Raw genomic sequence first — 54,491 nt, 5'->3', positions numbered from 1 at the left:
GCGGTTGCCCAGCTTGTCCTTGAGCCGCTGCACGCGGAACGTGTTGCGGACGCCGTCGGGCAGCACACGCGGCACGAGAAAGCAGGAAAGGCCGCCGGGAGCCTGCGCCAGCACCAGGAACACGTCGCACATCGGCGCCGACGTGAACCACTTGTGCCCGCGCAGGGTGTACACCCCGGGCTCGGCCGTCGGCGAGGCGGCCGTGGTGTTCGTCCGGACGTCGGAGCCGCCCTGCTTCTCGGTCATCCCCATGCCGGCGAGCAGCCCGCGCTTCTGTGTCGGCACCCGCAGCCCCGGGTCGTACTCCCGGCCGGTCAGCAGCGGTTCGTAGACGGCGGCGAGCTCCGGCTGGCGACGCAGCGCCGGGACGGCGGCGTACGTCATCGACGTGGGGCAGCCGTGCCCCGCCTCGGTGTGGCCCCAGGCCAGACCGCCCGCCGTGCGCGCCACATGGGCGCCCGGCCGGTCGTCCGCCCAGGGCGCGCCCGCCAGGCCCTCGGCGACCGCGACCCTCATCAGCTCGTGCCAGCTGGGATGGAAGTCGACCTCGTCGAGGCGGTGGCCGTACCGGTCGTGCGTGCGCAGGACAGGCTCGTGCCGGTTGGCCAGTTCGCTCCACTCCTGCGCCTCGACGCCGCCGGCCAGCCGACCGATCCTCCGCACGTCGTCCTCCGCCCACCCGGCGCCCTCCCGACGCAGTCCCTCCAGGAGCGCGGTGTCGTCGGAGGCGTCGTAGGGCGCCAGGGGCGGCGGTTGGTTGGTGACGTCGTGCGTCACCTGCGCCGGCACCGGCGAAGGCGGCTGGGACGGCGACGGCGACGGCGAGGGGGGCGGAGGCGGGGATGAGGACGGCGACGGGGATGGGGACGGGGACGGGGACGGGGGCTGTGCGAGTGTCGGGGCCATGGCGACCATGTTGCACGCAGCCCACGGTCGTAGCAATAGTGCAACATCGGGGTCGCCCGTACAGTACGTCCTCATGGGGATCAACGTGTCGGCGCAGCCCGGCGAGGTCGACCTGCCCCCGCTGTCGGCGCGGTCGGTGGTCCTGAGCCTGCTGCTGGGCGCGCATCCGCCCGAGCTGGCGGCCAAGGACCTGGTGCGCGGGGTGGAGCCGTTCGGCGTCGGCGGATCGACGGTGAGGGCCGCGCTGAGCCGGATGGTGGCGGCGGGCGACCTCCGCAGGACGGACGGCGTCTACCGGCTCAGCGACCGGCTGCTCGAGCGGCAGCGGCGGCAGGACGACGCCGTGCACCCGCACACGCGCGCGTGGGACGGCGACTGGGAGATGCCGGTGATCACCGCGACGGGTCGCGGCCCCGCCGACCGCGCCGGACTGCGCGCCCGGCTGAGCGCTCTCAGGCTCGCCGAGCTGCGGGAGGGCGTCTGGCTGCGCCCGGCCAATCTGGGCCGGCCCTGGCCCGCCGATCTGGACGAGGTCGTCCAGCGTTTCACCGCCCGGCCCGACACGCCCGCCCGGGAGCTGGCCGAGCGCCTGTGGCCGCTCGGCGCGTGGGCGCGGACGGCACGGAACCTCCTGGCCCACGTCGAGCGGGCGCAGCGACCCGCCGACCGTTTCACGGCCCTCGCGGCGGTGGTCCGGCACCTGCTCGCCGACCCCGTGCTGCCCGCCGACCTCCTGCCCGCCGACTGGCCCGGCGCGGCGCTGCGCGCCCTGTACGACCACCACCGCCGTGAGCTCTCCGCGGCGGTGCTGGGGCCGGTTGCCTGACCGTGGGCGGCCGTGCGAAGCGCCGTGCGGGGGACGCTTCGTACGGCCGCCTTCTCACCGTGGGGGGAGTGGGGAGGGGCTGCCTGCAGGTAAGGGGACCACCTCAGGCAGAGGGACTGCCCGCAGGTAGAGGTGCTACCGGTAGGTGATGTCGGACGACGCGTACTTGCAGTAGGTGCCGTCGGCGCCCGCGCCGTTCTTGGGCGGCTCCGCGCCCGTGTTGTTGCCGATGTACTTCTGGCAGGGAACGATCTTCTTGCTGCTGTCCCCGACGATGGTGATCTTCTTCAGGGTCGCGCTGTCGCCGTAGTTGGTGTTGATGCCGACGAGCCGACCGCCCTTGTACGTCGCCTCGATGGTGTTGAGGTTGATGGTGCGCTTGTACTGGCCGCTCTTGCAGTTGCCGCAACTGCGGACGAACGTCCCGAAGTTCTTCACCGCGAAGTTCGAGACGTTGAGCGTGCCGGCGCCGTTGAACTGGAACACCTTGTCGCTGGCTTCCTTCGCCCCGCCGCCGGAGACGGTGTAGACGTTCGACGACGACGAGCCGAGGAAGGTCGCCGCGTCCTCGCCGACGTCCTCCCACCAGACGTTCTGCAGCGTGCAGCTGCCCAGGCAGTGGATGCCGTCCGCGGCGGGCGAGCCGATGATCACGTTCTTGAGGACGGCGCCTGCCGCGAGCTCCAGGATCGGGTCCTGGTCCTCGTTCTGGCCGCCGGTGCCGAGGTCGCCGCTGCCGTACAGGCGCTGCATCCCGTAGTCCTTGGTGCCGGATACCGAGATGGTGGCGGTCACCGCCTTGCTGCTGGTGGGGGTGGGCCAGGTGGCGGCGCTCGCGGGCGTGAGCGCTCCACTGGTCATGATCATGCCAATCGTGAGGCCGACCGCGGACAGCCCGCCCGTGACGGCGCGCCCATGGCGCCGGCCGCCGTGTCGAGTCGCCGTCGACGGCGCTGCCGAAGGCGCTGACGAAGATGTTGGTGAAGCTGTTGGTGAGGGTGCTGGCGAAGTCATGTCCCGATGCCTTCTTCCGGATGGGGAGTGGGGGATGAGGCGAACGCTCCGGAGGGTCAGAGCTTTCCGGCGCCCGCGCCCGACGTCACCGAAGCGACTACGGAGGAGGCGGGCTCTGCGGTGTAGCTGTACGGCGGCTTGGTGAACGTCCCGACCCGCGACACCTCGGTCGCGGCTCCGCCGAGATCGTTGCCGGTCAGGTTGGCGTAGCCGTCCACGTCGCTGTCGCGGTCGGTCGTGACGGCGACCGCCGTCGAGCGGAAGACGTTGTTCTCGACGAGCATCTGCGCTCCCATGCGCGAATGGACGGCGGTCTCGGCGCCGACGACGTAGTTGTCGTAGAAGTGGCCGGTGCCGAAGCGCAGACTGGGGATGCGCGAGTAGACGTTGCTGAAGTGGTTGTGGTGGTACGTCACCCGCAAGTGCCCGGTGTCCTGGCTCGCGTTGTTGTCACTGTGGCCGACGAGCGAGCCCTTGTAGTGGTCCTTGAAGGTGTTCCACGACACCGTCACGAAGTCCGAGGCGTGGTTGATGTCCAGCAGGCCGTCGTAGTAGTCCTTGTCGTGATCGCGGTCGGCCGAGAAGGAGTTGTGGTCGATCCACACCTTGGTCGAGGCCTGGACCTCGATCCCGTCGGCCGGCTTGAGCGGCTTGCTGATGTGGAGATTGCGGATGACCACGTTGGTCACCTTCTTCAGCCGCAGCCCGCCCCCGGTGAACCCGGACGACGAACCGACCCCGAGCACCGTGGTGTTGGACCCGACGTCGACCTGACCGCTCAGCGGGATCAGGCCGTCGACCTTCACGACCTTCGCCGTGCTGCCGGTCACCGCCGTTCTGAACGCGGCCAGGGTCGACACGGTGACCGCGCCGGCCCCGCCGCCGCCGGTCGTGCCGGCGCCGAACCCGATCGGCGCGCTGTCGGCGGCGACGGCCGGCGGGGGCAGGGCCATGACCGCCGCAGTGGCGAGCGCGGCCGACGCCGCGACCAGAACGTACCTTTGCGCATGTGTACGTGGGGGACCTGTGCGCATGGGGGTGCGTCCCTTCGTGAGGAAGGAATGGGTCAGGTATGTGATGGCTGTATATCTTGCTGAACGTGGTGCATGGGCGGTGCGGACCTGTGGGGGGTCGAGTGAGCGGCTCGGTCACACTGCTGAACGGAACGTAGGGGGCAAGCGCTTTCTAGTCAACGCTTTGCGCAGAAGACATCCGGCCACCCCGAGCTACTCCAGGCCAACCGGCCGAGGCGCGCGAGCAGTTGGCGTGGGAGCGCTTCCATGGCGCGTCGGCGCATGTCACCATGCCATGCGGACGCTTCCCTTCACGCGTCGCCTGTCACATGTCACGCGTCACGAGCCACGCGCACGGAAATCCCTCCGGGGGTCGGCCCCGACGAGCCGGATCGCCGGCTCCGGCTGGGTCGCCGCCGCCCGCTCCAGCACTCCGTACGACTCCAGCCCCCCGTCCGCTCCAGCACTCCGTGCGACTCCAGCACCCCGTGTGACTCCCGCACCCCGTACGACGTCCCCGAGCCGCCACCAGAAAGGGACAGACACGTGTCCGACTCCCTTGGAAGAGCGCTGCGTTCGCTGTTCGGCGCTGTTCTTCTCCTGCTCGCCGCGGCGCTGCTGACCGCGCCCACGGCCGTCGCCCGCCCACAGGCCGCGGCGCCGGTTCCCGCCGCCACGCTCACCGAGGTCACCGGCTTCGGCACGAACCCCAGCAACCTCCAGATGTACCTGTACGTGCCGGTGAACGTCACCGCACGTCCGGCCGTCCTGGTGGCCGTGCACTACTGCACGGGTTCCGGCCCCGCCATGTACAACGGGACCGAGTACGCGCGACTGGCCGACCGTTACGGGTTCATCGTGGTCTACCCGTCGGTCACCCGCAGCAGCAAGTGTTTCGACGTCTCCTCGCCCCAGGCGCTCAGGCGCGGCGGCGGCAGCGATCCCGTCGGCATCAAGTCGATGATCGACTGGACCGTCCGCACGTACTCCGCCGACACCGGACGGATCTTCGTGACGGGCGTCTCCTCCGGCGCGATGATGACGAACGTCCTGCTCGGCGACTACCCCGACGTGTTCGCGGCGGGCGCCGCGTTCGCGGGTGTCCCGTTCGGCTGCTTCGCGACCACCGACGGCTCCGAGTGGAACAGCAAGTGCGCCGGCGGCACCGTGATCCACACGCCCCAGGAGTGGGGAAACCTGGTGCGCAACGCCTACCCCGGTTACACCGGACCGCGCCCCCGCATGCAGGTGTGGCACGGCACGCAGGACGACACGCTGCGCTACCCGAACTTCGGGGAGGAGATCAAGCAGTGGACGAACGTGAAGGGTGTCAGCCAGACCCCGGCCGCCACCGACTCGCCCGTGTCCGGCTGGACCCGCACCCGCTACGGCGCCACCGGTGACCGCGCCCCCGTCGAAGCCATCAGCGTCCAGGGCGTCGGACACGGTGTGTACAGCAACGGAATGGGAGCCCGGGTCCTCAAGTTCTTCGGCCTCGACGGCTCCGGGCCCGCGCCCGACCCGGACCCCCAGCCGCAGCCCGGCGCCTGCCGGGTCACGGCCTCCATCAGCGCCTGGAGCACCGGCCTGACCGCATCCCTGACCCTCACCAACACCGGCGCCTCCGCGGTCGACGGCTGGAAGCTGGGCTTCACGCTGCCCGCCGGGCAGACCATCACCAGCGGCTGGGGCGCCACGTACGCACCGGCCTCGGGAGCGGTGACGGCGACCAACGCGGCCTACGACGGCACGCTGGCGCCCAACGCGAGCGTCAGCATCGGATACCAGGCGAACCATGCGGGCAACAGCGCGGCGCCAGGTGCCTTCACGCTCAACGGCGCTACCTGCGCGGCGAGTTGAGTCGAGGCACCTCACCGTGGGCGGCCGGCGCGGCCGCCCACGCACCATGCGGGAAGCGCGCATCCCGCGGCCAGCGGCATCCCGGGAGCGGAAGGCCGCCGGGGGCGTCAGGGGCGTCGGGGGCATCCGGGGCGTCGGGGCGCGCCCGACGCCCGGGCCTCCGGGGTCAGGAGGTCCTGTCCGCGGGACGCGAAGGGTCGCCGGACGCGCTCGCGGCGCGCGAGCGGCCGCCCGGCCCGGCCGCGGCCCGCAGCGCCGCCCAGTCCGGCAGCTTCACCACGCCCCTCCCCAGCGATGCCCCCAGCGCCGCCTCGGCCCGCTCGATCGCCAGCCATCCCGCCCACCCGACGGGCTCGGCCCCCATCGCCCGCAGCGAGTCGAGCGGATCGCCGGCCAGCCGGCGTCGCGCGAGAACAGGGGCGTCGTCCAGGAGGGACGCCGCCGTCTCCTTCGCGCACGGCCGGTTGGTGCCGATCACACCGGTGGGGCCCCGCTTGATCCAGCCCGCCACGTACTCGCCCGGCGCGACCTGGCCCGCGCGCACCACCCGCCCCGCGACATGCGGCACCGTGCCGCTTTCCGCGTCGAACGGCAACCCTTCCAGGGGCACCCCTCGATACCCCACCGACCGCAGCACCAACTGCGCCTCGACGTCCTCGTATTGGCCGGTGGCGGTGACGCCGCCGCGCCCGTCCGGAGCCGTCCGCTCCAGGCGCACCGCCGCCACCCGGCCTTCGACGGCGAGCAGTGCGACCGGTCGTAGGAAGAACCGGAGCCGGATCCGCCGCCGGGCGCCGCGGGCCGGCGCCGCCGCCCAGCCGCGCAGCACCTCCACGTTGCGCCGCTGCGCCGCCGGCAGCCCGGACGGATCGCCGTACGCCGGATCGGATGCCAGCTCCGCCTCGTCGACGACCACCTCGGTGTCGGGCAGCCCGCCCAGCTCGCGCAGTTCCTTGGTGGTGAAGCGCGCCTGGGACGGGCCGCGCCGCCCCACCATGTGGATCTCGGTCACCCCGCTCGCGGACAGCGCGCTCAGCGCCTTCTGCGGCATGTCGGTGGGACTCAGCTCGGCCGCGCCCCGGGCCAGCATCCGGGTGACGTCCACCGCGACGTTCCCGACGCCCACCACGACGGCCGCGCGGACGTCCCGCACGAATCCGCCGGTGGAGGCGTCCGGGTGCGCGCTGTACCAGGACACGAAGTCCGTCGCGGACCAGCTGCCGGGCAGTTCCTCGCCGGGGATCCCGAGGTGCCGGTCCGACGCGGCGCCCACGCAGTACACGACCGCGTGGTACAGCTCGCGCAGCCGCGCCACGGGCACCCCGTCCGCCCCGACCCGGACCCCGCCGAGGAAACGCACCCGCTCGTGTTCGAGCACCGTGCGCAGGCTGTGCTGCAGCGACTTGATCTTTTCGTGGTCGGGAGCGACGCCGTAGCGCACGAGGCCGTAGGGGCACGGCAGGCGGTCCAGGACGTCGACGAGCACCTCTGGATCGCCCTGGACCAGGTTCTGGGCGGTATACACCCCACTCGGTCCTGAGCCGACGACGGCGACACGCAGCACGGCGGAACTCCTTGCCCCGGGGTACGGAGGAGAGCGCTGGTGTCTCCAGCATCGCACCGGTCCCGCTCCGCTGACAGGGTGCTGTGTCCTTGCGGGGCACGCGTGTCCGTTCGTATGGAAAGTGATCATGCGGTTACGTTGCGTGTGTGCTAGAAGCATCGTTTCTCAATCTTTCTGATCGTTCCGCCGGGGACGGCTCGGTGTCCGTGTATCCGGCATGGGAGGTCCGGGAGGGTGGGGGCGTCGTCACTTCCTGGTTCCAGGTCCGGCTGGCGTTCACCGACGGTGCGTGCGTCGAGCTGCTGGCCGTGGTCTGCGACGGCCGCGTCTCCATCGAGGACGTCCGGGCCTGTCCGGCCCTGTCCCTCGTCGACCTGACGGTGCTCGCGGACTGGATCGAAGGGCCCCTGTTCGACAGGTGCGACAGAGGCGGCGCCCAAGCCGAGAACGCGCGGGGCACACGGGACGGAGGGGACGGCCGGGGCGACCGGGATGACCGGAATGACGGGGAGGACCGGGGCGACCCGGGCGGACGACACGCACCGTGCGCATCAGACGCGCCCTTCGCATCAGACGCGCCGGACGGCGCAGGCGCACCGCATGCACCGCATGCACCGGACGCGCGGGACGCTCCGGATGCGTGGGACGCCCCGGATGCACCTGGCACGGCTGCCGGTGGTGTCGGGGAGTGCGCGGGCGAGGCGTTCGACGGCCGGCGGGCCCGCCCCGCCTGGCCGCGCGGCATCGAGGGGCGCCGGCTCGTGGCGCAGGAGTACCGCGCCGCCCAGGAGGAGGGCGTGGACCCGGTCCTCGCGGTCATGTGCGCGACGGGGCACAGCCGGCGCCGATCGCTCCGGCTGATCGCGCAGGCGCGGGACGCCGGATACCTGACGCCCCGCCACGCGCGCCGCTGACCGTTCCCGCTGCTCACCCGGACGGGCGACGGGGGCGGGAGTCATCGAATGCGGCGCATCCGGGTGATCTCGCTCGTCTGCTTCGCGATCACGTCGTGGGTCGTGTTCCCCGTCACCAGGCGGACACCGAGAAGTGCGTGCCCGCAACGGCTCGCTCCATCCGGTCAAGGGCAAGGACCTCATGGTCCAGGCCTGGTATCAGGGCCGCGTCTCCGTCTGGGACTTCACCGACTCGACGAAGCCGTCAACGTCCAGATCCAGCCGGACTACTTCGACTGATCCCCGGACGGCAGGTCCGTCGCGAAGAACCGCGACAGATCGGTGTCACATCCCCCGCCGGGCACCTCGGCGTCCGGCGGGACCCCCTGCTCCCAGTCGAGGCGGTAGCGCGCGAACAGGTCGGCGCGCAGTCTGGCGAGCGGCAGAGGCACGTTCGGCAGCACCATCGAGTACACGGCGCCCATCAGTTGGGAGCGCAGCATCGGGTAGTCGTGGTCGGCGTCCTTTGAGCCGTGCCGGGCCGCGGTCTCCCGCAGGAGTTCGGCCAGTCGCTGCTGTTCCGGGCACTGCAGGAAGCCCTCGGCCTGGAGCAGCCCCGCCATGTGCTGACGCATCAGCACCGTGCGGTCCCGGGCCAGTCCCATGATCGCGTCGATGGCCCGGGCCATCAGCTCCCGGCCGTCGTCGGTGTGCGGCTCGCGCTCCAGCGCCTCTTCCAGCGTGCGGTGCATCAGGCGATGCACGGCCGACTGCGCCAGTTGGCGCTTCCCGGGGAAGTAATACGACACCAGGCCGCGCGCCGTGCCCGCCCGGTCCGCTATGTCGCCGAGGGTCGTGGCCTCGTACCCGCGCTCGCCGACCAGTTCCACCGCGGCCTGCAGGAGCCGTTCCCGGGAACGCCGCCGCAATTCTTCATTGACCGAGGCGCTGCGCGGGGACATCCTGTAACTCCTGCGTTGACTGGCTGCCAGCCAACTATACTCAGGAACCCCGGTCGGCTCCGGAACGGAGTCCGCCGGGCTGCCGCCTGCTCTGGGCGACGCGGGGGATCGTCCAGAGTGGGCGCGCTTCTCCCGTATTGGTGTCCTGAGGCTACAGTCGCCTGGGCGTACGCCGCGTTGACGTCGGCTCAGCCCACCAGCTCCAGCACCGGCCGCAGCCCGTCCGGGCGTTCCGCCGCCGGCAGATGGTCCACGAAGTGCACGGCGCAGCCCAGCGCGGCCGCCCCGCCGTCGGCCGAGCGGCTGTCACCCACCATCAGGGTCCGGCGAGGGTCGGCCCCCAGCGCCTCGCACGCGATCGTGAACAGCCGCGCGTCCGGCTTCTGCACGCCGTACTCGTACGACAGCGTGTACGTGTGGACGTACGCGTCGAGGCCGTGCTCCCGGAACACGGGTCGCAGATCCCAGCCGATGTTGCTGACCACGCCGACCCGCAGCCCGCGCTCGCGCAACCCGCGGAGCACGGCGAGGGCGTCGGGATACGGGGACCAGGCCGCCGGCGCCTTGTGCCGGTCGTACAGCGCGTCGTACAACGCCGGGTCCGGCAACGGCACCTGACGGCACAGGCCGGTGTAAGCGGCCCGGTGCAGCTCCGCGCTCTCGTCCCGCACCCGCCACAGCCCGGCCAGCTCGTCGGGCACCCGGACGGGGGACGCTCCGCCCGGCAGCGCGCCGGCCTCCTCCAGGGCCCGTGCCTTCTCGGCCAGTTCAAGCCCGGGCATCGCCACGCCCGCCGTGCGCAGCGCCGACCGCAGCCAGGACTCGGCGGACTCGATCCGGAAGAGGGTTCCGGAGAAGTCGAACAACACGCTCTTCATGCGGACGATCTTATGGAGTCCGCCAACCCCGCCGCTCGGGAATCGGGACGACCGCCAGCCCGCCGCCGCGGGCCACGAGGACGGCTCAGAGGGGGAGTTCGGATGAACCGACGGGAAGTTCGAGCGGCGAACGGGCACTTCGGAGGGATGGACGAGAAGTTCGTGCAGGTGAAGGCAGTTCGGGCGGATGGAAGCGGAGTTCGGTCCGAGTTGCGCAGGCCCAGGACGCGGATCACGTGCTCGTCGGGCTGTGACGGAACGTCAAGAGGATGCGTCCGCGGCTGGGTTCGCGTTCGGGGCGCCGAGCCGGGGCACCGTCGTGGGGGGACCGACCCCGACGCGGGCGGCGACCTCGCGACACCGCCGTGATCCCGGTCCGGTCCGGTCCGGTCCGGGCCGCCGACGCAGGTGTGCCGCGATCGCCAGCGTCGTCGGCGTGGCGCCGAGCAGCCGGCCGGCCAGGACGTCCGACGGCCAGTGCACCCCCAGCCAGATCCTCGTCAGTCCCACACGCTGGGATGGGTCCGAGGGGTGGGGGAGGGGCCGAACACGCCCCGGTCCGCATTGAGTTCGACCAGGGCCGGCACGGTCGTCAACCGGCCCCGACCTCGGGGCCGGAGCGAAGAACTGCCCGCGTACCGCCTGCCAGGTCCGGGGATCACATCGTCAGCAGCATCGTGAGCATGCCGATGCCCATCGACAGGCGGCAGGCCCGCGCCACTTCGGGCCGGTCGCCCCAGGCGACGGCGGCTCCGCCCGCCCCGGCGGCCGGGAGCAGCCGCACCCCCGCGAGGAGGACGTAGCCGGTGAAGTACGCCAGCAGCGCACCCGTCAGCAGCGGGACTCCCGAGCCGCCGTGGCGGTGTGAGTGAGCGGGCGTGCCGGCCATCACGGCCGCCATGTACACCATGGCCCCGGCGCCCACCAGATGATGCAGATGATGCGCGCCGGCCCGAGCCGACCACAGCGCCCGCAGCGCTGCCGCTCCGAAGACCACGGCATAGGCCGGCCACGCCCACGCCGGCGGTGTGAACACGGCAGGCGGCACGGCCATCGCGGCCATCCCGAAGCCCATCAGCGCCTCGCCGCCCGCGGCTCTGCGCTGTTCCTCGACCCCGCTGCGCATCCGCAGCAGGCAGTAGGCCCCCGTCGCCGCACACAGCGCGACCAGCAGCCAGCCGGGCGAAGCCGGTCCGTGCACGCGCACCTCCCCGCTCGGCGTTCACCGACCGCTCGGCGTCCGCCGTCGAAGGATGCGATGCCCACGCCGTGCCGCGCGCACGCGGGCGCAAGGGTGTACACGGGGAGCATCCGACGGAGCACAAAAACATTTCACGGGTAAAACACATGTTAAATTGATGGATATGAGCAGTGCGACCCCCCAGCGCCCCCGGCCCCGTCCCGGGCCCCGACACCGACCGCCGCACCGACCCCGACCCGGAAGGCGCCCGGGGCCAGGTCTCCCGCTCTCCGGCGTCCTGCGGCTCGGCCGCCCCTCGGACATCTGGTTCAAGCCCGCTCTGAGCGTGATCGCCGCGGTCGCCCCGCCGAACCTGATCCTGCTGGCCCTCGGGCGGCTGGACCTGGCCATCTACACGATGGCCGGATCCCTGTGCGCCCTCTACGCCCACAACCGCCCATACGCCGCCCGGGCCCGCGTGCTGGCCTGGGTGGTGCTCGGCATGACCGGCGGACTGGCCGTCGCCCTGCTCGCCGCCTCGCTCACCGCGTCCCCGGTCGTCCTGGTCACCGTCGGCGCGCTCCTCGCGGCCGCGCAGAAGGCCCTGTGCGACGCGACCCGCCTCGGGCCGCCCGCCAACGTCGTCCTCACCTTCATCAGCTCTGCCTCGCTGTTCGTGCCGCAGACCCTCGACCAGGTCCCCGGCCATATCGGGCTGGCTCTCGCCACGGGCGGCTGGGCCTGGCTGATCGGCATGGCGCCCGCGCTGGCGCGCCCGCACGGTCCCGAGCGACGCGCCACCGCGCACGCCCTGAACGCGGCCGCCGCCCACGTCGACGCACATGCGGCAGGCGCAGGCGCAGGCGCGGGCGAAGGTGAAGGTGAAGGTGAAGGTGAAGGTGAAAGGGAACGTGAAGGTGTAGGTGAGGGCCGGGCCCGCGCCGCCGCGGCTGCCGCCGTGCACGCCGCCTGGCAGACCCTCCTGTCGGCCCGCGCCGGGGAGACGCGCCGCGGTCTGGAGCGGCTCGTCGTGCGGGCCGAGATCGCCCTCGCCGCGCCCGCCGACACCGACCCGGCCCGGCTGCGCGACTGGGCCCGCGACCTGCTCGCCGCCGCGCCCGTCCCGCGCCCCGACGATCTCGTCGACGACGACGAACTCATCGGCGTCGACGCCGAACTCGCCTTCGGGCGAACGCCGTTGAGGCACCGTCTTGGCCCCCTCGCGCCCATCGCGGCACGCACCGCCCTGGGCTGCGCCCTCGCCGGACACGCCTCCCTCGCCCTCGGGGTCGGCCGCCCCTACTGGGCCCTGGTCACCGCCGCGTCCCTCTACCAGGCGAACGTCACCCTCACCTGGAGCCGCGCGGTTCAGCGCGTCGTCGGCAACCTCGTCGGCGTCCTCGCCTTCGCCGCGCTGGTCCCGCTCGCCCACCTCGCCCAGGCGGCCCTCGTCCTGGTCTGTCTCGCCCTCAACTTCGGCGCGGAGGCGCTGATCAGCCGCAACTACTGGCTCGGCAGCGTCTGCGTGACCCCGATGGCCCTGCTCATCACCGAGTTCGCGCAGGTCCAGGATCCGGGCCGACTGATCACCGAGCGACTCGTGGACACCCTCGTCGGCGCCGTGGTCGGTTTCGCCGCCGCGATCGCCGTCACCAACCGCCGGGCCGGCGACCGTCTCGAAAACGCCCTGACGGCGGTCGAACGAGCCCGGGAACACGCCGCCCGCCTGCTGGCGGAGCCGCATCCCGCCACCGGAGCCGTGGACGCGGCCCGCCGCGCCCTGGCCACCGCGCTGGTCGATCTCCGCGCCACCGCAGACGCCGCGGCCGGCGAGTGGTGGCAGCGTGCCCTGCCCCAGGAGCGGGTCGTGACGGCCGAACAGTCGGGACACCGTACGCTCGCGGCGACGGTACGGCGCCAGGGGCTGCTCCTGGACCGGGACGCGGGTACGAGAGCGGAGGACGTACGGCGATGACGGCGACGCAGGGACGGGCGGCGGCCGGGAACGGGGCACAGGAGGGTTCCGCGGACGGCGACGGCAGCGCCCCGAGGCGGCGCCCCCGGGCCGAGGCCCCGACCATCACCGGTGACCTGGCCGAGGGCGGCGGCCCGACCACCACCGGCGACCCGACCACCACCGGCGACCCGGCCGAGGACGGCGACCCGGCCGAGGGCGGCGGGCCGGCCCAGGACGCCAGGCCGGCCCAGGACGGCGGGCCGGCCGCGGACGGCGGGCCGGTGAGGAACGACACGGTCGCCGCCGTCGTACGGCAGTGGCAGACCGTGCGGCCCGACCTGGACACCGGCCCCATGGAGATCATCGGCCGGGTCAACCGCTGCGCCGCCCTGCTCCAGCAGGCCGAGGACGCGCCCCTGCGCGGAGTCGGACTGAGCCGGCCCGAGTTCGACCTGCTCGGCGCGCTGCGCCGCACCGGCCATGAGCTGACCCCCGGCGAGCTGGCCCGCGAGACCTTCTCCTCCGGGGCCGCCGTCACCAAACGCCTCAAGCAGCTCACCGAGCGCGGCCTCGTGGAACGCCGCGGCGACACCCGCGACCGCCGGGTCGCCCATCTCCGCCTCACGGACGCCGGCCGGGACCTCGTGGACGGCGTCATGCCCGAGCAGCTCGCCTACGAGAGCGCGGTCCTGTCCGCCCTGGACGACGGCAGCCAGGGTGAACTGGCCGATCTGCTGGGCGAGTTGCTCAGCCGGCTGGAGGGGCACATGCGGTCACTGCGGGTCTGAGCGGCGGTCTCGTCCACGAGGCGGCCGTCACGCGGCGGCCGTCACGACGAGGCCGTCACGAAGGGGGCTGTGACGAAGGGGGCTGTGACGACGAGGCCGTCGCGAAGGGGACCGTACGTCGCGAAGGGGACCGTCGCGGAGGGGCTGCGTCCCCGTACGCCACCATGCGGCGGTGTCGTCGAGCGCGCCGCACTCCGCCGCGGCACGGCGTTCACTCCCCGTGGCCCGCGCGGTACACGCCGAAGGCCGCGCCCGGCGGGTCCCGGAGCACGGCGATCCGCGGACCGTCCGGCACGGAGGCCGGTTCCACGAGGACGGCGCCGCCGGCCTCGACGGCCGTCCGCGTGGAGGCGTCCACGTCGGCCACCGCGAAGTACGGCAGCCAGTGCGGCGGCACCTCCGGCGGGAACTTCCCGTCCATCGTGATCATGCCGCCGAAGTCGGCGCCGCCGACGCCCCACTGCACGTAGTTCTCCGAGGAGCCGACGGTCCAGCCGAACACCGTGGTGTAGAAGGTCTCCGCCCGCTCCGGATCGCGGGTCAGCAGCTCGACCCAGCCGAGCGAGCCGGGCGCGTTGAACAGCCCGGCGCCCGGGAACGCGCGCGCCTGCCACAGCTGGAACGCGGCGCCGGCCGGATCCAGGGCGACGACGAAACGGCCCATGTCGAAGACGTCCATCGGACCCACCAGCACCTTGCCGCCCGCCTCCGTCACCAGCCGTGCGCTGACGTCCGCGTCGGTCACCGCGAACGACACGCTCCAGGCACACGGCTGCGCCTGCTGATGCAGGGGAGTGAGCGCGGCGACGGCGGCCTCGCCGAGGTGCGCGACCGTGTAGCCGCCCGCCTCCTGCCGCGGGTCCGTCTGTGCGCGCCAACCGAACAACCGCGCGTAGAACCGCTTCGCCTCCTCGAGGTCACGGGTCCCGAGCTCGGCCCAGCAGGGCCCGCCTGGCAGGGGCGCGTCGAGCTTCATGACGTTCCTTCCGACAAGGGGACCCCTTCCAGCACGCTAAGCCTCGCCCCGGACGACGGCATCCGCTGACCGCCACAGCCCGAGATCCCCGGTGCGGCCCGTCCACCGCGCAGTCGGGCCGCACCCACGGCCGGCCCGAGCCGCGGCGCTCCATGAGCCGGATGCGGCCCGGGCGTGTGGGATGCCCGGGCGGCGTCGGACGGGCCCCGGGCCGGTGGTTCAGATGCCCGGGCGGTACCGCATCGGATGGTCCGCGGGCACCTCCACCAGCACGATCGGGGTGCCGTCCGGATCCGCGATCCACATCTCGACCAGCCCCCATGGCTCCTTCACCGGCGGACGGACGATCTCGACCCCCTTCGCCCGCAGCTCGTCATGCGCGGCCGCCACGTCCGGCACCTGCAGCCACAGCCGTACCGCGGGGTCGGGGGGCATCGGCGTCCGTGAGCGGCCGGAGAGCTCCAGGAAACCGCCGCCGAGGAAGTAGACGACACCGCGCTCCTCTCCCGTGCCGAACTCACGGGAGACGGCCAGCCCCAGCTGCTCTCCGTAGAAGGCGCGCGAGCGTCCGGGATCGGTGGGGCGGAGCAAGGTCCTGCTGCTGAGTACATGCACCATGCACCCTGAGACTACCGGCGCGGAGTTAGGCTCACCGGTGCCCCAGACATGTCAGAGACCGGAGATCGCCCGCATGGACACCGCTGCCACCGACCTGACCTTCCGCGACGCCACCGCCGCCGACGTCGACGCCATAGTCCGGCTCGTCGAGTCCGCCTATCGCGGTGACTCCAGCCGGGCCGGGTGGACGACCGAGGCCGACATCCTGCAGGGGCAGCGGACCGACCCCGACGGCGTGCTCGCGGTCGTCGAGGCGCCCGACTCCAGGCTGCTCGTCGCCGAGCAGGACGGCCGGATCGTCGCCTGCTGCCAGCTCGAGCACCGCGGCGACCACGCCTACTTCGGCATGTTCGCGGTCGGCCCCACGGCGCAGGGCGCCGGCCTCGGCAAGGCCGTCATGGCGCAGGCCGAGCGCGAGGCGCGGGAGGAGTGGGGCGTCACCGAGATGCACATGACCGTGATCTCCGTCCGCGAGGACCTCATCGCCTGGTACGAGCGTCGCGGCTACCGCCGTACGGGACGGATGACCCCCTTCCCGTACGGCGACGAGCGCTTCGGCATCCCGCAGCGCGACGACCTGCAGTTCGAGCTGCTGATCAAGGACCTCGCCTGAGCGCCGGTCCGCACGGCCAGGGTCTGTCGTTTGGATCAGGTCGCAGGTCGCAGGTCGCAGGTCGCAGGTCGCAGGGCGTCGGCGGGACCGGTCGATGCCGGTGAGCGGGGTGATCCAAACGACAGGCCTAGGCCGTGAAGCGGCCGGTGCGCCTGATCTCCGGGTAGTCGGTCGTCGCGCCGTCGAGTGCGAAGGCGCGGGCGAGCCGCAGCTGGTCCTGGGTGTTGACCACCCAGCCGATGATCCGCAGGTCGCGTTCGCGGGCCTCCTCGACGATCTCCAGGGTGAGGCGCCTGAGGTTGAGGCAGAGCGTGGCGGCGCCGGCGGTCACCGCCCGGTCCACGATGTCGAGGCCGTACCGGCTGCCGATGAGCGCGGTGCGCACCCCGGGGACCAGCCGCCCGATCTCCGCGACGGCCTCGTCGTGGAAGGAGGACACCTCCACCCGCCCCAACAGGTCCCGTGCCTGCATCACCTCGGCCAGCGCCCGCGCCGCCCGGACGTCCTTGATCTCGGCCTGCAGCGGCGTGCGCACCGCGTCCAGGACCTCCTCGAAGACGGGCACGCGCTCCCCGCGCCCCGCGTCGAGGGTCCGCAGCTCCGCGAGGGTCCGGTCGGCGATGGCCCCGGCGCCGTCGGTCGTGCGGTCCACGTCGGGGTCGTGCATGACCACGAGCGCGCCGTCCTTGCTCAGGTGCAGATCGAGTTCGATGACGTCGAGGCCGGCCTGCTCGGCGGCGACGAAGGAGCGCAGCGTGTTCTCGGGCTCGACGCCCATCACTCCGCGGTGACCGATGGTGAGGAAGTTCAAGGCGCGACTCGTTTCCGTCGACGGCGGGGCCGGGGGAGCACGTGAGCCGACGGCCGCGGGCCGGCCAGGACAGGCGTGCGTCCTCGGAGTTCCCTACCCGCCCTGCCCACGCGGAAGCGTCGCTCTTCCGGTGTCCGGCAGGAAAAAGTGCGGTGAAGATGCGAACACGCAGGATAATTTCCCGAAGGTCCACTTGCTGGAGGAAACCTCGTATGCATACGGTGTGCGGACGCGAGGTTCTCCAGTGGAGGATGGGACATGACGGAAATTCTTGTGCAGGCAGCTACGGAGGATCGGATGCCTCCGACGCCCAGGGTGGTGGAGCACCCGGCGTGGCGCGTGCTCAAGGATGCCGTGGAGGGAATCCGGCCCTGGCAGGCGAAGGACGGATCGATCGACTTCACGGCCGAGGGCGCGCCGGCGCGCACGGACGCCGAGCACGCCGTACAGCGGGTGATCGAGGCCGTCGAGGAGCTCTCCCCGCTGCTCCCGCACGACGCCGACTACCACCGCGCCCTGGCGAAGGACCTGCGGGTCTGGGCCGACGGCGGCTTCGAGGTGCCGGACTTCCTCGACTCGCTGCTGGCCTTCCAGCCCGCCGCGAACCGCGCGGACGGCCTGCAGCACCTGGTCGTCTTCCCGATGTACACGCAGAACGGCAACCCGGACCGCAACCTGGAGGCGGTCGTGCTGCGCATGGTCTGGCCGGACTGGCTGGCCGAGCTGGAGCGCACCCGCTACGACAACCCGCTGTTCTGCGGCATCACCTTCGAGGACTTCACGGCCGGTTACGACACCAACTCGGCCGTCCTCTTCCCGGAGACCATCGCCGTCCGCGAAGCGCCGGAACGTTTCTCCTGGGGCGGCATCTTCTGCGACCGCGAGGCGGCGCGCTTCCGCCGTGTGACCGACGCCGCCGTCGACGTGCTGGGCCTGGAGCTGCCCGAGGACATCGCCGCCATGGTCCACGACCAGAAGCGCTGCGAAGAGGCCTTCGTGCTCTGGGACATGGTCCACGACCGCACCCACAGCCACGGCGACCTGCCGTTCGACCCGTTCATGATCAAGCAGCGTCAGCCGTTCTGGATGTACGGCCTGGAGGAGCTGCGCTGCGACCTCACCGCCTTCAAGGAGGCCGTGAAGCTGCAGGACGACGGTGTCCCGCAGGCCCGTGACGTGCAGTACGCGGTCCTCTTCGACCGCATGTTCCGCTTCCCCGTCACCGGTGAGCGCGTGCGCAACTACGACGGCCTCGGCGGGCAGCTGCTCTTCGCGTACCTGCACAAGCACGACGTCGTCCGCTGGACCGACAACAAGCTGCACATCGACTGGCAACGCGCCCCGCAGGTCACCAACCAGCTCTGCGCCGACATCGAGCAGCTCTACCGGGACGGCATCGACCGCCCCAAGCTCGTCCACTGGTTCGCGGGCTACGAGCTGGTCTCGACCTACCTCGCACCGCACCCGGGTTCCAAGTGGGCCAAGGGTCCCGACGCCCTGGACCTGACCCAGCCGCCGCGCAAACTCGTGGACGACGTGCTTCCGGACGAGTTTCCGCTGAGCATGTTCTTTGAGGCACTGTCCAAGAAGCTGAAGAGCGTGATCGCCTCGACCCGGGGCATCACGGCGGACAGCGCCGAGCGGATCGCCGCGTGAGCGACCTGCGTACCGAGAACACTGCTCAGGAGGCGAGGAACATGGGGAACGGGGCTCTCAGCGGTGCGGTGATCGCGGTGGCCGGCGCGGGCGGACCCGCGGGCCGGGCGGCACTGCTCAGGCTTGCCGAGGCCGGCGCGACCGTCGTCGGCGCGGACAACGACCCGGAGCGTCTGGCGGAGGCCGTCGACGCGGCCCGCTACGGGGCCGGGGGCGCCAGCGTCATCGGTGAGCCGGTCGACCTGCTCGACCTGGACTCGACCCGTGACTGGGCGCTCCGCGTCGAGAAGGACTTCGGCCGCGTCGACGGCGTGGTCCACCTCGTCGGAGGCTGGCGCGGCAGCGAGACGTTCATCAAGACCAGCCTGGACGACTGGGACTTCCTGGAACTGTTGCTGATCAAGACCGTGCAGCACACCTCGCTCGCCTTCTTCGAGGGCCTCCAGCGCAGCGAGCGCGGCCGGTACGTGCTGATCAGCGCCGCCGGCGCCACGAAGCCCTCCGCGAGCAACGCCGCGTACGCCGCCGCCAAGGCCGCCGCCGAGGCCTGGACCCTGGCGCTCGCCGACGCCTTCCGCAAGGCGGGGGGCGCCGAGGGCCCGACCTCCGCGGCTGCGATCCTGGTGGTGAAGGCGCTGGTGCACGAGGCGATGCGCGCCGACCGCCCCAACGCGAAGTTCGCGGGTTTCACGGACGTCAAGGACCTGGCCGAGGCCATCGCCGGGGTCTGGGAGAAGCCCGCCACCGAAGTGAACGGACAGCGTCTGTGGCTCACCGAGCAGCCGTGAACCCTCCGAAGACCGACGCCCGACGCCATCACGACCCCGAGGTCCGCGGCTTCGCCAGCGACAACTACGCCGGGGTGCACCCGGAGGTGCTGGCGGCCCTGGCCGTGGCCAACGGCGGCCATCAGGTGGCGTACGGGGAGGACGACTACACCGAGAACCTCCAGGGAATCGTCCGCAGCCACTTCGGGTCGACGGCGGAGGCCTTCCCGGTCTTCAACGGCACCGGCGCGAACGTCGTCGCGCTCCAGGCGGTCACCGACCGCTGGGGCGCGGTGATCTGCGCCGAGAGCGCCCACATCAACGTGGACGAAGGCGGCGCGCCCGAGCGCATGGGCGGTCTGAAGCTGCTCACCGTCCCCACGCCCGACGGCAAGCTCACGCCCGAGCTGATCGACCGGCAGGCGTGGGGGTGGGAGGACGAGCACCGCGCGATGCCGCAGGCCGTCTCGATCACCCAGAGCACGGAGCTCGGCACGCTCTACACGCCGGAGGAGATCCGGGCGATCTGCGACCACGCCCACGCGCGCGGTATGAAGGTCCACCTGGACGGCTCGCGGATATCCAACGCGGCGGCCTCGCTGGACGTCCCGATGCGGGCGTTCACCAACGCCGTGGGCGTCGACATCCTCTCCCTCGGCGGGACGAAGAACGGCGCGCTCTTCGGTGAGGCGGTCGTCGTGATCAACCGGGACGCCGTCAGTCACATGAAGCATCTGCGCAAGCTGTCCATGCAGCTCGCCTCCAAGATGCGCTTCGTGTCGGTGCAGTTGGAGGCACTGCTCGCCAAGGACCTGTGGCTGCGCAACGCCCGTCACGCCAACGAGATGGCCCAGCGGCTGGCGGAGGGCGTGCGCGCCGTGCACGGCGTGGAGATCCTTTACCCGGTGCAGGCCAACGGCGTCTTCGCCCGGCTTCCGCACGACGTGAGCGAGCGCCTGCAGCAGCGGTTCCGGTTCTATTTCTGGGACGAGGCGGCGGGCGTCGTGCGCTGGATGTGCGCGTTCGACACGACCGAGGAGGACGTGGATTCGTTCGTGGCGGCGGTCAAGGAGGAGATGGCGCGCTAGACCGCTGCCGTGCCGGAGCGACAGCGCAACCGGTGCGCGAGATGCAGAGGTAACTGCATAGGTATACGGTCACCTGAAAAGTCATTGACGTTCGGGTGATCGTTTTCCTATGCTCCGTGCTCATGGAGCTGATCCAGGAGAACCCCGACCTGTCTGCGTATCTGGCCGCCGACGAGGTCATCGACCATCGCCATCCGCTGGTGTGCGCCACGGCGGCACGGCTCGCGAGAAAGGCGGAGGACTCGTATGCCTATGCAAGGCTGGCGTTCGAGTACGTCCGCGACGCCGTCACCCACTCGCAGGACGCCGGCGACCCGCGCGTGACCTGGCGCGCCTCGGACGTGCTGGAGAAGGCGACGGGCATCTGCCACGCCAAGGCCCATGCCCTGGCCGCGCTGCTGCGGGCCGAGGACATTCCGACGGCGCTGTGCTACCAGCGGTTCGCGCACGACGCGGGCGACGGGCACGCCCTGCACGGACTGGTCGCCGTGCGCTTCGGCGGGGCCTGGCACCGCCAGGACCCGCGCGGCAACAAACCGGGCGTGGACGCGCGGTTCTCCCTGGCCGGCGAACGCCTGGCCTTCGTGCCCGACCCCGCGGCGGGCGAGTCGGACCACCCGGTGCTGTACGCGGCGCCGCATCCGGCGGTCCTGAGCGCGCTCAAGGCCGCCCGCGACCGTCCGTCCCTCTGGCGCACGCTGCCGTCGGCGCTGTGAGCACGCGCCCCGCGGGGCGGCCCGTCCCGCTCGGGCCCGCCCCCGGCCGACCGGGGGCGCCCAGGAGGACGTCAGCGCGCCTCGGCCTCGCGCACCTGCTCCGGCGTGGGCGCGGTGCCGCCGAGGTGGGCCGGCATCCACCAGGTGTCGCTCGCGTCCTTGGGGCGCACGGGGTAGGCGCGCTGGGCGGCCTCCAGCAGCTCCTGGACACGCTCGCGCAGCTGCCGGGTGATGGCCCCCGCGTACTTGTCGCGCGAGGCCTCCATGGCCTCGCCCACGCGGATGGTGATCGGGGTGTGGCTGCGCTTGAAGTTGCGCGGGTGGCCCTTGGTCCACAGGCGCTGCGTACCCCACAGGGCCACCGGGATCAGCGGGACGCCCGCCTCCTGGGCCATGCGGGCCGCGCCCGACTTGAAGCTCTTCAGCGTGAACGACTGCGAGATGGTGGCCTCGGGGAAGACCCCGACGATCTCGCCCGAGCGCAGCGACTCCAGCGCGTGCGCGTAGGCCGTCTCGCCCTGGTTGCGGTCCACCGGGATGTGCTTCATGCCGCGCATCAGCGGACCCGAGATCCGGTGGCGGAACACGGACTCCTTCGCCATGAAACGAACGAGACGTTTCTGCGGGAGTGCGGCCAGACCGTCGAAGATGAAGTCGAGGTAGCTGATGTGATTGCTCACCAGCACGGCACCACCTGAGCGCGGGATGTTCTCCGACCCCTTGCAGTCGATCTTGAGGTCCCAGGCCTTGAACAAGGTCTGGGCTAGGCCGACGACGGGGCGGTAGACAAGCTCTGCCATGGGCGGGGCGAACCCTTCCTTCTCTTTGCCGGGGATGCCTCCCGGCGGCAAAGTTACGCAGCCGTAGGTTTACGGCATCTCGCAGATCGTGCCCGAAGAACGGCCGGGGAGCCAGCCCTGGTGCCCGGCGGCGGCGAGATCCTCGTCACTTCCCTCCCCTTGATCCACCTCGGCCTTTTAAGTGGCCTTTACTCCACCCGAACCGCGACGCGCCGTACGAGCAGGTACATCTCGCATCCGAGGCAGTACCCGAAGGCGGCATTGAGGAACGCGGCGGCCAGCGCGGCTCCCGTCGCCGCGAGGCCGAGCCAGCCGGGGCCCAGGGTGAGGCCGACGAGGCCGAGGCCCGCGAACAGCAGTCCCACGGCCTGCGCGAACCGCGGCGGCTCCGGGGCCTCGAACGCGGTCGGCGGCCCGAGCCGCGGCCGTACCGCACGGCGGAACAGCCAGCCGTACGGCGAACGTCCCACGCCGCCCGCCGCGCCCAGTGCGAACGCCAGCGTCTGCCAGGCCAGCAGCCAGGCGTTCCCGGTGATCAGAACGACCGCGAGCACCACGGTCGTCACGGCGGCCCCGAAGCGCGGGCCCCTCGCGTCGATGTCCATGAATCAAGCATTCCGCATCGGGCAGGATTCCCGCGGCCGGGAATCTTTGCAGTCTCGTGAACGCTGCAACAGCCGATGACCGGACTGATGGTGTGCGTGGCGGTGCTCGCGGCGGCGAGCGTCTACGGAGTGCTGCATCGGCGGCGGAGCGGGAGAGTGCGGGTGCGCGGGCGGGACGACGGCAGGCGGCTGGGAGCGGACCGGCTCGGCGGCGCACTCGGCGAACGGGCCACGCTCGTGCAGTTCTCCAGCGCCTTCTGCGCGCCGTGCCGGGCGACCCGCAGGGTGCTCGGCGAGGTGGCCGGCGTGGTGCCCGGAGTCGCCCACATCGAGATCGACGCCGAGGCGCGGCTGGACCTCGTCCGTGAACTCGACATCCTCAAGACGCCGACCGTGCTGGTCCTGGACGCCGACGGCCGGATCGTCCGGCGCGCCACCGGTCAGCCCCGCAGGGCCGACGTCATCGCGGCGCTGGGGGAGGCGGTGTGACCTGCGGGCGGGGAACGGTGAGGCATCTCCCAGTTGCCGGGACGGACTTGACTGTGCGTGCCCGCCGTCGTCAGCCTGACCGTATGCCTGAGGAACTCCTTCTCCACGGACGGGTCCACGTGGACCTGCTCCGTACCGCGAGCGCGCGCTGTCCGGTCCGTTGAGCGCCCACGGCCCGACCCGCCACTTCCCGCAGAAGGACGACTTCATGACGGCCACGCCCGACCTCGGTCTCCCCCGGGTCGCCTCTCCCGATCTCCTGCGCTCCGTCTTCAGGCGGCACGCGGCCGGAGTCGCCGTGATCACCGCCCCGGGCGAGACCGGCCCGGTCGGTTTCACCGCCACCTCTCTCAGTTCCGTGTCCGCGGAGCCCCCGATGCTCTCCTTCGGCATCGGCACGGGGGCCTCCAGCTGGCCCGCGGTGTCGCGGGCGGAGTACGTGGGCGTCCACATACTCGGCGAGCACCAGCAGGCGCTGGCCGCCACCTTCGCCCGCAGCGGCGCCGACCGCTTCGGCGCGCCGACCGTGTGGCATGAGGGACCGCAGGGGGTTCCCGTCCTGGACGACGTGCTTGCCTGGCTGGTGTGCCGCGTCGTCGCGCGCGTGCCCGCGGGGGACCATCGCATCGTGCTGGCCGAGGTGCTCCTCGGCGACCCGGCGGGCCCGGGCCGTCCGCTGCTGTACCACCAGGGGCGTTTCACGGCTCTGCGGGATTGATCACTGGGCGGCTGTCCTGCGCGGTCGTCGGGTTCCGATTACGCTGCGTTGCACAGGTCACAGTTCAAAGCGCTTGCTTAGCGGGAACGAACTGGGTGTACTGGCGAGTAATATTTCGGTCGGAGCGCGGGCCGCCCCAACCGGGATCGGCCGCTTGAGACGCCTATGCTGCCTGGAAGAAGGCAGCCAGAACTGACGATGCAGTAGGAGAGCCGGCGTGAGCTTGAGGATCGTTGTCACTGTGAAGTACGTGCCCGACGCCACCGGCGACCGGCACTTCGCCGATGACCTGACCGTCGACCGGGACGACGTGGACGGTCTGCTCTCCGAGCTCGACGAGTACGCGGTCGAGCAGGCGCTGCAGATCTCCGAGAACTCCGACGACGACGTGGAGATCACCGTCCTGACGGTGGGCCCCGAGGACGCCAAGGACGCGCTGCGCAAGGCTCTCTCCATGGGCGCCGACAAGGCGATCCACGTCGAGGACGACGACCTGCACGGCACCGACGTCATCGGCACCTCCCTGGTGCTCGCCAAGGCGATCGAGAAGGCCGGCTACGACCTGGTCATCTCCGGTCTCGCCTCCACCGACGGCACCATGGGCGTCGTCCCGGCCCTGCTGGCCGAGCGCCTGGGCGTCCCGCAGGTCACCCTGCTCTCCGAGGTCTCGGTCGAGAACGGCACGGTCAAGGGCCGCCGCGACGGCGACGCCGCCTCCGAGAACCTGGAGGCCTCCCTGCCGGCCGTCGTGTCGGTCACCGACCAGTCCGGCGAGGCGCGTTACCCGTCCTTCAAGGGCATCATGGCCGCCAAGAAGAAGCCGGTGGAGTCCTGGGACCTGTCGGACCTGGACCTGGAGGCCGGGGAGGTCGGCCTGGAGGGTGCGTGGACCAAGGTCGACTCCGCGACCGAGCGTCCCGCCCGCACCGCGGGCACGATCGTCAAGGACGAGGGCGAGGGCGGCAAGCAGCTCGCCGAGTTCCTCGCGGGCCAGAAGTTCATCTAAAGGCCCCACGCCGACCGCCCCTCAACTTCGTTTCGCAGGAGAGCAAATCCCATGGCTGAAGTCCTCGTCTACGTCGACCACGTGGACGGCGCCGTCCGCAAGCCCACCCTGGAGCTGCTGACGCTCGCCCGCCGCATCGGCGAGCCGGTCGCCGTCGCGCTCGGCGCGGGCGCCGAGAACACCGCGGCCGCGCTGGCCGAGCACGGCGCCGTCAAGGTCCTCACGCACGACGCCTCCGAGTACGCCGACTACCTCGTCGTACCGAAGGTGGACGCGCTCCAGGCCGCCGTCGAGTCGGTCTCCCCGGCCGCCGTCCTCGTCCCGTCCTCCGCGGAGGGCAAGGAGATCGCCGCGCGTCTGGCGCTGCGCATCGGCTCCGGCGTCATCACCGACGCCACCGACCTCGAGGCCGGCGCCGAGGGCCCGGTGGCCACCCAGTCGGTGTTCGCCGCGTCCTTCACCACCAAGTCCCGTGTCTCCAAGGGCACCCCGGTCATCACCGTCAAGCCGAACTCGGCCGCCGTCGAGGCCGCCCCGGCCGCCGGCGCGGTCGAGGCCCTCGCGGTGACCTTCTCCGCGCAGGCCACCGGCACCAAGGTCACCGGCCGCACGCCGCGCGAGTCGACCGGCCGCCCGGAGCTGACCGAGGCCGCGATCGTGGTCTCCGGCGGCCGTGGCGTCAACGGCGCCGAGAACTTCGCGCTCATCGAGGCCCTCGCGGACTCCCTCGGCGCGGCCGTCGGCGCCTCCCGCGCGGCCGTCGACGCCGGCTGGTACCCGCACACCAACCAGGTGGGCCAGACCGGCAAGTCGGTCTCGCCGCAGCTCTACATCGCCAACGGCATCTCCGGCGCCATCCAGCACCGGGCCGGCATGCAGACCTCGAAGACGATCGTCGCCGTCAACAAGGACGCCGAGGCCCCGATCTTCGACCTGGTCGACTACGGCGTCGTGGGCGACCTGTTCGACGTCGTCCCGCAGCTCACCGAGGAGATCAACACCCGCAAGGGCTGATCCCCCCAGCAGTCGCAGAACTGCCCGAGGCCCCCGTGACCGCGCAGGTCACGGGGGCCTCGGCTCGTCACAGGCTCAACGACGCCTGCACCGGCAGATGGTCGCTCGGGTACTGGCCGTCGACGGCGAACGTGTCGGTCCACTCCCGGTGGACCCTGACGCCGGGCGTCGCCAGAATCCAGTCGATGCGTTCCCCGCCCGGAATCAGCGGCCTGTACCCGTGGAACGTCCCGTATGCGCCGCCACGCGCGCGTGCCGTGTCCCAGGTGTCCACCAGGCCGGTGGCGAGCAGCGTGTCGTAGACCGCGCTGCCGTGGGCGGCGGAGTTGAAGTCGCCGGTCAGCAGCAGCGGCAGCGCGGGATCGAACCGGGCGATCCGCGCGGCGATCAGGTCGGCGGCGCGCACGCGCGCGTACTGGCTCGCGTTGTCGAGGTGGGTGTTGAGGACGAGGAACTCCCGCCCCGCCGCCCGCAGATCACGGAAGCGGACCCAGGTGACCATGCGGGGATGGCCTCCGCCCCAGGTGTTGGAGCCGCGCACTCCCGGGGTGTCGGAGAGCCAGAAATGCTCGTACGCGGCCGGGACGAGCCGGCGCGTGTCGTAGAAGACGGCCACCGCCTCGTCGTCGCCCGCGGCACGGCTGGTGCCGATCCAGTCGTAGTGCGGCCCGAGATCGGCCTCGATGTCGCGCAGCTGCTGCGGCCGGCCCTCCTGGGTGCCGATGACGTGCGGGGCCGCCCGATGCAGCAGCGCGCCCATCACGGGCCGGCGGACCGCCCAGCTGTTGGGCTTCTTGCGGGACGCGAAGCGGAGGTTGAATGTCATGACCTCCAGCGGGGGCGCGGGCACGGGCGGGACCGTCCCGTGCGACCGGCTCTCCTGTCGTCCGGCCGACGATCCCACCATGCCGAGCAACGGGACGGCGGCCGCGGCCGCCAGCAGGGTTCTCAGCCCCGCCCGCCGGTTCGGCCCACTCCTGCCGGTCATGTGTTCCCCCTCGTCTCGTGAGTCAGGATGAAGGGGAGAACCCCTGTGCGGAAGAGGGCATGGGTGCGGCGGTGAACGGAAGGGGCCAGGCCGTGGACAGGGTGTTGACCTGCCGGAAGCCGCACGGATAACTTCGCTTTGCGGATTGTTGATTCCGTACAGTGGAAAACAGGAGGGTGTGGCATGGGTCAGGGCCAGCAGGAGACGGTGGCAACGAGTCTCGCGGGCGCCGTCAGCGAGGGGATCAGCGCCTCCCTCGCCCCGGTCGACGCCGAACTGGACCGCCGCTACCCCGGAGACCCGGGCACCCGTCAGCCCGTCCACACCGTCTACGTACCCGGCGACGTCTTCGACGCCGACACGATCCGCAGCTGGGGCGACCGGGCCCTCGCGGCCCTCGACGAGCACGCCCCCGACGCGGCCTCCTTCGCCGCCTGCCTCGGCCTGTCCGACGAACTCGCCGAGCCCGTGTACACGCGCGTGCGGGCCAAACTGGAGCGCGAGCCGGTGGAGGACCTCCGCGTCGACTTCGAGGACGGCTACGGCCCCCGCCCCGACGCGGAGGAGGACGCGGCCGCCGCCCGGGCGGCCCGGCTGATCGCCGAGGCCTGCGCCAAGGGCGCAGCCGCCCCCTACATGGGCATCCGCATGAAGTGCATGGAGGCCGCCGTGCGCGACCGGGGCATCCGCACGCTCGACGTCTTCCTCACCGCTCTGACGGAGGCCGGCGGCCTGCCCGACGGCCTGGTCCTCACCCTGCCGAAGGTCACCTACCCCGAGCAGGTCACGGCGATGGTCCGGCTGCTGGAGGCCTTCGAGGAGGCGCGCGGGCTGGACGCCGGACGGATCGGCTTCGAGATCCAGATCGAGACCAGCCAGGCGATCCTCGCCGCCGACGGCACCGCGACCGTCGCCCGCATGATCCAGGCGGCCGAGGGGCGGGCCACCGGCCTGCACTACGGCACCTTCGACTACAGCGCCTGCCTGGGCGTGTCCGCCGCCCACCAGGCCGCCGACCACCCGGCCGCCGACCATGCCAAGGCGGTCATGCAGGTCGCCGCGGCCGGCACCGGTGTACGGGTCTGCGACGGCTCCACGAACGTCCTGCCCGTCGGCCCGACCGCGAAGGTGCACGACGCCTGGCGGCTCCACTACGGCCTCACCCGCCGCGCTCTCGCCCGCGCCTACTACCAGGGCTGGGACATGCACCCCGGCCACCTCCCCACCCGCTACGCGGCCGTCTTCGCCTTCTACCGCGAGGGTTTCGCGCAGGCCGCCGAGCGCCTGTCCCGCTACGCCCACCGGGCCGGCGGCGACGTCATGGACGAACCGGCGACCGCCAAGGCCCTCGGCGGCTATCTGCTGCGCGGCCTCGACTGCGGCGCCCTCGACCTCGCCGAGGTGACCGCTGCGACCGGACTGTCCCGGACCGCCCTGGAGGGCTTCGCCGCACCGCGCCGCGGAGACCTGACGGCTTCGGCGTCGTCGTGAGGGACGAGACCGGGCGGGCGGTCGTGAGCGGGTGAGCGGGTGACCGGCCGGGGGCGCGCACCCCCGGCCGGTCACCCGCTCCGGCGACGGCCACCGCTCACCGCCACTGCTGCCCAAACCCGTTACTGCTGCTGCGTCTGCTGCATCTGCTGCGTCTGCTGCGTCTGCTGCGTTGGCTGCGATGCGGGAACGGCGTACGGGGCGGTGATGATCTCCATCCCGTGGCCCGAAGGATCCATGAAGTACAGGCCCCGGCCGCCGTGGTGATGGTTGATCTCACCCGGCTGCCTGCCGTGCGGATCCGCGAAGTACGTGATCCCGGCGCGCTCGATCCGGTCCAGAGCGGCGTCGAACTCCTCGTCGGAGACGAGGAAGGCGTAGTGCTGCATGACGATGGACTCCGCCGGGACGGTGGCGAAGTCCAGGGTGACCTTGTTGCTCGTGTCGACGGGAACGAACGGGCCCCACTCGGCTCCGACTTCGAGTCCCAGGATGTGGGCGAGGAATGCGGCCGACTCCCGGTTGTCACGGGAGTGGACGATGGTGTGGTTCAGCTCGACTGACATGTGTGGAATGCCTCCGCTGGGCAATCTCACGGGCGCCTCCATGCCTCACCCGGTCGGTGACCGACACGCGACGCCGTACGGTCACACTAACGGACGCGCAGATGTTCCAGGCCGGAGACGGTCACCAGATTCTCCTCCGTGAACAATCGCGTGCCCTGCTCGCACAGCCGTGCGTCGGCCCGGGCCCGACGGCAGAACTCCTCGGGCGTCTCGCCGAACAGCTTCCTCAACGTCCGCGATCCCGAGAGGAGTTCGGAGAGCAGGGCGCGCTGGCCGGGATGGCCGCGCGGGGTGCCCGAACCGTCGTGCAGAACCCCGTGGTGATTCACGTATGCGAAGGTATCGAGAAGTGCCTCGCCGTTCTCCAGCTCGACCCGGAACCCCGGCGCGGGCAACAGGACCCGATCGTAGTTCGGCTCCGTGGCGTCCAGCGTGGCGAGTTGGTCCGCGTCCAGCCAGATGACGAACAACTGCCGCGCGGCGCCCGGTGCGTTGACGGGCGAGGCGGAGACGTAGCCGAGGCGGCTGATGTGCGCCGACACGCCCACGTCGATGCCCGTCACGCGTGCGCGCACCATCGGGATGGGCGAGACGGCGCCGGACTCGGCCATCTTGTGCCGGAGTTGGGCCGGGCTGGCGTTGGAGCCGACGGCCACCACCGGGGTCCGGCCGGGATGCGTGAGGCGGTCCAGCGGCAGCAGCTCGTCGCCGTCGAGCAGCCCGGAGCCGCTCGGCCAGGCGCCGGGGTAGCTCAGCGGATGATCGCGGGGCGCGTCGGCCAGGCCCAGCGCCTCCAGTGTGCGGTGCTCGTCGCGGGCGTCCACGGCCGGCTCAGTCCGCCGGCGGCAGTTCGCCCGAGCCGCGGGTGATCAGCCGGGTCGGCAGTTCGATCCGTTCGGGGGCGAGCAGCGTGCCGTCCAGCTGCCGGAACAGCCGCTCTGCGGCGGTCCGGCCGAGCGCGGCCGCGTCCTGCGCGACGACGGTGACCCCCGGCTGGAGCAGGTCGGCGAGTTCCAGGTCGTCGAAGGCCACCAGGGCGGTCCGGCGGACCTGCTCCGCAAGGACCCGGATCACGGTGACCGTCACCCGGTTGTTCCCCGAGAAGACCGCCGTGACGGGCGCCGCCCCCGACAGCATCTCCTCGGCCGCGCGGCGCACCCGTGCCGGGTCGGTGGCGCCCAGGGACATCCATGCGTCCGCCACGGGTATCCCCGCGTCCTCCATCGCCGCGCGGTAGCCGCGCAGGCGCTCCGCGGCGGTGTGGATGCGGGGCATGTCGCCGATGAAGCCGATCCGGCGGTGCCCCTGGGCGACGAGGTGGGCGACGCCCGCGCGGGCGCCGCCGAAGTTGTCCGACAGCACGCAGTCGGCGTCGATGCGCCCGGCTGGGCGGTCCACGAAGACCGTCGCGACCCCGGCCCTGACCTCGGGCTCCAGATACCGGTGGTCGTCACCGGCCGGGATCACCACCAGGCCGTCCACCCGGCGCGCGCACAGCGCCAGCGCCAGCTCCTGCTCGCGCTCCGGGTCCTCGGCGCTGGAGCCGTTGATGAGCAGCGCGCCGTGCGCGCGGGCCACCTCCTCCACCGCCCGGCTGAGCGGCCCGTAGAACGGGTCGGCGAGGTCCTCCAGGACCAGGCCGATGGTGGCGGTGCGGCCCTTGCGCAGCACCCGGGCGCTGTCGTTGCGGCGGAAGCCGAGCGCGTCGATGGACTCCTGGACCCGGCGTTCCGTCTCGGGCGTGACCCCCGGCTCGCCGTTGACCACGCGGGACACGGTCTTGAGGCCGACTCCGGCCCGCGCGGCGACGTCCTTCATCGTGGGACGGTTGCCGTAACGGCTCTCGGGGCGGCGCTGCGTCTCCGGCACGATGCTGTGTCCTGTCCTGTCGTCCGCGGGAGGTCGGCATGCTCGCCGTCCGGTCGATCTCGCGGACGGGGATGCGGTGCCCCAGGGTTTGTATGAGGATGTGGCGTCGAGCATAGAGCCTGGACAACGTTGTCAGATGCGGGAGAGACTGTCCACCGCAATCCGGCCCGCGTCCCCCAACCGCTGGACCGGCCAGCCCATTTTCACGGTGGACGGGGAGAAACCAGACTGATGCACACCGACCTAGTGGCTGCGCTCGACATCGGCGGCACCAAGATCGCCGGAGCGCTGGTGGACGGCGACGGCACGATCCTGGCCCGCGCGCAGCGCCCCACGCCCGCCCGGGAGGACGGCGACACCGTCATGCGGGCCGTCGAGGAGGTGCTGGGGGAGTTGTCCGGGTCGCCGCTGTGGGAGCGTGTCCACGCCGTCGGCATCGGCAGCGCCGGTCCGGTGGACGCCTCCGCCGGCACGGTCAGCCCGGTGAACGTGCCCGGCTGGCGGGCGTATCCGCTGGTCGACCGGGTCCGGTCGGCGACCGGGAACCTCCCGGTCGAGCTGATCGGCGACGGCGTGGCGATCACGGCGGCCGAGCACTGGCAGGGCGCGGCTCGCGGCCATGACAACGCGCTGTGCATGGTGGTGTCCACCGGCGTCGGCGGCGGCCTGGTCCTCGGCGGCCGGCTCCATCCCGGCCCCACCGGCAACGCGGGCCACATCGGCCACATCAGCGTCGACCTCGACGGCGATCCGTGCCCGTGCGGGGCGCGCGGCTGCGTGGAACGCATCGCCAGCGGTCCCAACATCGCCCGCCGCGCGCTGGAGAACGGCTGGCTGCCAGGGCCCGCCGGCGACGCCTCGGCGGCCGCGGTGGCCGCCGCCGCCCGTGCGGGCGACCCGGTCGCCCTGGCCTCCTTCGAACGGGCCGCCCAGGCGCTGGCCGCCGGCATCGCCGCGACGGCGACCCTGGTCGAGATCGACATCGCGGTGATCGGCGGCGGCGTGGGCAAAGCGGGCGAGATCCTCTTCGCCCCCCTGCGCCGAGCCCTCCGTGACTACGCGACTCTCTCCTTCGTGCAGCGGCTGACGGTGACGGCCGCACAGATGGGCACCGACGCGGGACTCGTGGGAGCGGCCGCGGCCGCGCTGGCGAGAGGACCTGCGGCAGGAGTCTGAAGAACCCCGGAAGGAACGTTCCGGCCCACCCCTGGAAACGGGGGTGGGCCGGAACCGGGGGCCGTTCGGGACCGGGGTCAGTCGGCTGTCCGGGACCGGGGTCAGTCGGCCGTCGGGGCCGGTGCGGCGGGGGCGGTCCAGCCGCTCCAGGCGGGGATGGGCTCCTGGGCGTGACGCCAGGCGGACGGGACGGCTCCCGTTCCGGTGCGGGCGGCGACCACGCCTCCGGCGATGGCGCAGGTCGTGTCGCGGTCGCCCCAGCCGCCCACGGTCTGCCACAGGGCCTCCGTGAGGTCGTCCAGGTGCCCCGCCGCGGACCAGAGGGCGAACGGCACCGTGTCCGGAGCCGAGATCAGCGTTCCCGAACCCAGCACGGACGCGGCATGGCGCACCGAGGTGTGCCCGGGCAGACTCGCCGCCACCAGCAGTCCGGAGCGCACGTCGCCGTCCGGCACGTGCGCGGCGACCTCCCGCAGGAAGGCCTCCCGTGCCGGGGCTTGCGCGCCCTCGCCCGCGGCTGCGAGCGCGGCGGCGACCGCCACCGCCACCGCGCCCGCGACCGCCTCGGGGTGCGCGTGCGTGGCCAGCGCCGACAGGCGGGCCTGCTCCCGGACCGCCGCCAGGTCGTCGCGGAACCAGGCTCCCAGAGGAGCGACCCGCATCGCCGCGCCGTTGCCGTAGGAGCCCTGGCCGCCGAACTGCCCGGTCGTCACTGCCCGGTGGTCCTCGCCGTCGGCGACGCGTCGGAGCACTCCGTGCATGGACGGGCCGTACTTGCGGCCCGGGTCGCGGCCGTACTCGGCGGCGAACTCCCGCGCGAGGTCGTCCGGACGTACCTCCCCGTGCCTCATGAGATGGGCGAACAGGACGAACGCCATCGCCGAGTCGTCCGTCCACAGCCAGGGCGCCGGACGCAGCTCACGAGCCGCCCACAGCGCCTCGGCGGGCTCGTCGGAGCGGGTGAACCAGCTGTCGCCGAAGGCGTCGCCGGTGACGAGCCCTTCCAGGCCGGCGCGGGCGTGCTGCGGACCGCACATGACAAAGGCTCCTCACGGAACGGGTGATCACCGCATTCTCACCGCGGGCCTCTTTCTGGCGCGAACGGATTACCGCATCAGGCGGATCGGGCGGATTCGGCAGATCAGGCGGATCAGGCGGATCAGGCGGGTCCGGCAGATCGGGCGGATCGGGCGGATCAGGTGGATCAGGCGTGACCCCGCGCGTGTCCGCGCAGTTGATCCGCACATGAAGAAGCGCAGCATGCTCGCCATCGCCTCCCTCGCCACCGGCTTCGTCGTCGCGGCGATCACCCCCTCGCACGGCCTGGGCGCCGAGGACCTCGACGGACTGAACGTCGGCGACACCCTCAGCGCGCTCGATCACACCGTCGCCAGCGACAGCCTGGCCGTCGACGACGACGCCCTGGGACAGAACGGCTGACGGGCCGCCCCAGGCTCACCGCGCCGGCGCCGTCACGTTCGCACGCCCTCAACGCGAACTGGTTTCCGTGGCAGGGTGGAGCGGGCAAGCCACAGGGGGCCAAACAGAAGAGGGGGAACTGTGACCGTCGTCTGGATCAACGGCGCGTTCGGTGCGGGGAAGACCACCACCGCACGGGAATTGACGGACCTGATCCCGAACAGCACGCTCTTCGACCCCGAGGTCATCGGGGCAGCGCTCCCGCATCTGCTGCCGGCCAAGCGCCTGGCCGAGGTCGGCGACTTCCAGGACCTGCCGATCTGGCGGCGGCTGGTGATCGACACGGCGGCCGCGCTGCTCGCCGAGCTGGGCGGCGTCCTCGTCGTTCCCATGACCCTGCTGCGCGAGGAGTACCGCGACGAGATCTTCGGCGGCCTCGCCGCTCGCCGGATCGCCGTCCGCCATGTGCTCCTTGCTCCGGCGGAAACGATCCTGCGTGAGCGAATAGCCAACCGGGAGATCCCCGCGGACCTCCCCGACGGTGAGATACGGATCCGCCAGTGGTCGTACGACCACATCGAGCCCTACCGGGCCGCCCTCGCCACCTGGCTCACCGCCGACGCCCATCCGGTCGACAACGGCGCCCTCAGCCCGCGCGAGACGGCCGCCCGGATCGCCGAGGCCGTCGGCAGCGGCGCCGTCGCCGAGTGCGACATCGTGCAGACCCCCGAGCCCACCGCCGAGACGGTGGCCGCCGGCGTGCTCCTCTTCGACGAACACGATCGCGTGCTGCTGGTCGACCCCACGTACAAGCCCGGCTGGGAGTTCCCGGGCGGCGTGGTGGAGCCCGGCGAGGCGCCCGCGCGCGCGGGGATGCGCGAGGTGGAGGAGGAGACCGGGATCCGGCTGGCCGACGTGCCCCGGCTGCTCGTCGTCGACTGGGAACGGCCGGTGCCCCCTGCCTACGGCGGCCTGCGCCTCCTCTTCGACGGCGGCCGGCTCGGTCCCGCGGCCGTGGCCGGGCTCCTGCTGCCCGGCCCCGAACTGCGCGCCTGGCGCTTCGTCACGGAAGAGGAGGCGGCCGATCTCCTCCCGCCGGTCCGCTACGAGCGGCTGCGCTGGGCGTTGCGAGCCCGCGAGCGCCGGTCCGCCCTGTACCTGGAGGCCGGCGTTCCGCGCGGCTGAACCCGCCCTCCGTCCGGGCGGACATCGCCGCCCCCGGACGGGACCCGGCCGCAGGCACCGTTCCGCCGCGCGATGCCCGGGGGCGCACCGCTCAGGCATCGGCCTCCGCCCCCGGCCGCCCTCGGCCCTCTGCCCGTCCGCCCCGCCCGTCCGCCCCCGTCCGTCCGCCTGCGCCTGTCTGTCCGCCCGTCTTCGCCCCCGTCCCCCGTGCCTCCGCAGAGGGGGGCGAACGCGCAGAGGGCCCCGCCCGACGGGCGAGGCCCTCTGCCGGGGAAAGGCCGGGTCAGCCGGCCGCGTAGGTGCGCAGGAACAGGGCCTCCGCCACCGACAGCCGTTCCAGCTCCTGCGGGGAGACGCTCTCGTCGACCGCGTGGATCTGCGCCTCGGGCTCGCTCAGGCCGATGAGGAGGATCTCCGCCTGCGGGTAGAGCGCGGCGAGGGTGTTGCACAGCGGGATGGATCCGCCCTGGCCCGCGTACTGCATCTCCTGCCCGGGGTAGGCGACCGCCATCGCCTCGGCCATCGCCGCGTACGCCGGGCTGCGGGTCTCGGCGCTGAACGCCTGCCCCTGGCCGACCTGTTCGGTGCTCACCCGGGCGCCCCACGGGGTGTGCGCCTCCAGGTGGGCCTGCAGAAGCTTCGTGGCCTCGGCCGCGTCCACGCCCGGCGGCACCCGCAGGCTGATCAGCGCGCGGGCGCTGGCCTGCACGGACGGAGTGGCTCCCACGACCGGCGGGCAGTCGATGCCGAGGACCGTCACGGCGGGGCGGGCCCAGATCCGGTCGGCGACCGTGCCGGAACCGATCAGAGCGACGCCGTCCAGGACCTTGGCGTCCTGGCGGAACTGCGCGTCGTCGTACTGCAGGCCCTCCCAGCGTGAGTCGTCGGTGAGACCGTCGACCCTCGTCGAGCCGTCCTCGGCGCGCAGCGAGTCCAGGACGCGGATCAGCGCGCCCAGCGCGTCGGGCGCGGCCCCGCCGAACTGACCGGAGTGCAGGTTGCCCTCCAGGGTGTCGATCCGCAGCCGCATCATGGTCATGCCGCGCAGGGTGGAGGTGACCGTCGGCAGGCCCACGCGGAAGTTGCCCGTGTCGCCGATGACGATCGTGTCCGCCGTCAGGAGGTCGGGGTGCTGCTCGGCGTACCGCTCCAGCCCGCCGGTGCCCTGCTCCTCGGAGCCCTCGACGATCACCTTGACGTTCACCGGCACGCCGCCGTGGGCCTTCAGGGCGCGCAGCGCGAGCAGGTGCATGATCACGCCGCCCTTGCAGTCGGCGCTGCCGCGGCCGTACCAGCGGCCGTCCCGCTCGGTCAGCTCGAAGGGCGGGCTGGTCCAGGCGGCCTCGTCCAGCGGGGGCTGCACGTCGTAGTGGGCGTAGAGCAGGACGGTCTTCGCGCCGGCGGGGCCGGGCAGGTAACCGTAGACCGACTGGGTGCCGTCCGGGGTGTCGAGGACGGCCACGTCCTGGAAGCCCTCGGCGCGCAGCGCGGCGGTGATCCAGCCGGCGGCCGCCTCGCTCTCGCTCCTGGGGAACTGGTCGAAGTCCGCCACCGACTTGAAGGCCACCAGTTCGGTGAGCTCCGCCCGCGCCCTGGGCATCAGTGAGGCGACGGTCTCGGCGATCGGATTCGACGACATGGGCACGCTCCTTGTGGGTGCGACGTTGTACAGGGTGGCACTGGTCCGTTCGAGGGACCGTGCGAGCGTACGCGTTGCCGGGTGGGGGCGCGCACGCCGCCGATCCTGCCACAGCGGACCGTCATCGGACCGTGGCGATCTCCGCCGTAGGATGCGGGGGACAGGTGCGGCAAGCAGCTTGATCGGGAGCAGTAGACCATCGTGAGCAGCGAGAACTCTTCGGCGGACGACGAGAACTCTTCGGCGGACGCCCGGCCGGTGTGGGACGTCGTCGTGGTCGGCGCGGGACCCGCGGGGGCTTCGGCCGCCTACGCGGCGGCGGTCACCGGGCGGCGCGTGCTGTTGCTGGAGAAGGCGGAGCTGCCCCGCTACAAGACGTGCGGCGGCGGCATCATCGGTCCCTCGCGCGATGCCCTGCCCCCGGGCTTCGAGCTGCCCTTCCGCGACCGGGTGCACGCGGTGACCTTCTCCAACAACGGGCGCTTCACCCGGACCCGCCGCTCGCGGCAGATGCTGTTCGGGCTGATCAACCGGCCCGAGTTCGACCAGCAGCTCGTCGAGCACGCCCAGAAGGCGGGAGCGGAGCTGCGCACGGGCGTCACCGTGCAGCGGGTCGAGCAGCACGGCTCGTCGGTGCCGGACCGGCGCTCGGTGGCGGTCGTCCTCCAGGGCGGCGAGACGCTGCTGGCGCGCGCGGTGGTCGGCGCGGACGGCAGCGCGAGCCGGATAGGAGCGCACGTCGGCGTGAAGCTCGACCAGGTGGATCTCGGCCTGGAGGCGGAGATCCCGGTGCCGGAGACGGTCGCCGAGGACTGGAAGGGGCGCGTCCTCATCGACTGGGGGCCGATGCCCGGCAGCTACGGCTGGGTGTTCCCCAAGGGCGACACCCTGACCGTGGGCGTGATCTCCGCGCGCGGGGAGGGGGCGGCCACCAAGCGGTATCTGGAGGACTTCATCGGGCGGCTCGGTCTCGCCGGGTTCGAGCCGAGCATCTCCTCCGGCCATCTCACCCGGTGCCGGGCGGACGACTCGCCGCTCTCGCGCGGGCGGGTGCTGGTCTGCGGGGACGCGGCGGGTCTGCTGGAGCCGTGGACCCGCGAGGGCATCTCCTTCGCCCTGCGGTCGGGCCGGCTCGCCGGCGAGTGGGCGGTCCGCATCTCGGAGGCCCACGACGCGGTGGACACCCGACGCCAGGCACTGAACTACGCCTTCGCGGTCAAGGCGGGGCTCGGCGTGGAGATGAGCGTCGGCAAGCGGATGCTCGCCGCGTTCGAGCGCCGTCCCGGACTCTTCCACGTGGCCCTGACCGGAGTGCGCCCGGCCTGGAGGGCGTTCACCGACATCACCCGCGGCCGGACCACCCTGGGCGAGCTCGTCCGCTCGCACCCGATGGCCCAGCGGGCACTGACCGCGATGGACCGGCGGCAGACGGCCGGGCCGACGCCGACGGCGGAGGCGGACGACGGCGAGGCCTGAGGCCGGCCGCCCCGCCTCACGTCTCCTGCCAGGCGGGGAACGAGGAGCGGCAGCGGGGCCCGGCGCCCGTGCCGCTGCGGGGGCCGGCGCCGGGGTCGGCATCGGCGGTCGGCCGACGACCGTCCGGCCGGCCCCTGCTCGGGGACGCGCGGGTCGTCGTTGACGCCCGCCGTCCACGCGTACTTCCAGGGGAGTACGGCCGCTCACCTCGCCCGGCGGACGTCCGGGCCGGGCCGTGACGTCTAGCGTGGCGGACATGGACGATGAGCGGGTGCGCGGGCCGGGAGGCCCGCAGCGGTGGTGGCGGCGCGGACCGTCGCCATGGCTGCGCCCCTGGGAGGGCCGAGAGGCCACGGAGCCGGGTGCAGGGCGCATTCCCTGGCGTTCCACCGCGCTGATCACCGTGTTCGTGCTCGCCGGCTCCGCCTTCGCCGCCCACGCGCAGGACGGCGAGCGGGCCTCCCTCGATCTCTTCGCCAGGGCCCTGCTGCTCGTCGCCTCCGGGCTGTTGCTGTGGCGGCTCCGGCGACCGGTGGCGGTCGTGTTCGGCACGGCCGCCGCCGTGGCGGTCTACCTGGGCGCGGGTTACGCCTACGGGCCGGTCTTCCTCACCGTGGCGGTGGCGTGCTGCTCCGCCGTCGTCGCAGGGCACCGCCGGGCCGCCTGGACGGCCCTGGGCATGCTGTGGGCCGTCCATCTGCTGGTGGCGCACTGGCTGTACCGGTGGCTGCCGCCCGCCGGGGACCACCCCGCCCCCTTGGGGCAGGAGATCGTCGTCGCCGGATGGGTCGTCGCGATCGTCGCGATCGCGGAGCTGGCCCGGATCCGCCGGGAGCAGTGGGCCCGGGAGCGGGCCGAGCGCGCTCAGGCGGCCCGGCGGCGCGCCGGCGAGGAACGGCTGCGCATCGCCCGCGAACTGCATGACGTCCTCGCCCACAGCCTCTCGGTCATCAACGTGCAGGCCGGTGTGGGCCTCGCGCTCCTCGACTCCGACCCGGAACAGGCGCGCACGGCGCTCACCACCATCAAGTCCGCGAGCAAGGAGGCGCTGGGCGAGGTGCGCCAGGTGCTGGACACCCTGCGCACCCCGGGCGACGCGCCGCGTGCTCCCGCCCCCGGCCTGGACCGGCTGCCGGAGCTGGTGGAACAGGCGGCGCGCGCCGGTCTCACGGTCGACGTGACCGGTCGGGCGCCCAGGCTGCCGCCCCACACCGATCTCGCCGCGTTCCGGATCGTCCAGGAGGCCCTCACCAACGTCGTCCGGCACTCGGGCTCGCGCCACGCGCGCGTGCGGCTCGACCACAGCGGCGCGACGCTCCGGCTCCGGATCGACGACGACGGGCCCGCGACCGGTGCGGAGGCGGGCGGCAGCGGCAACGGTCTCGCCGGAATGCGGGAGCGGGCCGCCGCGCTCGGTGGCACGATCGACGCGGGACAGCGGCCCGACGGCGGCTACCGCGTCCTCGCCGTGCTGCCGACGAGAGCCGGAGGGAACCAGTGAGCGAGGCAGGAGCGGTGATCCGCGTACTGCTCGCCGACGACCAGTCGCTGGTCCGGGCGGGGTTTCGGGCGCTGCTCGACGCGCAGCCGGACATCGAGGTGGCCGGCGAGGCCGCCGACGGTGCGCAAGCGGTGCGGGCGGTGCGGGAACTGCGGCCCGACGTCGTGCTCATGGACATCCGGATGCCGTTGCTCGACGGCCTCGCCGCGACCCGCCGGATCACCGAGGACGAGGCGCTCGCTCAGGTGAGGGTGGTCATGCTCACCACCTTCGAGCTGGACGAGTACGTCTTCGAGGCGATCCGCTCGGGGGCTTCCGGCTTTCTCGTCAAGGACACCGAACCCGACGAACTCCTGCGTGCCGTCAGGGCGGTGGTCGCCGGGGACGCGCTGCTCTCGCCGGGGGTGACGCGCCGGCTGATCGCCGAGTTCGCCGCCCGTTCCAAGGAGCCGGCCACGGCGGACGCGCTGGCCCGGCTCACCGAGCGGGAGCGGGAGGTGATGGCGCTGGTCGGGATCGGTCTGTCCAACGCGGAGATCGCCCGCCGCCTGGTCGTGAGCCCGCTCACCGCGAAGACCCATGTCAGCCGCACGATGGTGAAGCTGGGCGCGCGGGACCGTGCCCAACTCGTGGTCCTGGCCTACGAGTCGGGGCTGGTCCGGCCGGGCTGGCTCGGCTGAGCGTCCCGGCGGAAGCGGACCAGCACGGAGACCACCCGGACCAGGAACACCAGGGGCGCGAGCGCCAGGCCGGTGCGCAGCGACAACTTCTGGACCGGGGGCGGCAGTTCGAACAGCAGCGCCGGTCCCGCCACCGCGCCGAACAGTACCGCCGCCGCGAACGCCGCGCTGAACAGCGCGTATCCGATCTCGACGGTGATGGCGTCCCGCTCGGCCTGCGATCGCCGCCGCTCCCCGTAACCGCTCATGAAGCGAGTGTCACAGGTGTGCGCCCGGCGGGCTACTCCGGCCCACCGGGCGCGACGCGTCGGGCGCGTCGCGTCGGCACACGCGGGCGCCCGCTAGTCGCGGGCCCCGACCGTCTCCGTCCCTGCCGCTGTGCCCGTGACCGCGTAGTCCACTGCGTCGGGCCCCCTCCCGGACCCAGTCTCGGTGTCCGTCGGCCCGTCCGGCTCGGTCTCCGGCGCGGTGGACCTGGCGACCACGACCGAGCCGGGGACGCGGCGGGCGCGCAGCCCGGGGAGGGTGATGAGCAGGCCCGCGGCGGCGATGAGCGTGACCACCGTCAGGCCGGGCCGGTAGCTGTCGAGAACGGCCTGCGGGGTGGGGTCGGCGGGGGCGCCGGCGGTCACCGCCGCCGTGACGACCGCGAGGAAGAGCGCGCCGCCCACCTGCACCGACGTGTTCAGCAGGCCGGAGACCATGCCCTGCTCGTGGTCCGCGACGCCGTTCGTGGCCTGGATGTTGAGGGAGGGGAAGACCAGTGCGCAGGCCGCGCCGATCAGCAGCATCGACGGCAGGATGACGGAGGCGTAGACGGGGTCGAGATCGACGCGCAGGAACAGCGCGTACCCGGCGACCATGAGGGCGAAGCCCGCGGCGATCAGCCGGGGGGTGCCGAACCGGTCCACGACCGAGCCGACCTTGGTCGAGGAGACCGCCACCAGCGCGCCGGCCGGCAGGAAGGCGAGCGCCGTGTGCAGCGCCGACCAGCCGAGCAGCGTCTGCATGTACAGGGTGGCCAGGAACTGGAAACCGACGTACGAGCCGAAGAAGGCCATGGCGCCGAGCTGGGCGCGGACCTGGCTGCCGGAGCGCAGCACGCCGAGCCGGATCAGCGGGCCCGCCGAGCGGCGCTCGACCCGGACGAAGACGGTCAGCAGCGCGGCGACGGCGAGGAACGACAGCAGGGTGCGGACGGACGTCCAGCCGGACTGAGGGGCCTGGACCACCGTGTAGACCAGGAGCAGCATGGACGCCGTGCCGAGGACGGCGCCGGGGACGTCGTAGCCGTTGTGGTCCTTCTCCCGTTCGCTGCGCGGCAGCAGCTTCAGGCCAGCCGCCAGCGCGATCAGGGCGATCGGTGCGGGCAGCAGCATGGTCAGACGCCAACTCGCCTCGGTGAGCAGGCCGGAGAGGACCAGCCCCATCGAGAAGCCGGTGGCGGCGCAGGTGGTGTAGATGGAGAGGGCGCGGTTGCGCAGCGGGCCCTCCGGGAACGTCGTGGTGATGATCGACAGGCCGGCCGGGGCCGTGAAGGCCGCGCTCAGTCCCTTGACGAACCGGCTGGCGATCAGCAGCGGTCCCGAGTCGACGAGGCCGCCGAGCAGGGAGGCCAGCGCGAAGACGCCGAGGGCGACCAGGAAGACCTGGCGGCGGCCGAGCAGGTCGGCCGCGCGGCCGCCGAGGAGGAGCAGACCGCCGTAGCCCAGGATGTAGCCGCTGACGATCCACTGCAGGGTCGAGGTGGAGAGCGAGAGATCGGAGCCGATGGACGGCAGGGCGACGCCGACCATGGACACATCCAGCGCGTCCAGGAACATCGCGGCGCACAGCACCAGCAGGGTCCCCCACAGACGGGCGTTCCAGCGGCCCTCGGGGAGAGGGGTCGCGGGGGAGGAGAGCGGAGAGGTCATGGCGAAGACACTACATGCACATGCATTGAATGCGGCAGCATTTAATGCGGATGCAATGAACTCTGCTTTCTGCTACGGTGCGCCCCATGGCGGCGACGAGGGGCGGGACCGGGAACGAACAGGCGCTCGTGGAGCAGTGGCGGGACATGCTGGCCCTGCACGCGCGCACCCAGTGCGAACTCGACCGGGCGCTGCACCGGCACGGCCTGTGCGCAAGCGACTTCGAGGTACTGGACGTTCTCGCCGAGTCGCCCGCGCCGGACGGCTCGTGCGCCTATCGGGTGCAGGAGATCGCCGAGCGGGTCCACCTCAGTCAGAGCGCGCTGTCGCGTCTCGTCGCCCGGCTGGAGAAGGACGGTCTGGTCGAGCGCGGGCTGTGCGCGGAGGACCGCAGGGGAGTCCGGGTCGCCCTGACGGCGAAGGGCCGCACACGGCACGCCGACGTGAAGCCCGTGCAGCGCGCGGTGTTGACCCGCATGCTCGCCGACTGACGGCCGCGGCAGGTCAGTTCACGCCCGACCGCTCCCGCCACAGCGTCGCGAGCGAGGCGTCGCCGGACACGGCGGGCAGCGGCAGCCGGTTCCACAGCGACAGATAGAGCGCGGCCGCGGGACCGGACACCTCGCAGTCGGCGGCCCCCGCGGAGCCGCGTTCCGTCACGGGCGGTTCGGCCGACAGGCGCACGGTCCACACGGCGTCGGCCGTGTCGGTCGCCCGCACCCTCAGCACCGCGGGCTCCTCCGTGCGCACCCTGCTCTTGGCGCGCGCGTGGAAGCCGCGCAGCAGTTCGTCGATCCCGTCCGCCGCGAACCCGGCGTCCATGTCCCGGGCGGCCTCCTCGATGTCGCGGCCGCGGGCCGCGTCGGCGTCCACGCGGTGCACGGCCGTCTCGTGGGCCTGCCGTCTGGCCCAGAACGCGAGCGGCGAGGGGGCGGGCAGGAAATGCCAGCACACCACGTCGGCGGACGCGTCGGACAGGGTGTCGACCAGCCGCAGATGCCCCTCGCGGAACCAGTCCAGCAGCGGTTCGCCGTCGAGGTCCGGCGCTTCCCCGAAGGGAAGGAACGAGGTGTGACCCCCGGCGACGAACGAGGTCGCCCAGCGATGCACCGCGCCCGTGTGCCGCAGCAGCTCCTTCACCTGCCACTGCGGACAGGTCGGCACCTTCGCGTCGAGGCCGGCCTGCGCCGCCGCGGCGGCCAGCGAGCGGCCCTCCCGGTCCACGACGCGGATGAACTCGGCAGTCTCCATGGGGGGAGTCTGCCGGATGGAGTGCGATCGAGGGGAGGAATATCCGGTGCCGGGCCGGACGTCGCCCAGGCCCCCGGTTCGACGCGGAGAGCGAACGGTCCGACGGCCGGTACGCGGGCGTGGCCCACGACGCCGCAGGCGACTCGCTGCGCCTCGGGTTCACCAGGGGTGCCACCGCGTCGTCCAGGAGGCTCCGGTGGGGCCGTGCCGACGGATTCACTGAGGTGGAGGAGATTCCGCGCTGATCCCGGCGACTCTCCGGCAAGCGCCGATACGGCCACTAGGATTCCGCGACGCGCCGGAAATCGTCAGCCGCGACTCGGGGGAGTCGAACTCATGAACGCCTGGAACCAGCAGGGCGGCCGACCGCCCCACGACCCCTACCGCCCCTACGGCCCGTACGGCCCGCAGCCGACGCCGCCGCCCGTGCGGCGGATCGGGCCGCTGCGGCGCCTGTGGAACGCGGCCGGCCCCGTCGCGGCCGGCCGCAAGGTCTTCCGCCCGTCGCGGCCCGGCCGGGTCGACGATCCGGCGGTCGCCCGTATGCAGCGCATCCGCACCCTCGTCGGGCTGGCCGCGGTGGTGTGGGTGACGTTCTCCTACAAACTCGCCGCGTCCGTGGAGGACCTCGCGGACGACCGGCTCGACCAGTCCTGGAACGCCGTCCTCGTCCTGTCGGTGACCTTTCCGGTGGTCGTCGGCGTGCTGATCGGCAGGGCCCGTCCCCCGGCGAGGCGGGAACTGCTGAGGCGGGCCCGCAAGCCGTTCGGCTCGATCCTGGCGCTGATCGGCGGCGTCGCCCTCTTCCCGGCCGCCGTGCTCAGCGGTCTCCTGGACGGGCGGCTCGCCACCGGCCCGGTGACGGTGGCGGTCACCGTCGTCGTCGTCCTGTTCATGCTGGTCTGGGTCCTGCCGTTCGTCGCGTACGGCATCGGGATGTCCCTCACGCACGTGTTCCGCACCGCGGACATCCACGAGACGGTTCCGCCGTTGCTGGCGCTGGTCCTCGTGTGGGAGATGGCGCTCGTCGACGTGCTGACCGGGGCGTACGAAGGCGTGCCGGGGCCGCCGCGGGTCGCGCTCGTGCTGGGCGCCCCCTTCTCGGTGACCGCCGTCGCCCTGTGGGAACTGCGCCGGCTGCGCGTCGGCTACGGCCTCACCGTGCGCGGCGCGCTCATGCGCTGACGACCGCCGGTGCTGCCGACGACCGCCGGCGACCGCTGACGAGCGTGATCAGAACACCGGGCGGCCCGAGCTGACTTGGTGTTTTAGAGTGGCTGTCGCCCGTCCAGGAGACTCCGGAACTGTGAGGTACACGCGCATCATGTCGACCGAAACGTTTGAGTTCCAGGTAGAGGCCCGTCAGCTGCTCCAGTTGATGATCCACTCGGTCTACTCGAACAAGGACGTCTTTCTCCGCGAGCTCGTCTCCAACGCCTCCGACGCGCTGGACAAGCTGCGCCTGGCCGCGCTGCGGGACGACACGCTCGACGCCGACGTCTCCGACCTGCACATCGACATCGAGACCGACACCGAGGCCCGCACCCTGACGGTGCGCGACAACGGCATCGGCATGTCCTACGACGAGGTCGGCCGGCTGATCGGCACGATCGCCAACTCGGGCACGGCCAGGTTCGTCCAGGAACTGCGCGAGGCGCAGGACGAGGCCGGGGCCGAGGGGCTCATCGGGCAGTTCGGCGTCGGCTTCTACTCCGGCTTCATGGTGGCCGACGAGATGACGCTGCTGACCCGGCGGGCCGGCGAGGGCCATGGCACCCGCTGGTCCTCGCGCGGCGAGGGCACGTACACCCTGGAGCGGGTGGAGGACGCCCCGCAGGGCACGACCGTCACCCTGCACCTGAAGCCGGCCGACTCCGACGACCAGCTGCACGACTACACGTCGGACCGGACGATCAGGGAGATCGTCAAGCGCTACTCCGACTTCATCACCTGGCCGATCCGGATGGCGCCCAAGGCGGCCGCTCCCGGCGCCGGCGACACCGCCGACGGGTCCGACGACGAGGCCGGCGCCGCGCGCGAACCCGAGACGCTGAACTCGATGAAGGCGCTGTGGGCGCGCTCGCGCGAGGACGTGTCCGAAGACGAGTACCACGAGCTGTACAAGCACATCAGCCACGACTGGCGCGAACCGCTGGAGACGATCCGGCTCCAGGCGGAGGGCACCTTCGAGTACCAGGCGCTGTTGTTCGTCCCCTCGCACGCCCCGCACGACCTGTACAACCAGGGCTACAAGCGCGGAGTGCAGCTGTATGTGAAGCGCGTCTTCATCATGGACGACTGCGAGGCGCTGCTGCCGCCGTATCTGCGCTTCGTCAAGGGCGTGGTCGACGCGGCGGACCTCTCGCTCAACGTCTCCCGCGAGATCCTCCAGCAGGACCGGCACATCCGGATGATGCAGCGCCGGCTGACCAAGAAGGTCGTGTCCACCGTCAAGGACATGATGACCGCGGCTCCCGAGCGCTACGCCACGTTCTGGCGGGAGTTCGGCGCCGTCCTGAAGGAAGGGCTGCTGACCGACTCCGACAACCGCGAGACCCTCCTCGCGGTCTCGTCGTTCGCGACCACGCACAGCGAGGACGAGCCGACCACGCTGAAGAGCTACGTGGAGCGGATGAAGGACGGACAGGACGCCGTCTACTACCTGACCGGCGAGTCCCGGCAGAGCATCGAGAACTCCCCGCACATGGAGGCGTTCCGGGCCAAGGGCATCGAGGTCCTGCTCCTCACCGACCCGGTCGACGAGGTGTGGGTCGACGCGGTCGGCGAGTTCGAGGGCAAGCCGCTGCGGTCGGTGGCCAAGGGCGAGGTCGACCTCGGCGGGGAGGACGACGAGAAGGCCGACGGCGAGCGGGAGAAGCAGGGCGAGGAGTACGCGGCGCTGCTCGGCTGGATGAAGGAGCACCTGGACGAGGACGTCAAGGAGGTGCGGCTGTCGTCGCGCCTGACGGTGTCCCCGGCCTGCATCGTCTCCGACGCGCACGATCTCACCCCGGCGCTGGAGAACATGTACCGCGCGATGGGGCAGGAGGTGCCGCGTGCCCGCCGGATCCTCGAACTCAACCCGGACCACGCGCTCGTGAAGGGCCTGAACCAGGCGTACAACGAGCGTGAGGACCGCGCGGGGCTCGCCGAGACCGCGGAACTGCTGCACGGGCTGGCGGTCCTCGCCGAAGGCGGCCGGCCCAAGGAGCCCGGCCGCTTCGTGAAGCTGGTCGCCGACCACCTGGAACGCGCGCTGTAGCCACAATTCGGGACTCCGGGCAGGCGCGCGCCGCCGGCCCGGAGTCCCGGACCGCCGTGACCGCCCTCGCGGCCCGGCGCGCCGAAGTCCGGGGCCCCGTCTCCGCGCGGGGCGCGCCGCCGGTCGGCTCACCTCCCCGGCGCGGCCCGGACCGCCCGCACGGTTGTCGTGGTTCGAAGACCGCCTCTACCGTGCATGCACGACACCGTCGGCGAGAGGTGGGGCATGACGCACGTCGAGGACGAACTGGCCGACCAGCCCGCGTGCTGGAACCGGGCCGCGACCGAAGCCGCCGGGCACGCCGAGGAGTTGCCGAAGCCCGGGGAGCGGGTGGCGCTCGTGGGGTGCGGCACCTCCTGCTACATGGCCCAGGCCGCGGCAGCCCTGCGCGAGGGCGCGGGGCACGGCGAGACGGACGCCTTCGCCGCCTCGGAGTTCCCGCACGGCCGCCGCTACGACCGGGTGGTCGCCCTGACCCGCTCCGGAACCACCACCGAGGTCCTCGACCTGCTCGCCCGGCTGCGTGGACGCACCGCCACGACCGCCATCACCGCCGACCCGGACACCCCGGTCGCGACCGCCGCCGACCACGTCGTCGTCCTGGACCACGCCGACGAACGCTCCGTCGTGCAGACCCGGTTCGCCACCACCGCGCTCACCCTGCTCCGCACCCACCTGGGACTGCACACCGGCGCCGTCGTCGAGGACGCTCGCACCGCGCTCGCCGAGCCGCTGCCCCAAGGCCTCGCGGACTGCGCGCAGTTCACCTTCCTGGGGCGGGGGTGGACGGTCGGCCTCGCGAACGAGGCCGCGCTGAAGATGCGCGAGGCCTCGCTGTCCTGGACGGAGGCCTACTCCGCCATGGAGTACCGGCACGGTCCCATCAGCATCAGCGCCGAGGGCACGGCCGTCTGGATGTTCGGGGAGGCGCCGCACGGCCTCGCCGAGGAAGTGCGCGCCACCGGCGCGCTGTGGGTCGCCGGAACTCTGGACCCCCTCGCCGAACTGGTCCGGGCCCAGCGCCTCGCCGTCGCACTCGCCGCCGCGCGCGGCCTCGATCCGGACCGCCCGCGCCACCTCGCCCGCTCGGTGATCCTCGCCCCCTGAGGCCCAGCGCCGAAGCGCCCCGAGCACCCCGAGCGCGGCCAAGCACCCCAACGCGGCCAAGCGTCCCAAGCGCCTCAGGCGTCCCCAGCACGCGAAACTCCGGAAGCACCCGAAGAGGAGACGCCGTGCCTCTCACCACCACCGGCGAGCTGGTCACCCGGGCCCGCGCGGCCCGGACCGCCGTCGCGGCCTTCAACATCATCACGCTGGAACACGTCGAGGCCGTCGTCGCGGGGGCGGAGGCGGCCGGCGCACCCGTCGTGCTCCAGGTCAGCGAGAACGCCGTCAGGTTCCGTCAGGGGCGGGTGCTGCCGCTGGCCCGTGCGGCCGCCGTCGCCGCCGAACGGGCCCTCGTGCCGGTCGCGTTGCACCTCGATCACGTCCAGAGCGACCCACTGCTCGGACAGGCCGCCGACGCGGGCTTCAGCTCCGTCATGTACGACGCCTCCCGGCTGCCGTACGAGGCCAACCTCGCCGCGACCCGCGCCGCCGCCGACCGGGCGCACGCTCAAGGGCTCTGGATCGAGGCGGAGCTGGGCGAGATCGGCGGCAAGGGGGCGCATGTCGCCGGGGCCCGCACGGACCCGGACGAGGCCCGCGCGTTCGTCACGGAGTCGGGGGTGGACGCCCTGGCGGTGGCCGTCGGCAGCGTCCATGCGATGACCGCCCGGACGGCCGCCCTCGACCACCGACTGATCGGGCGGCTGGGCGCGGCCCTCGACGTGCCGCTCGTCCTGCACGGCTCCTCCGGAGTCCCCGACCACGAGCTGCGGGCGGCCGTCGCCGGCGGCGTCGCCAAGGTCAACGTCGGCACCGCGCTCAACCAGGCCATGACCGGCGCGATCCGCGCGTACCTGGAGGCGCACCCCGACGCGGTCGACGCCCGCCGCTACCTGAGCGCCGGCCGCGAGGCCATGGCGCGCGCCGTCGAGCGGATCCTCGTCGGGGTGGGGCTCACCCGGGCCTGACCGCCCTCAGCACCACGAACTTGCGGTCGCCGGCGACCGTCTCGCAGGCGCCGAACAGCCGCTTCAGCTTGACGTGGTAGCCCAGGTGCCGGTTGCCCACCACCCACAGTTCGCCGCCCGGTCGCAGCGCGCGCCGCGCCCCGGTGAACATGCGCCACGCCGTCGCGTCCGTCGTGGCCTGGTGGGAGTGGAACGGCGGGTTGTTCAGCACGACGTCCACACTGCCGTCCGCCACCCCCGCCAGCCCGTCGCCGACCCGGAACTCGGCGTGCCCCGGCACCCCGTTCGCCTTGTAGGTGGCCTCCGCCGACGCCACCGCCTGGAACGACTCGTCCGTGAACAGCACCTCGGCGGCCGGGTCGGCCAGCGCCACCGCCGTGCCGACGATCCCGTTGCCGCAGCCCAGGTCGACGACCCGGCGCCCGCCCGTCGTCCTCGGCAGATGCCGCAGAAAGAACCGGGTGCCGATGTCGAGCCGCTCGGCGCAGAACACTCCGGCGTGATTGACGACCGGACGGCCCGAAAGAGCGCCGCCGACGTCGTCGGGCAGATCGTAGGTGTGCGGCCAGGGGTTGCGGGGCCGCTTCAGCGACGGATCCGGGGTGCAGAACACCAGCCGCGCCTTCTGCTCGGCGAGAGAGGTCCGGGTCGGCCCGATGATCCGCTCGAACAGCCGCAGCGTCGAGGTGTGGATCTCCTTCACCATGCCGGCGCCGACGACGACGGTGTCCGCGTGCACGGCCGGCGCCAGCCGCAGCAGCTGGTCCTCCAGCAGTGCGAGGCTCTTGGGCACCCTGACCAGCAGCACGTCGATCCGCTCCGGCACCGGGTCCTGGGTGGTGAGCAGCCGCACGGCGCCGGTCTCGACGCCGGCCCGCGCGAGGTTCCCCCGAGTCGCCTCCTGCCCCAGCCACGAGTCGGTGATCTGGGTCGGGCGGTGCGCCGCGAGCGCCGTGACCAGCGCGCCCCAGCGGTCGCCGAACACCACCACGTCGCCGGACGGCGGAACGTCCCGCGCCGCGAGATGTCTGAGCAGATACGCGTCGGCGGCGTCCCAGGCGCGCAGCGTCTCGCGCGGGTCCTCGGGGAAGCGGGCCAGGGCGACCTCGCCCCACGGCGTCGTCATAGCGTCGTTCATCGTGGGTCAAGGCTAGCCGAGCCGCAGATCAGGCCGGGTGCCGGAGACGAGGAGGAGGATGGGGGCATGGACACCGAGCTGTTTCCGCGGGAGCGGGCGCAGGTCGCGCCCGGTGCGGTGCATCTGCCCGACTGGCTGGACGCCGCCCGTCAGCGCGAGCTGCTGCGGGCCTGCCGGGAGTGGGCCCGCCCTCCGGCCGGCCTGCGCACGGTCCGCACACCCGGCGGTGGCGTCATGACCGCGCGCCAGGTCTGCCTGGGTTGGCACTGGTACCCGTACGCCTACGCCCGCACGGTCGCCGACGGCGACGGCACGCCCGTCAAACCCTTCCCGGCCTGGCTGGGCGAGCTGGGCCGGCGCGCCGTGTCCGACGCGCTGGGCCCGGCGGAGGCCGCCGGCGCCGCCTACGACATCGCGTTGATCAACTTCTACGAGGGCGACGCCCGGATGGGCATGCACCGTGACGCCGACGAGCGCGCCACGGCGCCCGTCGTCTCCTTCAGCCTCGGCGACGCCTGCGTCTTCCGCTTCGGCAACACACGGACGCGGACCCGCCCCTACACGGACGTCGAACTGCGCAGCGGCGACCTGTTCGTGTTCGGGGGAGCGTCCAGGCTCGCCTATCACGGGGTGCCGCGGGTGCTGCCGGGCACGGCCCCGGCCGGGCTGGGTCTGACCGGACGGCTGAACGTCACCCTGCGCGTCAGTGGCTTCCCGGACGCCTCCTGACGAAGCGGATCATGGGAGACTCGCCCTCATGAGCGGCAAGGCGGACCCCCGGCCGGCGGGGGAAGGGACCACCTCGAGGGCGCGGTTGGACCGGGGGCGCGGAGCGCTCGGGCCCGCGTTGGAGCTCGTGCACACCGGGCGGGCGCCCACCCGCGCCGTGCTCACCGCGGAACTCGGCGTCACCCGGGCGACGGCGGGCGCGGTCGCCGCGGAGCTGGAGGCGCTGGGGCTGATCCGGGTGGACGCGCGGCCCGCCGCGGCCGCGGGTTCGCAGGGCCGCCCCTCGCACCGGCTGGAAGTGGCGCGCGAAGGTCCGGTCGTGCTGGCCGCCCAGGTCCACTCCGACGGGTTCCGGGCCGCGCTGGTCGGCCTCGGCGGCCGGATCGTCGCCACGACGCCCAGCTGCGAGACCGTCGACGCCGACCCGGCCAAGGTCCTCGGCGCCGCCGTCGACGCCGGGGCGGAACTGCTGCGGCGGACCGGCAGGCGCTGTGTGGGCGCCGGCCTCGCCGTGCCGTCCGCCGTCACCGAACCCGAGGGGCTGGCGCTGAACCCGCTGCACCTTGCGTGGCCCGCGGGGGCGCCGGTCCGGGAGATCTTCGCCGAGAGGATCAGGGCCGCGGGCGTCCCCGGTCCCGCCTTCGCGGCCAACGACGTCAATCTCGCCGCCCTCGCCGAGCACCGCCACGGTGCGGGACGCGGCGCCCGCGATCTGCTGTGCGTGGCCACCGGGCACCGGGGCGTCGGTGGCGCGCTGGTGCTCGACGGCCGTCTGCACACCGGCAGTTCGGGCCTCGCCCTGGAAGTCGGCCACCTCACCGTCAACCCCGAGGGCCGGCCCTGTCACTGCGGCAGCCGCGGCTGCCTCGACGTCGAGGCCGATCCGCTCGCCCTGCTCACCGCGGCCGGCCGCGAGCCCGGCCCGGAGGGCTCCCTGCTGCAGCAGGCCAACGAACTGATCCGCGAGGAGTACGGCGATCCGGTCGTCCGCACGGCCGCCGAGGCTCTGATCGACCGGCTCGGACTGGGCCTGGCGGGCCTGGTGAACATCCTCAACCCCGACCGCATCGTCCTCGGCGGTCTGCACGGCACCCTCCTGGACGCCGACCCCGGCCGGCTGCGCGCGGTCGTCTCGGACCGCAGTCTGTGGGGCCACAGCGGCGGGGTGCCCATCCTCGCCTGCTCCCTCGACCACAACAGCCTGGTGGGCGCGGCCGAGCTGGCCTGGCAGCCGGTGCTGGACGACCCGCTGGGCGCGCTGCTCGCCGGGTGAGACACGGGGCCCGCCGGGGGCCCGCGCAGGCCGCGGTCGGCGGCACCGGGCGTGGCCGGACGGTCTGGTCCGCGCCGCGTCGAAGTAGGTTGGCGGCATGACAGACAACCTGACCGTGAGCGTCCTCGGCACAGGCATCATGGGCGCGGCGATGGCCCGCAACCTGGCCCGGGCCGGCCACACCGTGCGCGCCTGGAACCGCACCCGCGCCAAGGCGGAGCCGCTCGCCGCGGACGGCGTGCACGTCGTCGACACCCCCGCCGCGGCCGTCGAGGGCGCGGACGTCGTCCTGACCATGCTCTACGACGGCCCTGCCGTGCTGGACGTCATGCGCGAAGCGGCGCCCGCACTGCGCGCCGGGGCGGCCTGGGTGCAGTCGACGACCGTCGGGATCGAGGCCGTCGGCGACCTGGCAGCCTTCGCCCGCGCCCACGACCTCGTCTTCTTCGACGCGCCCGTGCTGGGCACCCGCCAGCCCGCCGAGGCCGGTCAGCTGACCGTGCTCGCGGCGGGACCGCCGGCCGGCCGCGACGCGGTGGCCCCCGTCCTGGAGGCCGTCGGCGCGCGGACCGTGTGGACCGGCGAGGACGGCGCCGAGGGCAGCGCCACCCGCCTGAAACTGGTGGCCAACAGCTGGGTCATCGCGGCCACCGCCGCGGCCGGCGAGGTCCTCGCCCTGTCGCAGGCCCTGGGTGTCGACCCGCACGCGTTCTTCGAGCTGATCGCGGGCGGCCCGCTCGACATGGGATACCTGAAGGCGAAGACGGCTCTGGTCCTCGACGACCGGCTCTCGCCCGCCCAGTTCGCGGTGACGACGGCCGCCAAGGACGCGCGTCTGATCGTCGAGGCCGGCCGCGAGAACGGGGTCCGGCTGGACGTGGCGGTGGCGAGCGCCGAGCGGCTGGAACGCGCCGCCGCGCAGGGGCACGGCGACGAGGACATGGTCGCCGCGTACTTCGCCAGCTTCGACGACGGGGCCCGATCCGAGGGCGACGCCTGACCCGGGACCGACGACCGCCGGACGAGCTGCGCGCACCCCGACCCCTGCTGCCGCCGGGCGGACCGCCGAGGGGTCACGCGGCCGGGGCTCGCCGGGGCCGGGGGGTCAGCTCGCCCCCGCAGTCGGGGCAGACGTCGCCCATGGCCTCGGCGCAGGGCATGCAGAACGTGCACTCGTAGGAGCAGATCCGGGCCGGCGCGTCGGGCGGCAGGGCGGTCGTCGTACAGCGCTCGCAGTGGTCGCGCATCTCCAGGGCCATGGCTGTCCTGCTCCTCACCTGCGGCTTCGTCGTCGTCCGGCGTCGTCCGTCGACCGCCATCCTCGCCCGGGCCGCCCGCCCCGGACAGCGTCTCGACGGGACAGACGTCGATCCGATCGGGCCATGACCGAGACGGGCCAGGGCGTGTCGAAGATGTCCGCACAGTGGGACATGGCCGGCTGACCGGTGCTCGGCCCCTCGCGCAGTCGTCAGGGGTGCGCGAGCCGGGCCGCGAGATAGGGGGCGGTGGCGCTGCGGCGGGCCCTCGCCACCTTGGCCGGCGGGCCCGCCGCGACCACCCGCCCGCCCGCGTCGCCGCCGCCCGGCCCGAGGTCGATGACCCAGTCGGCGGTGGCGATCGTGTCCAGGTCGTGCTCGACGAGGACGACCGTGTTGCCGGCGTCGACGAGCCGGTGCAGCTGTCGCAGCAGCAGCGCGATGTCCGAGGGGTGCAGCCCCGCCGTCGGCTCGTCGAGCAGGTAGAGCGCGTGCCCGCGGCGGGCGCGCTGCAGTTCGGTGGCCAGCTTGATGCGTTGCGCCTCACCACCGCTGAGTTCCGTCGCGGGCTGCCCCAGCCGCAGGTACCCCAGTCCCACCTCGCGCAGCGTCTCCAGACTGCGGGAGGCGGCCGGGACGGCGGACAGGAACGTGGCGGCGGAGTCGACGGACAGTGCCAGCACTTCCGCGATGTTCTTGCCGCGGTAGGTGACTTCCAGCGTTTCGGCGTTGTACCGGGCGCCCTGGCAGGTCGGGCACGGCGCGTAGGTGCCGGGCAGGAACAGCAGCTCCACCGCGACGAATCCCTCGCCCTGGCAGGTCTCGCACCGCCCTTCGGGCACGTTGAAGGAGAACCGCCCGGCCGAGTAGCCGCGCGCCCTGGCCTCGTCCGTCGCCGCGTACAGCTTGCGCACCGCGTCGAACATCCCCGTGTACGTGGCCAGGTTGGACCGGGGAGTCCGGCCGATGGGCCGTTGGTCGACCAGGACCAGCCGGTCGAACGACTCGACCCCCGACGCGTCCTGGACGTCGACCTCCAGCCGCGCCTCGTCGGGCTCCTCGGGTGCGAGTCCGAGGTGGCCGCGGACGACCTCGGCGAGCACCTGCGTCACCAGCGTCGACTTTCCGGAACCGGACACGCCCGTCACCGCCGTCAGTACGCAGAGCGGCACCTCGACGGACACGTCGCGCAGATTGTGGCGGGAGACGCCGCGCAGGCGCAGCCGGCCGTGCGGGGTGCGCGGGCGGTGATCGAGCGGCTGGGCCCGCCCGAACAGGTACTGGCTCGTGGCCGACTCACCCACCCGCTCGAGACCGGCGACCGGGCCGCTGTACAGCACGCGCCCGCCGCCCTCGCCCGCGCCGGGACCGATGTCCACCACCCAGTCCGCCCGCCGTACGACGTCCATGTCGTGTTCCACGACGAACAGCGAGTTGCCCGCCGCCTTGAGGCGGTCCAGCACGTCCAGCAGCGGTTCCGCGTCAGCCGGGTGCAGGCCCGCGGAGGGTTCGTCGAGGACGTAGACGACGCCGAACAGCCCCGAGCGCAGCTGGGTGGCGATCCGCAGACGTTGCGCCTCGCCGGGCGACAGGGTCGTCGAACGGCGCCCGAGGCCGAGATATCCGAGGCCCAGGTCGAGGAGTACGTCGACCCGCGCGACCAGATCGCCGCAGATCCGGACCGCGACCTCGGTCGTCTCCCCGGATCGGGCGGTCGACGTGGTGGCGTCGGCCTCGGGCCGCCCCGCGACGGGCCGCAGCAGCCCCACGACCTCGGTGAGCGGCATCGCGTTGATCTCGGCGATGGACCGTCCGGCGAAGGTCACGGCGAGCGCCTCGGGCCGCAGTCCGCTGCCGTGGCACTCGGGGCAGGGCACGCTCCT

The 54,491-nt window shown here is 72.7% G+C and carries 54 protein-coding genes and 1 pseudogene (2 of these 55 only partly in view); 29 read left to right on the top strand and 26 right to left on the bottom strand.

Features of this window, described 5'->3' with window-relative positions:
* A protein-coding gene (locus Sri02f_RS09115; protein ID WP_174855614.1) for an acyl-CoA dehydrogenase family protein crosses the window boundary here: on the bottom strand, positions 1-906 show its 5' portion. The gene continues 888 nt to the left of window position 1, outside the view; only the first 906 of its 1,794 coding nucleotides appear in the window; its start codon is at positions 904-906; its stop codon lies off the left edge, out of view.
* A gap of 73 nt (positions 907-979) precedes the next feature.
* Here Sri02f_RS09115 and Sri02f_RS09110 point away from each other — a divergent pair, with 73 nt between their 5' ends.
* Entirely contained in the window at positions 980-1,732 is a 753-nt protein-coding gene (locus tag Sri02f_RS09110; protein WP_109000586.1) for a PaaX family transcriptional regulator C-terminal domain-containing protein, read from the top strand.
* Between the two features lie 135 nt (positions 1,733-1,867).
* Here Sri02f_RS09110 and Sri02f_RS09105 read toward each other — a convergent pair whose 3' ends face one another.
* A complete protein-coding gene (locus Sri02f_RS09105; protein ID WP_245970567.1) occupies positions 1,868-2,599 on the bottom strand; it encodes a pectate lyase in 732 nt (243 codons plus the stop codon).
* Between the two features lie 203 nt (positions 2,600-2,802).
* The gene (locus Sri02f_RS09100) at positions 2,803-3,780 is read right to left on the bottom strand and encodes a pectate lyase family protein (protein WP_109000584.1); all 978 of its coding nucleotides are present in this window, start codon (positions 3,778-3,780) and stop codon (positions 2,803-2,805) included.
* A gap of 525 nt (positions 3,781-4,305) precedes the next feature.
* On the opposite strand from Sri02f_RS09100, the gene Sri02f_RS09095 reads away from it, so the two are divergent.
* Entirely contained in the window at positions 4,306-5,619 is a 1,314-nt protein-coding gene (locus tag Sri02f_RS09095; protein WP_245970566.1) for an extracellular catalytic domain type 1 short-chain-length polyhydroxyalkanoate depolymerase, read from the top strand.
* Between the two features lie 166 nt (positions 5,620-5,785).
* On the opposite strand, the gene Sri02f_RS09090 is transcribed toward Sri02f_RS09095, so the two are convergent.
* Positions 5,786-7,183 carry an FAD-dependent oxidoreductase gene (locus Sri02f_RS09090; RefSeq protein ID WP_109000583.1) on the bottom strand — a complete coding sequence of 466 codons (1,398 nt, stop codon included), beginning with the start codon at positions 7,181-7,183 and terminating at the stop codon, positions 5,786-5,788.
* A 146-nt stretch (positions 7,184-7,329) separates the two neighbouring features.
* Between Sri02f_RS09090 and Sri02f_RS42645 the strand changes: the two genes are divergently transcribed.
* Positions 7,330-8,097 (top strand): DUF6214 family protein, encoded by a 768-nt coding sequence (locus Sri02f_RS42645; RefSeq protein WP_307721028.1) that lies wholly within the window; start codon positions 7,330-7,332, stop codon positions 8,095-8,097.
* A gap of 266 nt (positions 8,098-8,363) precedes the next feature.
* Here the strand turns inward: Sri02f_RS42645 and Sri02f_RS09070 are convergent, their stop codons facing one another.
* The 4 genes and pseudogenes from Sri02f_RS09070 to Sri02f_RS09055 all read right to left on the bottom strand — a co-directional run bounded on the left by Sri02f_RS09070 (position 8,364) and on the right by Sri02f_RS09055 (position 11,117).
* Positions 8,364-9,038: a TetR/AcrR family transcriptional regulator gene (locus Sri02f_RS09070; protein ID WP_109000582.1), complete on the bottom strand. Its 675-nt coding sequence runs from the start codon at positions 9,036-9,038 to the stop codon at positions 8,364-8,366.
* Positions 9,039-9,226: 188 nt separating this feature from the next.
* Entirely contained in the window at positions 9,227-9,916 is a 690-nt protein-coding gene (locus Sri02f_RS09065; protein ID WP_109000581.1) for an HAD family hydrolase, read from the bottom strand.
* A 393-nt stretch (positions 9,917-10,309) separates the two neighbouring features.
* Positions 10,310-10,426 (bottom strand): annotated as a pseudogene (locus Sri02f_RS44020) (phosphatase PAP2 family protein); the annotation flags it as partial.
* A 148-nt stretch (positions 10,427-10,574) separates the two neighbouring features.
* Positions 10,575-11,117 (bottom strand): DUF5134 domain-containing protein, encoded by a 543-nt coding sequence (locus tag Sri02f_RS09055; RefSeq protein WP_109000580.1) that lies wholly within the window; start codon positions 11,115-11,117, stop codon positions 10,575-10,577.
* A 163-nt stretch (positions 11,118-11,280) separates the two neighbouring features.
* Between Sri02f_RS09055 and Sri02f_RS09050 the strand changes: the two genes are divergently transcribed.
* Together Sri02f_RS09050 and Sri02f_RS09045 are read left to right on the top strand one after the other, a co-directional pair.
* Positions 11,281-13,071 carry an FUSC family protein gene (locus Sri02f_RS09050; RefSeq protein WP_109000579.1) on the top strand — a complete coding sequence of 597 codons (1,791 nt, stop codon included), beginning with the start codon at positions 11,281-11,283 and terminating at the stop codon, positions 13,069-13,071.
* A gap of 116 nt (positions 13,072-13,187) precedes the next feature.
* On the top strand, positions 13,188-13,841 hold the full coding sequence (locus Sri02f_RS09045) for a MarR family winged helix-turn-helix transcriptional regulator (RefSeq protein ID WP_373865086.1): 654 nt from the start codon (positions 13,188-13,190) through the stop codon (positions 13,839-13,841).
* Positions 13,842-14,052: 211 nt separating this feature from the next.
* Here Sri02f_RS09045 and Sri02f_RS09040 read toward each other — a convergent pair whose 3' ends face one another.
* Positions 14,053-14,817, bottom strand: coding sequence for a VOC family protein (locus tag Sri02f_RS09040; RefSeq protein ID WP_109000578.1), 765 nt, complete (start codon positions 14,815-14,817; stop codon positions 14,053-14,055).
* A gap of 219 nt (positions 14,818-15,036) precedes the next feature.
* Entirely contained in the window at positions 15,037-15,435 is a 399-nt protein-coding gene (locus Sri02f_RS09035) for a VOC family protein (protein ID WP_109000577.1), read from the bottom strand.
* Positions 15,436-15,508: 73 nt separating this feature from the next.
* Between Sri02f_RS09035 and Sri02f_RS09030 the strand changes: the two genes are divergently transcribed.
* Positions 15,509-16,048 carry a GNAT family N-acetyltransferase gene (locus Sri02f_RS09030; RefSeq protein ID WP_109000576.1) on the top strand — a complete coding sequence of 180 codons (540 nt, stop codon included), beginning with the start codon at positions 15,509-15,511 and terminating at the stop codon, positions 16,046-16,048.
* A 127-nt stretch (positions 16,049-16,175) separates the two neighbouring features.
* Here Sri02f_RS09030 and Sri02f_RS09025 read toward each other — a convergent pair whose 3' ends face one another.
* Complete coding sequence (locus Sri02f_RS09025; RefSeq protein ID WP_109000575.1) at positions 16,176-16,859, bottom strand: glycerophosphodiester phosphodiesterase; 684 nt, start codon at positions 16,857-16,859, stop codon at positions 16,176-16,178.
* Positions 16,860-17,117: 258 nt separating this feature from the next.
* Here Sri02f_RS09025 and Sri02f_RS09020 point away from each other — a divergent pair, with 258 nt between their 5' ends.
* The 4 genes from Sri02f_RS09020 to Sri02f_RS09005 all read left to right on the top strand — a co-directional run bounded on the left by Sri02f_RS09020 (position 17,118) and on the right by Sri02f_RS09005 (position 21,086).
* Positions 17,118-18,515, top strand: a complete 1,398-nt coding sequence (locus Sri02f_RS09020; protein WP_109000574.1) for a DUF6421 family protein — start codon at positions 17,118-17,120, stop codon at positions 18,513-18,515.
* Positions 18,516-18,556: 41 nt separating this feature from the next.
* Positions 18,557-19,303: an SDR family NAD(P)-dependent oxidoreductase gene (locus tag Sri02f_RS09015; RefSeq protein ID WP_109000573.1), complete on the top strand. Its 747-nt coding sequence runs from the start codon at positions 18,557-18,559 to the stop codon at positions 19,301-19,303.
* Positions 19,300-20,370: a threonine aldolase family protein gene (locus Sri02f_RS09010; RefSeq protein WP_109000572.1), complete on the top strand. Its 1,071-nt coding sequence runs from the start codon at positions 19,300-19,302 to the stop codon at positions 20,368-20,370. The genes Sri02f_RS09015 and Sri02f_RS09010 overlap by 4 nt, the downstream gene beginning before the upstream one ends.
* A gap of 122 nt (positions 20,371-20,492) precedes the next feature.
* A complete protein-coding gene (locus Sri02f_RS09005; RefSeq protein WP_167467513.1) occupies positions 20,493-21,086 on the top strand; it encodes a transglutaminase domain-containing protein in 594 nt (197 codons plus the stop codon).
* Positions 21,087-21,157: 71 nt separating this feature from the next.
* Here Sri02f_RS09005 and Sri02f_RS09000 read toward each other — a convergent pair whose 3' ends face one another.
* Both Sri02f_RS09000 and Sri02f_RS08995 read right to left on the bottom strand, forming a co-directional pair.
* Positions 21,158-21,886: a lysophospholipid acyltransferase family protein gene (locus tag Sri02f_RS09000; RefSeq protein WP_109000570.1), complete on the bottom strand. Its 729-nt coding sequence runs from the start codon at positions 21,884-21,886 to the stop codon at positions 21,158-21,160.
* A gap of 188 nt (positions 21,887-22,074) precedes the next feature.
* Positions 22,075-22,491 carry a DUF4395 domain-containing protein gene (locus tag Sri02f_RS08995; RefSeq protein WP_109000569.1) on the bottom strand — a complete coding sequence of 139 codons (417 nt, stop codon included), beginning with the start codon at positions 22,489-22,491 and terminating at the stop codon, positions 22,075-22,077.
* A 75-nt stretch (positions 22,492-22,566) separates the two neighbouring features.
* Here Sri02f_RS08995 and Sri02f_RS08990 point away from each other — a divergent pair, with 75 nt between their 5' ends.
* The 4 genes from Sri02f_RS08990 (at position 22,567) to Sri02f_RS08975 (ending at position 25,718) form a co-directional block, all read left to right on the top strand.
* On the top strand, positions 22,567-22,980 hold the full coding sequence (locus Sri02f_RS08990) for a TlpA family protein disulfide reductase (RefSeq protein ID WP_109000568.1): 414 nt from the start codon (positions 22,567-22,569) through the stop codon (positions 22,978-22,980).
* A gap of 208 nt (positions 22,981-23,188) precedes the next feature.
* Positions 23,189-23,698 (top strand): flavin reductase family protein, encoded by a 510-nt coding sequence (locus tag Sri02f_RS08985; protein ID WP_109000990.1) that lies wholly within the window; start codon positions 23,189-23,191, stop codon positions 23,696-23,698.
* A 217-nt stretch (positions 23,699-23,915) separates the two neighbouring features.
* On the top strand, positions 23,916-24,704 hold the full coding sequence (locus tag Sri02f_RS08980) for an electron transfer flavoprotein subunit beta/FixA family protein (protein WP_109000567.1): 789 nt from the start codon (positions 23,916-23,918) through the stop codon (positions 24,702-24,704).
* A gap of 51 nt (positions 24,705-24,755) precedes the next feature.
* Complete coding sequence (locus Sri02f_RS08975) at positions 24,756-25,718, top strand: electron transfer flavoprotein subunit alpha/FixB family protein (RefSeq protein WP_109000566.1); 963 nt, start codon at positions 24,756-24,758, stop codon at positions 25,716-25,718.
* Positions 25,719-25,785: 67 nt separating this feature from the next.
* Here the strand turns inward: Sri02f_RS08975 and Sri02f_RS08970 are convergent, their stop codons facing one another.
* The gene (locus Sri02f_RS08970; protein ID WP_109000565.1) at positions 25,786-26,706 is read right to left on the bottom strand and encodes an endonuclease/exonuclease/phosphatase family protein; all 921 of its coding nucleotides are present in this window, start codon (positions 26,704-26,706) and stop codon (positions 25,786-25,788) included.
* A gap of 183 nt (positions 26,707-26,889) precedes the next feature.
* On the opposite strand from Sri02f_RS08970, the gene Sri02f_RS08965 reads away from it, so the two are divergent.
* Positions 26,890-28,197, top strand: a complete 1,308-nt coding sequence (locus Sri02f_RS08965) for a DUF6986 family protein (RefSeq protein WP_109000564.1) — start codon at positions 26,890-26,892, stop codon at positions 28,195-28,197.
* A gap of 122 nt (positions 28,198-28,319) precedes the next feature.
* Here the strand turns inward: Sri02f_RS08965 and Sri02f_RS08960 are convergent, their stop codons facing one another.
* The 3 genes from Sri02f_RS08960 to Sri02f_RS08950 form a co-directional block, all read right to left on the bottom strand.
* Positions 28,320-28,763, bottom strand: coding sequence for a VOC family protein (locus tag Sri02f_RS08960; protein WP_109000563.1), 444 nt, complete (start codon positions 28,761-28,763; stop codon positions 28,320-28,322).
* Positions 28,764-28,849: 86 nt separating this feature from the next.
* Entirely contained in the window at positions 28,850-29,587 is a 738-nt protein-coding gene (locus Sri02f_RS08955) for a hypothetical protein (protein WP_109000562.1), read from the bottom strand.
* Positions 29,588-29,594: 7 nt separating this feature from the next.
* Positions 29,595-30,632 carry a LacI family DNA-binding transcriptional regulator gene (locus tag Sri02f_RS08950; protein WP_109000561.1) on the bottom strand — a complete coding sequence of 346 codons (1,038 nt, stop codon included), beginning with the start codon at positions 30,630-30,632 and terminating at the stop codon, positions 29,595-29,597.
* Between the two features lie 231 nt (positions 30,633-30,863).
* Here Sri02f_RS08950 and Sri02f_RS08945 point away from each other — a divergent pair, with 231 nt between their 5' ends.
* On the top strand, positions 30,864-31,808 hold the full coding sequence (locus Sri02f_RS08945; RefSeq protein ID WP_109000560.1) for an ROK family protein: 945 nt from the start codon (positions 30,864-30,866) through the stop codon (positions 31,806-31,808).
* A 101-nt stretch (positions 31,809-31,909) separates the two neighbouring features.
* Here Sri02f_RS08945 and Sri02f_RS08940 read toward each other — a convergent pair whose 3' ends face one another.
* Positions 31,910-32,845 (bottom strand): ADP-ribosylglycohydrolase family protein, encoded by a 936-nt coding sequence (locus Sri02f_RS08940; RefSeq protein WP_109000559.1) that lies wholly within the window; start codon positions 32,843-32,845, stop codon positions 31,910-31,912.
* A gap of 69 nt (positions 32,846-32,914) precedes the next feature.
* Positions 32,915-33,070 carry a hypothetical protein gene (locus tag Sri02f_RS42150; protein ID WP_159106684.1) on the bottom strand — a complete coding sequence of 52 codons (156 nt, stop codon included), beginning with the start codon at positions 33,068-33,070 and terminating at the stop codon, positions 32,915-32,917.
* On the opposite strand from Sri02f_RS42150, the gene Sri02f_RS08935 reads away from it, so the two are divergent.
* Positions 33,054-33,248 carry a hypothetical protein gene (locus tag Sri02f_RS08935; protein WP_109000558.1) on the top strand — a complete coding sequence of 65 codons (195 nt, stop codon included), beginning with the start codon at positions 33,054-33,056 and terminating at the stop codon, positions 33,246-33,248. The two genes, Sri02f_RS42150 and Sri02f_RS08935, sit on opposite strands and share 17 nt — an antisense overlap.
* 120 nt (positions 33,249-33,368) lie before the next feature.
* Entirely contained in the window at positions 33,369-34,412 is a 1,044-nt protein-coding gene (locus tag Sri02f_RS08930; RefSeq protein ID WP_109000557.1) for an NUDIX hydrolase, read from the top strand.
* A 283-nt stretch (positions 34,413-34,695) separates the two neighbouring features.
* On the opposite strand, the gene Sri02f_RS08925 is transcribed toward Sri02f_RS08930, so the two are convergent.
* Positions 34,696-36,051: a dipeptidase gene (locus Sri02f_RS08925; protein WP_109000556.1), complete on the bottom strand. Its 1,356-nt coding sequence runs from the start codon at positions 36,049-36,051 to the stop codon at positions 34,696-34,698.
* A gap of 201 nt (positions 36,052-36,252) precedes the next feature.
* On the opposite strand from Sri02f_RS08925, the gene Sri02f_RS08920 reads away from it, so the two are divergent.
* The 3 genes from Sri02f_RS08920 (at position 36,253) to Sri02f_RS08910 (ending at position 39,708) form a co-directional block, all read left to right on the top strand.
* Positions 36,253-37,527: a geranylgeranyl reductase family protein gene (locus Sri02f_RS08920; protein WP_109000555.1), complete on the top strand. Its 1,275-nt coding sequence runs from the start codon at positions 36,253-36,255 to the stop codon at positions 37,525-37,527.
* Positions 37,528-37,783: 256 nt separating this feature from the next.
* Complete coding sequence (locus Sri02f_RS08915) at positions 37,784-39,028, top strand: sensor histidine kinase (protein WP_109000989.1); 1,245 nt, start codon at positions 37,784-37,786, stop codon at positions 39,026-39,028.
* Positions 39,029-39,042: 14 nt separating this feature from the next.
* Positions 39,043-39,708 (top strand): response regulator, encoded by a 666-nt coding sequence (locus Sri02f_RS08910; RefSeq protein WP_109000554.1) that lies wholly within the window; start codon positions 39,043-39,045, stop codon positions 39,706-39,708.
* Here the strand turns inward: Sri02f_RS08910 and Sri02f_RS08905 are convergent.
* Together Sri02f_RS08905 and Sri02f_RS08900 are read right to left on the bottom strand one after the other, a co-directional pair.
* Complete coding sequence (locus Sri02f_RS08905; protein WP_109000553.1) at positions 39,669-39,956, bottom strand: DUF6332 family protein; 288 nt, start codon at positions 39,954-39,956, stop codon at positions 39,669-39,671. The two genes, Sri02f_RS08910 and Sri02f_RS08905, sit on opposite strands and share 40 nt — an antisense overlap.
* Before the next feature lie 93 nt (positions 39,957-40,049).
* Positions 40,050-41,624: an MFS transporter gene (locus tag Sri02f_RS08900; RefSeq protein WP_245970564.1), complete on the bottom strand. Its 1,575-nt coding sequence runs from the start codon at positions 41,622-41,624 to the stop codon at positions 40,050-40,052.
* Positions 41,625-41,710: 86 nt separating this feature from the next.
* Here Sri02f_RS08900 and Sri02f_RS08895 point away from each other — a divergent pair, with 86 nt between their 5' ends.
* Positions 41,711-42,115: a MarR family winged helix-turn-helix transcriptional regulator gene (locus Sri02f_RS08895; protein ID WP_109000552.1), complete on the top strand. Its 405-nt coding sequence runs from the start codon at positions 41,711-41,713 to the stop codon at positions 42,113-42,115.
* 13 nt (positions 42,116-42,128) lie between these two features.
* Here the strand turns inward: Sri02f_RS08895 and Sri02f_RS08890 are convergent, their stop codons facing one another.
* A complete protein-coding gene (locus Sri02f_RS08890; protein ID WP_109000551.1) occupies positions 42,129-42,875 on the bottom strand; it encodes a maleylpyruvate isomerase family mycothiol-dependent enzyme in 747 nt (248 codons plus the stop codon).
* 336 nt (positions 42,876-43,211) lie between these two features.
* Between Sri02f_RS08890 and Sri02f_RS08885 the strand changes: the two genes are divergently transcribed.
* The 4 genes from Sri02f_RS08885 to Sri02f_RS08870 all read left to right on the top strand — a co-directional run bounded on the left by Sri02f_RS08885 (position 43,212) and on the right by Sri02f_RS08870 (position 48,212).
* Positions 43,212-44,060, top strand: a complete 849-nt coding sequence (locus Sri02f_RS08885; protein ID WP_245970563.1) for a hypothetical protein — start codon at positions 43,212-43,214, stop codon at positions 44,058-44,060.
* 139 nt (positions 44,061-44,199) lie between these two features.
* A complete protein-coding gene (gene htpG, locus Sri02f_RS08880; protein ID WP_109000987.1) occupies positions 44,200-46,137 on the top strand; it encodes a molecular chaperone HtpG in 1,938 nt (645 codons plus the stop codon).
* A 225-nt stretch (positions 46,138-46,362) separates the two neighbouring features.
* Complete coding sequence (locus Sri02f_RS08875; RefSeq protein ID WP_109000986.1) at positions 46,363-47,244, top strand: SIS domain-containing protein; 882 nt, start codon at positions 46,363-46,365, stop codon at positions 47,242-47,244.
* Between the two features lie 125 nt (positions 47,245-47,369).
* Positions 47,370-48,212: a ketose-bisphosphate aldolase gene (locus Sri02f_RS08870; protein ID WP_109000550.1), complete on the top strand. Its 843-nt coding sequence runs from the start codon at positions 47,370-47,372 to the stop codon at positions 48,210-48,212.
* Here Sri02f_RS08870 and Sri02f_RS08865 read toward each other — a convergent pair.
* Positions 48,199-49,338: a methyltransferase gene (locus tag Sri02f_RS08865; protein ID WP_109000549.1), complete on the bottom strand. Its 1,140-nt coding sequence runs from the start codon at positions 49,336-49,338 to the stop codon at positions 48,199-48,201. The genes Sri02f_RS08870 and Sri02f_RS08865 overlap by 14 nt on opposite strands.
* 78 nt (positions 49,339-49,416) lie before the next feature.
* On the opposite strand from Sri02f_RS08865, the gene Sri02f_RS08860 reads away from it, so the two are divergent.
* From Sri02f_RS08860 to Sri02f_RS08850, 3 genes are all read left to right on the top strand, one after another.
* Positions 49,417-50,079, top strand: coding sequence for an alpha-ketoglutarate-dependent dioxygenase AlkB family protein (locus tag Sri02f_RS08860; protein WP_109000548.1), 663 nt, complete (start codon positions 49,417-49,419; stop codon positions 50,077-50,079).
* A gap of 28 nt (positions 50,080-50,107) precedes the next feature.
* Positions 50,108-51,352 (top strand): ROK family protein, encoded by a 1,245-nt coding sequence (locus Sri02f_RS08855; RefSeq protein WP_109000547.1) that lies wholly within the window; start codon positions 50,108-50,110, stop codon positions 51,350-51,352.
* Positions 51,353-51,449: 97 nt separating this feature from the next.
* A complete protein-coding gene (locus Sri02f_RS08850; RefSeq protein ID WP_109000546.1) occupies positions 51,450-52,352 on the top strand; it encodes an NAD(P)-dependent oxidoreductase in 903 nt (300 codons plus the stop codon).
* Between the two features lie 73 nt (positions 52,353-52,425).
* Here the strand turns inward: Sri02f_RS08850 and Sri02f_RS08845 are convergent, their stop codons facing one another.
* Positions 52,426-52,611 (bottom strand): DUF1272 domain-containing protein, encoded by a 186-nt coding sequence (locus Sri02f_RS08845; protein ID WP_109000545.1) that lies wholly within the window; start codon positions 52,609-52,611, stop codon positions 52,426-52,428.
* A gap of 209 nt (positions 52,612-52,820) precedes the next feature.
* Positions 52,821-54,491, bottom strand: the 3' portion of a protein-coding gene (gene uvrA / locus Sri02f_RS08840; protein ID WP_109000544.1) for an excinuclease ABC subunit UvrA. The gene runs 798 nt beyond the window's last position; the window shows 1,671 of its 2,469 coding nt (coding positions 799-2,469); its start codon lies beyond the right edge, outside the window; the stop codon is at positions 52,821-52,823.

Source organism: Streptomyces rishiriensis (genome assembly GCF_003112535.1).
Lineage (GTDB): Bacteria > Actinomycetota > Actinomycetes > Streptomycetales > Streptomycetaceae > Streptomyces > Streptomyces rishiriensis.
Note: the sequence above shows the minus strand (reverse complement) of the source record. Positions and strands in the feature narration are given on the sequence as shown.

Excerpts from the sequence above, each read along its gene's own strand:
- Sri02f_RS09070 (WP_109000582.1), bottom strand. The coding sequence starts at position 9,038 with ATGTCCCCGCGCAGCGCCTCGGTCAATGAAGAATTGCGGCGGCGTTCC.
- Sri02f_RS08945 (WP_109000560.1), top strand. The coding sequence starts at position 30,864 with ATGCACACCGACCTAGTGGCTGCGCTCGACATCGGCGGCACCAAGATC.
- Sri02f_RS09040 (WP_109000578.1), bottom strand. The coding sequence starts at position 14,817 with ATGAAGCTCGACGCGCCCCTGCCAGGCGGGCCCTGCTGGGCCGAGCTC.
- Sri02f_RS08875 (WP_109000986.1), top strand. The coding sequence starts at position 46,363 with ATGACGCACGTCGAGGACGAACTGGCCGACCAGCCCGCGTGCTGGAAC.
- Sri02f_RS08915 (WP_109000989.1), top strand. The coding sequence starts at position 37,784 with ATGGACGATGAGCGGGTGCGCGGGCCGGGAGGCCCGCAGCGGTGGTGG.
- Sri02f_RS09100 (WP_109000584.1), bottom strand. The coding sequence starts at position 3,780 with ATGCGCACAGGTCCCCCACGTACACATGCGCAAAGGTACGTTCTGGTC.
- Sri02f_RS09035 (WP_109000577.1), bottom strand. The coding sequence starts at position 15,435 with ATGGTGCATGTACTCAGCAGCAGGACCTTGCTCCGCCCCACCGATCCC.
- Sri02f_RS08905 (WP_109000553.1), bottom strand. The coding sequence starts at position 39,956 with ATGAGCGGTTACGGGGAGCGGCGGCGATCGCAGGCCGAGCGGGACGCC.
- Sri02f_RS08985 (WP_109000990.1), top strand. The coding sequence starts at position 23,189 with ATGACGGCCACGCCCGACCTCGGTCTCCCCCGGGTCGCCTCTCCCGAT.
- Sri02f_RS09110 (WP_109000586.1), top strand. The coding sequence starts at position 980 with ATGGGGATCAACGTGTCGGCGCAGCCCGGCGAGGTCGACCTGCCCCCG.
- Sri02f_RS09020 (WP_109000574.1), top strand. The coding sequence starts at position 17,118 with ATGACGGAAATTCTTGTGCAGGCAGCTACGGAGGATCGGATGCCTCCG.
- Sri02f_RS08860 (WP_109000548.1), top strand. The coding sequence starts at position 49,417 with ATGGACACCGAGCTGTTTCCGCGGGAGCGGGCGCAGGTCGCGCCCGGT.
- Sri02f_RS08925 (WP_109000556.1), bottom strand. The coding sequence starts at position 36,051 with ATGTCGTCGAATCCGATCGCCGAGACCGTCGCCTCACTGATGCCCAGG.
- Sri02f_RS08935 (WP_109000558.1), top strand. The coding sequence starts at position 33,054 with ATGAAGAAGCGCAGCATGCTCGCCATCGCCTCCCTCGCCACCGGCTTC.
- Sri02f_RS09015 (WP_109000573.1), top strand. The coding sequence starts at position 18,557 with ATGGGGAACGGGGCTCTCAGCGGTGCGGTGATCGCGGTGGCCGGCGCG.
- Sri02f_RS08970 (WP_109000565.1), bottom strand. The coding sequence starts at position 26,706 with ATGACCGGCAGGAGTGGGCCGAACCGGCGGGCGGGGCTGAGAACCCTG.
- Sri02f_RS08885 (WP_245970563.1), top strand. The coding sequence starts at position 43,212 with ATGAACGCCTGGAACCAGCAGGGCGGCCGACCGCCCCACGACCCCTAC.
- Sri02f_RS09030 (WP_109000576.1), top strand. The coding sequence starts at position 15,509 with ATGGACACCGCTGCCACCGACCTGACCTTCCGCGACGCCACCGCCGCC.
- Sri02f_RS08995 (WP_109000569.1), bottom strand. The coding sequence starts at position 22,491 with ATGGACATCGACGCGAGGGGCCCGCGCTTCGGGGCCGCCGTGACGACC.
- Sri02f_RS09105 (WP_245970567.1), bottom strand. The coding sequence starts at position 2,599 with ATGATCATGACCAGTGGAGCGCTCACGCCCGCGAGCGCCGCCACCTGG.
- Sri02f_RS08865 (WP_109000549.1), bottom strand. The coding sequence starts at position 49,338 with ATGACGACGCCGTGGGGCGAGGTCGCCCTGGCCCGCTTCCCCGAGGAC.
- Sri02f_RS08965 (WP_109000564.1), top strand. The coding sequence starts at position 26,890 with ATGGGTCAGGGCCAGCAGGAGACGGTGGCAACGAGTCTCGCGGGCGCC.
- Sri02f_RS08850 (WP_109000546.1), top strand. The coding sequence starts at position 51,450 with ATGACAGACAACCTGACCGTGAGCGTCCTCGGCACAGGCATCATGGGC.
- Sri02f_RS08990 (WP_109000568.1), top strand. The coding sequence starts at position 22,567 with ATGACCGGACTGATGGTGTGCGTGGCGGTGCTCGCGGCGGCGAGCGTC.
- Sri02f_RS08895 (WP_109000552.1), top strand. The coding sequence starts at position 41,711 with ATGGCGGCGACGAGGGGCGGGACCGGGAACGAACAGGCGCTCGTGGAG.
- Sri02f_RS08940 (WP_109000559.1), bottom strand. The coding sequence starts at position 32,845 with ATGTGCGGTCCGCAGCACGCCCGCGCCGGCCTGGAAGGGCTCGTCACC.
- Sri02f_RS08845 (WP_109000545.1), bottom strand. The coding sequence starts at position 52,611 with ATGGCCCTGGAGATGCGCGACCACTGCGAGCGCTGTACGACGACCGCC.
- Sri02f_RS09000 (WP_109000570.1), bottom strand. The coding sequence starts at position 21,886 with ATGGCAGAGCTTGTCTACCGCCCCGTCGTCGGCCTAGCCCAGACCTTG.
- Sri02f_RS08890 (WP_109000551.1), bottom strand. The coding sequence starts at position 42,875 with ATGGAGACTGCCGAGTTCATCCGCGTCGTGGACCGGGAGGGCCGCTCG.
- Sri02f_RS09005 (WP_167467513.1), top strand. The coding sequence starts at position 20,493 with ATGGAGCTGATCCAGGAGAACCCCGACCTGTCTGCGTATCTGGCCGCC.
- Sri02f_RS08960 (WP_109000563.1), bottom strand. The coding sequence starts at position 28,763 with ATGTCAGTCGAGCTGAACCACACCATCGTCCACTCCCGTGACAACCGG.
- Sri02f_RS08975 (WP_109000566.1), top strand. The coding sequence starts at position 24,756 with ATGGCTGAAGTCCTCGTCTACGTCGACCACGTGGACGGCGCCGTCCGC.
- Sri02f_RS08900 (WP_245970564.1), bottom strand. The coding sequence starts at position 41,624 with ATGACCTCTCCGCTCTCCTCCCCCGCGACCCCTCTCCCCGAGGGCCGC.
- Sri02f_RS08855 (WP_109000547.1), top strand. The coding sequence starts at position 50,108 with ATGAGCGGCAAGGCGGACCCCCGGCCGGCGGGGGAAGGGACCACCTCG.
- Sri02f_RS42150 (WP_159106684.1), bottom strand. The coding sequence starts at position 33,070 with ATGCTGCGCTTCTTCATGTGCGGATCAACTGCGCGGACACGCGCGGGG.
- Sri02f_RS09065 (WP_109000581.1), bottom strand. The coding sequence starts at position 9,916 with ATGAAGAGCGTGTTGTTCGACTTCTCCGGAACCCTCTTCCGGATCGAG.
- Sri02f_RS09050 (WP_109000579.1), top strand. The coding sequence starts at position 11,281 with ATGAGCAGTGCGACCCCCCAGCGCCCCCGGCCCCGTCCCGGGCCCCGA.
- htpG (WP_109000987.1), top strand. The coding sequence starts at position 44,200 with ATGTCGACCGAAACGTTTGAGTTCCAGGTAGAGGCCCGTCAGCTGCTC.